We start from the raw sequence: 56,981 nt of genomic DNA, 5'->3' as shown, positions 1-56,981 counted from the left end.
CACCATCAGCCGCGACGGACTGGCCAGCCCGGACGCGATGGTGCAGGAGAAGGGCGCCGGAGGGCTCTCCGGAGCACCTCTAAAGGCTCGTTCACTGGCCGTGCTGCGCCAGCTAAAAGCCCTTGTTGGGGATCAGCTGACCTTGATCTCAGTAGGCGGCGTGGAAACCGGCGCTGACGTCCAGGAGCGTCTCGACGCTGGCGCCACCCTGGTCCAGGGCTACACGGCCTTCCTCTATGAGGGCCCCTTCTGGGCAGCCCGCATCAACAAAGAACTGGCCGCGCTGCGCAAGTAGTTCCGGACGGGACGTAGCATGGCTCCCGTGGAAGCGGGAGCCGGGGTCTTCTCGCGGGCAGTAAGATCTCTCGCCCGTTCTTCGTTCCTCAGACAGTGCGGGGAAATCCATCCCCGCTCCGAGGACCACGGCTCCCGCTTCTCATGTGCCTAGTTTAGGGACGACAAAGTCCGACTCCGCAGTCGGAAGCCCTGAAGCGAGGATGGATTTTGCTCGCGAGGGGCTACCGACGCTGGAACTGGGCGTAACCGCGCCTGCTACGCTACGCGCGTTGCCGGGCTGACCGTCTTGGCGGGGTCGTTAACAATCGACGGGGCCAGGGCGGTGTCGATGGCGGCCATGAGCTCGGTCGGAATCTTTACGCCGGAGGCCTTGACGTTCTCGGCAACCTGCTCGGGACGCGAAGCACCCACGAGGGCAGTGGCAACGTTCTCGTTTTGCAACACCCATGCGATGGCCAGCTGAGGCATGCTCAGACCAAGCTCGTCGGCAACGGGGCGCAGCTTTTGCACGTTGGAGAGAATCTCATCATCAAGGAATGCCTTGATGGTGTTCGCCCCGCCATGCTCATCCATGGCTCGTGAACCAGCAGGCAAGGGAGCACCGGGGAGGTATTTGCCGCTCAAGACGCCCTGCGCCATGGGTGACCACACCACTTGGGACATGCCCAATTCAATCGACGCCGGGATGACCTCGGGTTCAATGACGCGCCACAGCGCCGAGTACTGCGGCTGGTTGGAGACCAAGGAGAATCCGGCCTCGCGGGCCAGGCGTTGGCCCTCGCGCAGCTGCTGCGCATTCCACTCCGAAACGCCGATATACAGCGCTTTTCCGGCTCGCACCACATCGGCGAATGCGGAAATGGTCTCTTCTAACGGTGTTTCGTAGTCGAAGCGGTGGGCTTGGTACAGATCCACGTAGTCCATGTTCAGGCGGCGCAGAGAGTTGTTGATGCCCTCCATAATGTGTTTGCGCGAGAGCCCAGTGTCGTTGGGTCCCTTGAGCCCCACCGGCCAGTACACCTTGGTGAACACTTCCAAGGATTCGCGGGGCTCGGAGGCCAAGGCGGCGCCCAAAACCTCTTCTGCCTTGCCATTCGCGTAGGCGTCGGCCGTGTCAAAGGTGGTGATGCCGGCGTCGAGCGCGGCGCGGACGCATGCCGTGGCGACGTCGTTCTCCACCTGAGAGCCGTGGGTGAGCCAGTTGCCGTAGGTGATTTCAGTGATCTTCAGGCCCGAACGGCCAAGGTATCTATATTCCATGCTTTGAGTTTAGCCACTGTTTAAAGTACGACGCCGGTCACTTCCCGAAGGAGGTGACCGGCGTGTTGTGCTGGGGTGCGTTGAGTAACGGAACGTTAGGAAGGCCATTCTCCGCGACGTACCAGGGGCTTGGGCAGGCGCAAGCGGCGGAACTGCATGGCGCGCATGGAGGCGTACCAGATGACACCGGGATCGACGCTGCCAAATTTGGCGATCAGCAGGCGCTTGAGCTTGCGGGTCATGATCCAGACATCCACGGCAACACCGGCGACCATGACCCAGAAAGCGGCAAACAAGACCAAGGTGGCGTCGTTCGTGGGCGGGATGACGACCGTCAGCAGCACAATCGCCAGTGCAGCGAACATAACGTACTCGCCCAAGCTGAAACGGGCATCGACATAGTCGCGCACATAACGTTTTTGGGGGCCCTTGTCACGGGCGGGAAGGAAACGTTCCTCGCCGGTATCAAGAGCTCGGCGCATGCGGGCCTGTTCCTCGCGGCGGGCATCACGGGCGGCGCCTTTGGCTGCGACGCGGTCGTTCGGCACGAGGGGTCGCTTGCGCGCCTCCTCCTGCGCTTTACGCGACGGCGTGGGCACGCCTTTGGCTGATTGCGGGTCCCTAGACCGGTCAATCGGCTCGTTGGAGGCAGGCGTGACCTGCGGGTCGGGGGCTTGATCTTTCTTACGTCCAAACACCCGTAAAGGATACCCTGAACCGGACGGCCACCGTGACCGAAGTCGATTTTCCGGCGGTAGTCTGGGGATTATGACTCTTGAAAACACCGGCGCCCACATGCTGGCTCCCGAACTTGCTGCCCAACTCCCCATTGCTGGACTGCGTGCCAGCGTTGCCGCTAACTTCGCCACTACTGTCGCGGAGCTGGTGGAGCTCGTGGCCATTCCCGGCATCGCCTGGGAAGCCTTCGACGCCGCCCAGCTTGAGCGCAGCGCAGACGCTGTGGCCGCCTTGATCCGTTCCACAGGCCTCGATGACGTGCAGATCCTCCGTGTTCCCAAGAACGACGGCGGCCAAGGTGGTCCCGCCGTCGTGGCCAGGAAGCTTCCGGCCCCCGGCATGCCCACCATTGTGCTGTATGCCCATCACGACGTTCAGCCTCCCGGCGACTCTGCGCTGTGGAACAGTGAACCGTTTGTTGCCACGGAACGTGACGGACGGCTCTATGGGCGCGGAGCCGCTGATGACAAGGCTGGCATCATGGCGCACATTGCCTCTTTCCGTGCCGTAACCGAAACGCTCGGTGCCGAGTTCGGCGTCGGAATTACCTTCTTCATCGAAGGCGAGGAAGAAGCCGGTTCGCCCACCTTCAAGGACTTCCTGCACGAGTACCGTGAACTCCTCGCCGGCGATGTGATCGTCGTGGCTGATTCCGCGAACTGGCAGGTCGGCGTTCCCGCCTTGACCACCAGCTTGCGAGGTCTCGTTGACGGCACTGTTGAGGTCCGTGTCACCAACCATGCTGTCCACTCCGGGATGTTTGGTGGGCCACTGCTTGACGCGCCCACCCTGTTGGCCAGATTGATCGCGACTTTCCATGACGAGCAGGGTTCGGTGGCCGTCGCCGGATTGCACACCGGCCCTGAAGTGGCCCTGGACTATCCAGAGGACTCGTTCCGTGCTGATGCTGCCGTGCTCGACGGCGTCCAGCTGGCTGGCCGTGGCAGCCTCACCTCACGGTTGTGGGCCCAGCCGGCACTATCGATTATCGGCATGGACATCCCCAGCGTGGATATGAGTTCAAACACATTGCTACCTTCGGCGCGGGCCAAAATCAGTATGCGTTTGGCTCCCGGCCAGGACCCGGCGGCGGCCATGGAAGCTCTGGCGGCGCACGTGGCAGCCAACGCACCGTTTGGTGCTCAGGCAACGTTCGTTCCCGGCGAGGCTGGCCAGGCCTTCGCAACTGACACCACAGCGGCCGCAGCTCGGACAGCCCTGTGGGCGATGGGGGAGTCGTGGGGAGTCCCGGCTGTGGAGACAGGAATGGGCGGCTCCATTCCGTTTATTGCAGATTTGAAGGAGACCTTTCCGGAGGCGCAGATCTTGGTGACCGGCGTCGAAGATCCCGATTCCCGAGCGCACAGTGCCAACGAATCACTGCACCTCGGTGACTTCGAAAAGGCAATTGTGTCGCAGGCTCTGCTCCTAGCGGCCGTCAATGCTGGCGCGCTAGGGGAACAGAAAGCCGACACGAAAGGTTGAGACTAGTTAGCGCCCCTGCCGGGCTCGACGTAGCATGTACTTGTACCCCCACGTAAGGAAATGCCATGACTGCAAATGTCCACGAAGAAACTTCCTCTGCCACTGTCGCAGAAGCCACTGAGCTGCCCACCCATGGTGTGCTGATCAGCGATGTTGCTGCCGGCAAGGTGCGCAGCCTCCTTGAACAGGAAGGCCGCACCGATCTGCGTCTGCGCGTGGCAGTCCAGCCCGGAGGTTGCTCCGGTCTGATCTACCAGCTGTACTTCGATGAGCGCATGCTCGACGGAGACGCTGTGCGCGATTTTGACGGTGTCGAAGTTGTCATCGACAAAATGAGCGTGCCTTACCTGGATGGTGCCAGCATCGACTTTGAAGACACCATCTCAAAGCAGGGTTTCACTATTGATAACCCCAATGCCGGAGGCTCTTGCGCCTGCGGCGATTCGTTCCACTAAGAAATCTTCTACTCGAGGTAGGGATGTCCATCAAGTTTCTTGATGGACATCCGACGCACGGAGGGTTTAGTACGCATTTTGTGTGCCATAGCGGTAAGCTCTACACCGAGTAGTAAAACCCATTTAGCTCCAGCGGTATGCAACCGTTGCAGAGCGTAGTAACAAGAGGAAGGGCCGTCTGTGAGTTCGCAGGACCGAACCGGCAGCCGACGCGCAAAAGTCATCCCCATAGCTGGGTTGGCGATTGCCGGAGCGTTAGCTTTGTCAGGATGCACGGCAGAGAATAAAAATGGCTGGATGCCATCAGAACGAGATACCACCAATCACACGGCGGGAATCATCGATCTGTGGGTCAACACCTGGATCACCATTTTGATCATCGGCCTTATTACGTGGGGACTGGTTATCTGGTGCATCATTGCCTACCGTCGCCGCAAGGGCGCCACGGGCTTCCCGCGGCAGACCAGTTACAACCTCCCGTTGGAGGTTTTTTATGTGTTGGTGCCGTTGTTCATGGTGCTGGTGTTCTTCCACTTCACGAACGTGGAACAAGAATCCATCAATGCCCGTGACGACAACCCGGATGTGACGATTGACGTCCGGGCCAAGCAGTGGTCATTCGACTTCAACTACTTGGCTGGCAACGACGTGAAGGAATCTGTGTATTCCGTCGGTGTTCAGGCTGAGTTGGATGGCAAGCCGTTCGATAAGTCGACTCTGCCCACACTGTATTTGCCCGTGAACCGTTCGGTTGAGCTTCAGTTGAACTCACGCGAAGTTATTCACTCCTTCTGGGTTCCCGCATTCCTGGACAAGAAGGACATGCTTCCCGGCAAGACCAACTACATGACCCTGACGCCCACGGCGTTGGGAACGTATGACGGCAAGTGTGCTGAGCTTTGTGGCGAGTACCACTCTGAGATGCTTTTCAACGTCAAGGTTGTTACGCAGGCAGAGTTCGATGCCCACCTCGCATCGCTGAAGGACAAGGGCCAGACTGGCGAGTTGACTGAGAAGTACGACCGCAACCCCAACGCCGCCATCACTGAGATCCAGAAGAAGTAGGGGGGAGAGGAAAGTGTCTACGCTCGAGTACTCGGCAACTGAAGTCAATTCAGCTGCACCTAGAGTCGTTCCGGTTTCCAAGGGACGCATTGTCGTCAACTGGATCACCTCCACCGACCACAAAACAATTGGGTACATGTACCTGATTTCATCATTCGTATTCTTCTGTCTTGGTGGCGTCATGGCGCTTATCATCAGGGCGGAATTGTTTGAGCCCGGTATGCAGATCCTGCAGACCAAGGATCAGTACAACCAGTTGTTCACCATGCACGGCACCATCATGCTGCTCATGTTCGCAACACCGCTGTTCGCTGGCTTCGCCAACGTCATCATGCCGTTGCAGATTGGTGCACCGGATGTTGCGTTCCCGCGACTGAACGCACTCGCGTTCTGGTTCTTCAGCTTCGGTAGCACCATTGCCATCGCCGGCTTCATCACCCCTCAGGGTGCTGCAGCATTCGGCTGGTTCGCCTACGCGCCACTGTCAAACACCACCTACAGCCCCGGCGTCGGTGGAGATCTCTGGGTCTTCGGTCTGGCACTGAGCGGTTTCGGTACCATTCTCGGCTCGGTAAACTTCATCACCACGATCATCTGCATGCGTGCCCCGGGCATGACCATGTGGCGCATGCCGATCTTCACGTGGAACACGCTGATCACCGGTATCTTGGTCATGATGGCCTTCCCGCCGCTGGCAGCAGCCCTGTTCGCACTGGGTGCAGACCGCCGCTTTGGGGCCCATATATTCGACGCCGAAAACGGTGGAGCCATGCTCTGGCAACACCTCTTCTGGTTCTTCGGCCACCCTGAGGTATACATTATTGCGCTGCCGTTCTTCGGCATCGTCTCTGAAATCTTCCCGGTCTTTAGCCGCAAGCCAATCTTCGGTTACAAGGGTCTGGTGTTCGCCACCATTTCCATCGCCGCACTGTCCGTGACTGTGTGGGCTCACCACATGTACGTCACCGGCCAGGTCATGCTGCCGTTCTTCTCCTTCATGACGATGCTGATCGCCGTTCCAACAGGCGTGAAGTTCTTCAACTGGATCGGCACCATGTGGCGAGGGTCCTTGACCTTCGAAACACCGATGTTGTGGAGCCTTGGCTTCATCGTCACCTTCTTGTTCGGTGGTCTGACCGGAATCATCTTGGCTTCACCGCCGCTTGACTTCCACGTATCGGATACCTACTTTGTGGTTGCTCACTTCCACTACGTGGTCTTTGGCACAGTGGTATTCGCCATGTTCGCCGGCTTCTACTTCTGGTGGCCCAAGTTCACTGGCAAGATGCTCAACGAACGTCTTGGCAAGATCCACTTCTGGCTCTTGTTCCTGGGCTTCCACGGCACCTTCTTGATCCAGCACTGGTTGGGTGTCATGGGTATGCCACGTCGTTACGCCGACTACATGATTGAAGACAACTTCACCTGGATGAACCAGTTCTCCACCATTTCATCCTTCGTCTTGGGCGCCTCGATGATCCCGTGGTTCTGGAACGTGTACATCACCTGGCGCAGTGGCAAGAAGGTTGAGGTCGATGATCCTTGGGGCTTCGGTGCTTCCTTGGAGTGGGCAACATCTTGCCCGCCGCCGCGCCACAACTTCACCTCGCTGCCGCGTATCCGTTCGGAGCGTCCGGCACTTGATCTCCACCACCCGGAGCTGGCCCCGCATTACCAGCCCGTACCGGCTGCAGCATCGAAGGGAGCCAAAAAGTGAAGATAGAATCTGGTCTCTTCAATTTGGTTGGTCTGTTCTTCATCCCCGTCGCCACTGTTTATGGCTTCATGGTTGAGTGGAATGAACCCGTTGGCTTCTTGGCCTTGTACTTGCTTTCAGGCTTGTGCTTCATGATTGGCGTCTACCTTCACTTCACCGGCAAAAGGGTTGGTCCTCGTCCCGAGGATCGCCTTGATGCTGAAGTTCATGAGGGTTCCGGCGAGCAGGGTCACTTCAGCCCCTGGAGCTGGTGGCCGCTGGTCCTCAGCTTGGGCGCTGCCTCAGGTTTCCTGGGCCTTGCCGTAGGCTGGTGGGTCTTCCTCATGGGTGTCGGCCTGACCGTCATCGCATTGGTTGGCTGGGTCTACGAGTACAGCCGCGGAGACCACGCACACTAGCAGGACACGTTCGTTCCTGCTGACAGGGACGTGCAAACATGAAAGGGATTGCCCCGCACCATTGGTGCGGGGCAATCCCTTTAATGTTTCCTTCTGAATTTCATGTTCAATCGCGGAGTGCTGATTCAAGCACGGGTACCGCGGCTGCGCTGCTACTGCCTCAAGGCTGCCACAGCGCCTGGGAGGCTGTGGTTTAGAGATCGACGAGATCGGTACGCAAGAGCTCCGCTAGGGCGTCTACGGCGGCTACAACGGACTCCTCGGGGGCTTCATGAGGTCCCACGCCGATCTCTACTTCGGTGCCGTGCTCAAAGTCAGCGCTCATGACGGCCAGTAAAGACCTAGCGTCGATGGGGGATTGCCCGTCCTTCGCCAACGTGATGGGCAAGCCGGTTTTATTGACTGCCCTGACGAAGACGGCAGCGGGACGGGCGTGCAAGCCAACGCCGGCTACCACTGTGGCTTTCCGGGTGTACATGATTACTCCTACGGTAGGTGGTTCTGTATAGAGAGTAGTCGTGTTTTAAGCTGGTACATGTGAACAGAGGAGTTTCATGGGCTATTTAGTGCCTTCGGCGAGCGAGATCCCGGGGGAGTTGGACAGGGACGCTAAGATTTCGGTCCATATCCAGCTCCGGGAGTTGCTGCGCCAGTACATCGTAGAGAGCAGCAAGCCAGGCCGGCAGCTGCCCTCCGAACGTGACATGGCCGAGCGTTTTGGTGTTGCTCGCATGACCCTGCGTCAAGCCGTCGAGGCCCTGGTTGAGGAAGAACTGCTCGAACGAGTGGTGGGCGTTGGCACCTTTGTGGCCAGGGCGAAACTCGATGTCACTCTCAAATTGACCTCCTACTCTGAGGAAATGGCCCGTCGTGGTCTGCGCCCGGCTGCGCGCACACTAGCCTTCGAACAGATTCCCGCGACGGCCAGGCTGGCCCGTGAGCTCCAGATAGAAGAGGGTGCCGCCGTGATCCGTCTGCGGCGTCTACTGCTGGCAGATGATCTGCCCATGAGCGTCGATGAGAACTTCATCCCGGCATGGCGGGTCCCAGGGATTCTAGATGCCGGACCACCCACTTCCCTGTACAACGTGCTGGGAGAGCGGTACGGACTCATCATCGAGTGGGGCGAGGACACCATCGAGGCCAATGCCGCGACACCTTCGATTGCGCGACTCCTGCAAGTGGATATCGGTGCGCCGGTGCTCAGAACTGAACGCCACGCGTTTGTTTCGCGCGCAACCGTGGATTACTCCGTGTCTTTCTACCGGGCTGACCGCTACAAGCTCCGTGTGCCCTTGCAACGCGCTGGTGTGCGCTCACGACGCATGTACTAGGCACGCTCTAGGGGGTCCGTGGAGTCGCTCCTGCGCCTTGTTGGCCCGCTGGCGAAGAGTGGGCGTCGAGCCCGTTGGACGCCGCACGGCTTGTTAGAAGGAGCGCCGGACAGTTCGACGAGTAGGGGACGGCATAGTTGAAACAACAGTTGCTGCGGTTCCCACCTTTGAGGCTGCAGCAGATGCGGCGGAAAGCACGGCCGCATGGAGCCAGCCAGCCAGCCAGCCAGTCAGTCCACAGATTCGAGTCGACACATATGGCCCCTAATTTGGGTACATTCGGGGCCATATGTGTCGACTCGACTACGGCTATCGCGTCATCTGCCGTTTGGAGACCCGAAACCCGCAAACTCGGCGCAGCGGTGCAGATGTTAAAGCAATTAGGCGGCTCCCGGAGGAACCGCCTAATTGCTTATGGACTAACTACCACTGTGATGCTTAGTGGGTGATGGCCTTGTCGTCTTCACCGGCTGCGACAGCCTCGTGGTGATGACCTGCTTCGAGTTCGGACGGTGTGGCCGGAGCCACGCGGTCCTCGAAGAAGAAGCCGCTGAGCTTGGAGCGCAGGTTCTCCTGCTTCGTGACGATCCCGTTTTCATTCGGGATGCCCTCTTCAGCAACGGGGGACTCGTAACCAACCAGCTTGTAGCGCTTGTAGTCATCGAGCTGTGCGTGGATCTCCTGGAACTCACCGTGCGGCAGGCGCACAATGCGGCCGGTCTCGCGGCCGTGCAGTGCGATCTCGCGGTCCTTGCGCTGCAGCGCCAAGCAAACACGCTTGGTGACGACGAAGCCAAGAATCGGGCCGACGAAGAACAGTACACGCAGCCAGTACGTGACATCGTTCAATGAGACTTCAAAGTGCGTTGCGATCAAGTCGGAGCTTGCAGCTGCCCACATGACGCAGTAGAAGATGAAGCCTGCAATACCGATGGCGGTACGCGTCGGTACGTTGCGAGGACGGTCGAGTACGTGGTGCTCGCGGTTGTCGCGGGTTACCCAGCGCTCAATCCACGGGTACAGGAACAGGACGGTGAACAGCAGACCAGCTGGCAGCAATGCCGGGCCAAGCACGTTGAAGGACAGCGTGTTGGTACCCCACGGCAGCGGGATGTGCCATTCCATCGGGATGTTGAACAGCCAGCCTGGCATCAAACGCAGGGCGCCATCGACCCATCCGATGTACCAGTCAGGCTGGGTGCCTGCCGATACGGGGGAGGGGTCATACGGGCCGTAGTTCCAGACCGGGTTGATCTGGAAGGTAGCGGAGATGAAGGCAATGATGCCGAACATGATGAAGAAGAAGCCACCAGCCTTGGCAGCGTATACCGGGCCGAGGGGGAAGCCGACGACGTTGCGGTCGTTGCGTCCCGGGCCGGGGTACTGCGTGTGCTTGTGGATGACAACCATGAACAAGTGGATGGCAACCATGAGGAGGATCAGTGCCGGAACTAACATGATGTGCATCATGTAGAGGCGGCCAACAATCATGGTGCCCGGGAACTCTCCACCGAAGAGGAAGAAGGAGATGTAAGTACCGACCACGGGGATGGACTTGACCACACCGTCAATGATGCGCAGACCGTTACCGGAGAGCAGATCATCGGGGAGCGAGTAGCCGGTGAAGCCTGCAGCCAAGGAGAGGATGAGCAGCACGCCACCCACAACCCAGTTCAGTTCGCGGGGCTTGCGGAATGCGCCAGTGAAGAATACGCGGAGCATGTGCACGGCCACGGCGGCTGCGAAGAGCAGCGCAGACCAGTGGTGAACCTGGCGCATGAACAAGCCGCCACGAACCTCGAAGGAGAGCTGCAGAGTGGAGTTGTAAGCCACCGACATCTCCACACCCTTGAGCGGGACGTAGGGACCGTTGTAGTGGGTCTCTGCCATGGACGGATCAAAGAAGAACGTCAGGAAGGTACCCGAGAGGAGCAAAATGACGAAGGAGTACAGTGCCACCTCGCCGAACATGAATGACCAGTGGTCAGGGAAGACCTTCCGGGCGAACTCACGGACAATACCCGAACCGCCAACACGCTCATCAACAAAGTTGGTAATGCGTCCTGTGGACGTTTTGGGTTCGAAGGTTGTTTCAGTAACTGCAGACATGTTTAGCCACGCTCCCAGAAGCTCGGTCCAACAGGTTCGTGGAAGTCGCTCTGGGCGACCAAGTAGCCATCAGCATCAACTGAGATGGGCAACTGCGGCAGAGGACGGACGGCCGGGCCAAAGATGACCTTGCACTCCTGCGTTAGGTCGAAGGTCGACTGGTGGCAGGGGCACAGCAGGTGGTGTGTCTGCTGCTCGTACAGGGCAACAGGGCAACCGACGTGGGTGCAGATCTTGGAGTAAGCAACGATCCCGTTGTAGCCCCAGTCTTCGCGACCTTCGGAAGGGTTGAGGTCTTCCGGGTTCAGGCGCATCAGCAAGACGACGGCCTTGGCCTTTTCGTTCAACTTGCCGTGCTCGAGGCTGTTCAGCGATTCCGGAATCACGTGGAAGGCAGAGCCGATGGTGACATCGGAGGCCTTGATCGGGGTTCCGTCGGGATCGCGAGCCAGACGCTCGCCTTCCTTCCACAGTGTGTGGCGGAGAGAATCACCCGGCAGCGGGCCCAGGTCACGGAAGATCGCGATAGCCGGCAGCGGAGCCAGAGCTACAGCACCAAGGAGGGTGTTGCGGATCAACGGGCGACGCTTGATACCGGTTTCTTCGACAATGTTCTCGAGGATCTCGACAGCGGCCAGACGGTCCTCTTCGGGACGCAGCTCGTGGCGTTCTTCAATGACTTCGTGGTCCGGCATGAGGGCGCGAGCCCAGTGCACGATGCCTGTTCCAATGCCCAACATGGCAAAGGCGATGCCCAGGCCCAGAAGGGTGTTCTGCAGTCGCAGTTGGCCGAAGGTGTCATCTAGTCGAATGCCGAAGTAGCCCACGAAGAACAGCAAGGTTCCGACGATGGAAATGATAAATAGCCATGCCACCTGGCGTTCGGCCCGCTTTGCAGCCTTGGGGTCCGTGTCAGCTAGTCGCAAACGGTGTGGAGGCAGTCCCGGGTCTTGGAACTGATCCACCTCTTTGTGACCAGCCTTAGCTACGGCGTCCGAGCCTGTCGGCGTGCCGTCACTATGGTTGCCCATAATCCCCTCATCCTTCTCTTATCCCGGTTCATTCCCGGGGTCGTAATGTATGTTTCTGCGGCTGCAGCTGCAGCCAAAATCTTGGGACTTCTTATGGACCTAGGAGGTCCGTGAGGTCAGCCAGATGGTGAAGCCGATGATGACGCCCAGAACGGCAGTCCAGAGGAACAAGCCCTCAGATACCGGACCCAGTGAGCCAAGCTTGGCGCCACCGGGTGAGCCCTGGTTTTCGATGGTGTTCAAGAACGTGATGATGTCGCGCTTGCCATCAGGGCTGATGTTGGCATCGTTGAAGACCGGCATGTTCTGCGGTCCGGTAACCATGGCGCTGTAGATGTGGCTGTTTCCAACGCCAGCCAGCGGGGGTGCGAACTTGCCGCGGGTCAGTGCGCCACCGGCTGCAGCGGCGCTGTGGCACATGGCGCAGTTAACGCGGAACAGCTCGCCACCGATGGCTGCGTCGCCACCGCCGTCGAGGTACTGCTCTTCGGGAATGGCCGGGCCGTCACCCAAAGTGGCTACATAGGCGGCCATTTCGCGGGTCTGGGCGGTGGTGAACTGCTGGGGCTTCTGCTGTGCCTGGGGTCCCTGCATCTGCATGGGCATGCGGCCTGTGCCGACCTGGAAGTCGACAGCAGCGGCGCCAACGCCGGCCAACGATGGGCCAGCGTTGGTACCACTGGCGCCGAGGCCGTGGCAGGTTGCGCAGTTGGCGACAAAGAGCTTCTCGCCCTCTTGCACTTCCTGGGCAGTGTAGGTGGTGGTATCGGCCTTGGCCTCATTCACGGTTGTGACAACGGCGTATAGCCCACCTGTCAGCATGAGCCCCAACACTAGCAACGCTAGTGCGGCCAGCGGATGACGTCGCTTCTGCGAGAGTGCCTTCACTTGGTGGTTCCTTTGATCTATATCCAGCAGCCCCTAGTGAGAGCCGCAAATGCTAATTCGTATCTTGTGCAGAAGTAAGCTGCGGGCAGCTTACTTCAGGACGTAGATGACCAAGAACAGGCCGATCCACACGACATCCACGAAGTGCCAGTAGTAAGAAGTCACGATCGCACTCGTAGCTTCAAAGTGTCCAAAGTTCTTGGCTGCATAGGCGCGGCCAATGATGAGGAGGAATGCTATGAGGCCACCAATAACGTGCAGGCCGTGGAACCCGGTAGTTATGTAGAAGGCAGAGCCATAGGCGTTGGAGTTCAGGGTCACGTGCTCGGAAGTCAGCATTGCGTATTCGGTCGTCTGACCGGCAACGAATATTGCACCAAGAACGAAGGTCAACAGGAACCACTCCGTCATTCCCCACTTGGAGAACTGGAAGAGGCTTCCCGTGCGGCGAGGCCGAAGGTTCTCCGCGGTGAACACACCCATCTGGCAAGCAAAAGAGCTCGAAACCAGGATGAGGGTGTTAACCAAGGCGAACGGGAAGTTCAGCTTGGCCGTTTCTTCAGCCCACATCCCACCAGTGGTGGAACGCAGTGTGAAGTACATGGCAAAAAGGCCGGCAAAGAACATCAGCTCACTGGACAGCCAAACTACGGTTCCTACAGAAACCAAGTTCGGGCGGTTCAGCGTCGGATGCGCCGGGGTACTGGGGGCATGGGTCGCAGTTGTCACATAGACATTATGTCTATAAAACCCCAGAGTTCCCAATGCAAAACTCCGAATGAACGATCTTTTTCTACAAACCTGCGAAATTCCGGTGTATTCACAGCTTAAACCCAGTTGGCTATGCACAACACGCTTCACGTGTCAATGGTCACAAAGACCGGGAACGCTGCGAGTTCGTCTAATATTTGAAAGGTGAATCCTCTCCTAGACACTCCGTCAAGCACGCACACGTGGCCAAATCTCATTGCTGCATTGATTGCAGGAAATGATCTGGAACAGGACGCGACTGCGTGGGCAATGAACACGATCATGGCTGGCAATGCCAGTGATGCGCAGATATCCGGATTCCTCGTAGCGCTTCGGGCCAAGGGTGAAACCGTGGCCGAGGTGACAGGTCTCGTGGAGGCAATGCTCTCCAACGCCAGGCCGTTACGGGTCTCCAGTGAGGCTCTGGACATTGTTGGCACGGGCGGAGATCGTCTCAACACCGTAAATATTTCCACCATGGCGGCCTTGGTGTGTGCTGGAGCGGGTGCCACCGTGGTTAAGCACGGTAACCGGGCCTCTTCCTCGGCTGCAGGTTCAGCCGATGTTCTTGAGAGCCTGGGCGTGCGCCTGGATCTGCCGTTGGAAATGGTCGAACGTGCTGCAACGGAGGTGGGTATTACCTTCTGTTTCGCAAACTTCTTCCACCCCTCGATGCGCTACGCCGCAGTTGCGCGGAGAGAACTTGCTGTCCCCACCGCCTTTAACTTCCTAGGCCCGCTGACCAATCCTGCCCGCGTGGTGGCGTCGGCCATTGGTGTGGCCGATGTTCGCATGGCTCCGCTGATGGCGGGTGTGCTGGCCGCCAGGAATATCCGGGCTTTGGTGTTCCGGGGCAGCGACGGACTTGATGAATTGACGACGACGGGCACCTCCTCCATCTGGGAGGTCCGGGGCAATTCCATCACCGAAAGTCATTTTGATCCTTTGGATCTTGGTATCCCTCGGGCCACCATTGAGGACCTGCGCGGACAGAACGCCGAATTCAATGCCGGTGTAGTGCGCCGCATCCTTGATGGCGAACGTTCACCAGTGCGCGACGCAGTTGTCCTGAATGCAGCAGCAGGCCTGGTGGCTTACGACAGCTCTCACGAAGGAACTCTCCTAGAGCGGATGGCGGCCGCAGTCGTCAGGGCCGAGGCCTCCATTGATAGCGGTGCAGCAGCTAAGGTCCTCACCAGCTGGGTGGCACTGAGCAGCGAAGCCAAACAGAAGCAATAAATAGAGTCTGCACCACTAGCTGAACTGGCATGGGCCGTTGGTCTGGTAGCTAAACAAGGTTTTGTGCGAGTGCCTCCGGGGCTGGCTCAGGCCAGTGCCAGAGCCCTTGCCGCAATCCCAGCTTGTTCCACCATGTGTGCATCGGTGACAAAATAGCTATTGTCTTCAGCCTGTGCGGCCCCGGTAAGCGGGCCGGGCGTAGATTTATGGATGGTTCGCTTGGCGGAGAGGTGCACGTCGCGCAGACCGGCGTCATGAAAGGCCGCGAAGTCCGCCACGTCCACACCGCCGCCAGCCATGATGGTCAGGGTCCCGGAGGCTGCCGCGTGCATGGCCCGCAACTGAGCCAACCCGGCGCCGGCTTTGAGCGCCCCGCCGGAGCTCAAGATACGCTGCACACCAAGGCTTGCCAAGCGGGCAACGGCAGCAACGGCGTCGTTCATGGACAAGTGATCCACGGCCCGGTGAAAGGTGATGTGCAGGCCATCAGCGGCCGCAACCATGGCCTGTACTGCGGCGTAGTCAATGGTGTCAGCAGGCGTTAGGGCGCCGATGACCACACCGGTGGCGCCGGCGTCGCGTATTTCTTTGATCTCAGCCAGCATGAGCGCAAGGGCTGGAGCGTCATAGACGTAATCGCCGGGGCGGGCTCGGATCAACGCATGGATGGGCAGGGCGGGCTCGGCGGAGCGAACGCTGCGCAGCAAGCCCTGCGACGGTGTGAGGCCACCTAGCTGGAGTGCACAGCACAGCTCAATGCGGTCTGCGCCATGGGCGGCTGCAAGGTGAGCGCCGGGAACATCCTGAACTGCTATTTCAAGGCGCATCAGCCCGTGTTAGTGGTCGAAGCCTAGGGCGAATGCCGCGTCCAGATCATGTTGTGAGTAGGCACGGAAGGAGATCTGTGTAGTGGTTGAGACCACGGACGTGACCTTCGAGAGCTTGTCCGCAATGACCTCGGCCAGGTCCTCATGCTTGGGCACGCGAGCGATGGCGATCAAATCCCACTCGCCTGTGACGGAGTAAACCTCGCTGATCCCCGCCAGCTCCGAAATTTCTTGGGCCGCCTCGGGGATCCGTGAAGCGTCGGTCTTGATCAGGACGAATGCGGTGATCACAGTAGTGGTTCCTTATCGTGTGGCGGGGCAGGGGGAAGCAGGGGAAAACGCTGCTGTAAAACAACGATTCACCCGCTTAGATCCTAACCCAAAGCGGCCCCGGAACTACGCTTTCGCAGTGCGCCGCAGCAGCAGTGTTGTGATGATGCGTTGACCCAGTAGGAACAGTGCCAGAACCAACGTGGCTACCACCACGAAGGGGAGTGCGGCCGTGGCTCCGGAGAGTATGCGCAGCGCCATTCCGCCGGCCACGGTGATGAGCCACAGGCAGATGCCGTGCGGGAAAATTCTCAACGGCTGCCGCCAGAGTCGGCAGATGAGCCAGCCTGCGGCCAACGCTGTCAGGAACGGCCAGGCCGTCTCAAGGACGCCGATGACGCCTAGGGTTTCATCGTGGTTGCGGCGGCCGGATAGGGCAAAGGCCAGTACCAGCACGATGTCAATAACAAGGGTCAGTACAACGAGCGCGGGGCGGGGCTTGGATTCTGTGTGTTTCACGTAAGGGAGTTTAGTCCTAAAGAATCCAAGCACCCGCCCCGCGGCTGCCAACTGTTAGCTAAGTGTTGGTGAGGCTTAGCGGCCCTTGACCGGGATGCCGTTGCGGGTCATTGACTCGGCGTAGGCCTTGGCGGACTCCAACAGCCACTGCTCCTGGCGCTCGGCCGACCCGGCAAAGCTGCGGCCGGACAGTGAACGAACCTTGTAGATACCGAAGCCACGCTTGTACAGCATGGGGCCCTGAGCCTTCAGCAGTTGATCAGCCAAGCGGTGCGCTTCGGTGCCGTGAGCAACCAGCGCAGACGCGCGAGGAACCAGCGTCAGGAACTTCACCAAAGGACGCAGACCCTGCTCAATTTGGGGAGCAGTCAAACGGCCGTTGGGCTGGCCCGGGGTGAACCAGGGGTGGACGTTCCACGGCATGACGTAGCTTGGGCGCAGGCCAATCTGCCAGTGAATACCCAGCAGGCGGGTAGCTGCCTGCTCATCTCCTGCAGTCACGAAGCCGGAAGGATCCATTTCGCCAACATTGGAAAACAAGCTGATGATCTTGCACTCGTCAACATCGTGTACGGGGTCCACGTAAGCCACCTGCTGCTCCGGCCGGGCTTCGGCCAGGGTGTCGCAGAGTTCGGTGATGGGGGCAATGTTCTCGTCGTATCGGCGATTCCAGAGCTGTTCACGCAGTGATTCAGTGGCCACGGATGTCATTGAGGCTTAGTTCTCCTTAGAGGGAATGGGAGTTGTTGCGGCAGCTTCCCTTAAGGGAGGAGGGCCGACTTCCCAGCCTATCAATTATTTCCCGGTGACCGGGCATCGGGGGTCTGTGCTAGGGGACGTCCAAATCCTTAAATTGTGAGAAATCCAACAGGCAAAGAAGGCTCCCCAAAGCTGCTAGCGGACAGCTTTGGGGAGCCTTCTTTTTTGGGTGGCTCTTTCTCAGATACGACGGCGGCGCTTGAGGAAGGAGCTCAGTGCGGCAGCGCCTGCCCCGAGGAGAATGATGCCCATCAGCGCGCGGGCCTCAGCGGATTCTCTGACCGGTGGCTCGGCCTCGGCGTCTAGTTCCGCTCGAAGCGCCCGGCCTTCGGTCAGTAGCTGCTGCTCCTTGATTTCCTTTTTAGCGCTGGCGGCAATGTCGCGCGGAGGCAGTTGCAGTTGCGCTTCGGCCTTAATGCCCGCCTGGAGTTGACGCACCCGCTCGAGTTCGGCGTCGACCTCGGCGCCGAAGAGCAGCATCAGGTTCATGATCCACATCCACAGCAGCAGTACGATCATGCCGGCAATGGTTCCGTAGGTTTTGTTGTAGTTGGAGAAATTTGCCACGTACAGGCCAAATCCTGCCGACGCCACAACGAGCGCCACGAGTGCCACCGCGGCGCCAATGCTGATCCAGCGGAATTTTGGCTGGCGGACATTGGGTGTGAAGTAGTAAAGGATGGCGATCAGAATCACTGCCAAGATGCCCACCACGGGCCATTTGGCGATGGACCACACAGTGAGTGTGGCAGATCCGACGCCGAGCACCTCACCCACCGCCCGGGCCACGGGACCGGAGAGGATCAGCAGCAGTGCCATGGTGGCTACCAGTAGCACCACAGCAAGTGTCACCAACAGTAAGGCCGGGCGTAGTTTCCAGGCAGGCCGGCCTTCGTCAATGCCGTAGATCCTGTTCATGGCCCGGCTGAAGGCGCCAACATATCCCGACGCCGACCACAGGGCTGTCACAATACCGATGACCAACGTCAAGCCTGCTGCCCGCGAACTTGTCAGTTGCTCAACGGGTTGGCGGATGGCCTCAACAGTCTCCGGGCCGGCCGCCCGGCTGACCAGATCTAGCAGCAGGGTCGAGGTCTGCTCTGCCTGACCCACCAGTCCCATGATGGAGATCAGGGCGAGAAGGGCAGGGAATAAGGAGAGCACGCCATAGTAGGTCAGGGACGCGGCTAAATCTGTGCAGCCATCAGCACTGAACTTCGCAATGGCGCGTCGACCTGCATACTTCCATGACTTTGCTGGCAGTTGTATCGGGGAATCCGGCTTGCGCTCATCATCAGGGGCTGGGGCGTCGGCCTTGTCCACGGCTGCTCCGGGCGTGACTGCTCCGGACGTGACGAGGCCCGGCGCAGTGGCCGGGCCTCGTTGACTTACTCTCACGATTCGCCGCTCCTAGGCGGCGGTCTTGTTGCGTCCGGTAATGGCACCGTAAACCCCGGCAACCACCAGGCCGCCGACGATTGCGAGCAGCCACGATCCGATGCTGAAGAAGCCCATCTCTCCCTTGTTGAAGAGGGCGTCACCGATCCAACCGCCCACGATGGCCCCCACCACACCGAGAATCAGGCTAGTGACCCAGCCGCCACCTACCCTGCCGGGCATGATGGCCTTGACAATGGCTCCAACCACGAGGCCCAAAATAATCCATCCGATGAAACCCATAACAGTCTCCTAATAGTGAACTAGTAGTGAAAGTCGTGCTGTTCGCATGGCATCCGGTGCATCTAGTTTTCTAGTTTCCTAGGTGCTCCGGAATCCCCACGGTAGCGATCCTTGTGCCCTGAGTCCAGCAACTTGGGGTAAAAGTTTCAAAATTCACAAAACAGACGGCAAGATGGAACCATGCCACATAACGACACCCCCAGCCCTGCCGCATCCTCCGAAGCCACGCCAGAATCCGCCGCTGTGCCCACCCCGAAATCTACTTTTTCTCCCACCGAGCAGCCTTGGGTGCGGAACTACCAGCCGGGCGTTCCTGCGCAGATTGTGATGCCCACTGAATCGCTGGTGGAAATGTTTGAGCGTTCCGTTCAGGAGGCAGGAGAACTCCCGGCTATGGAGTTCTTTGCTCGCCGCACCAGCTACCGGGAACTGGGGGAGCAGGTGGCTCGGGCAGCGGAGGGTTTGCGTAAGCTCGGCGTTCGTGCCGGCGACCGTGTTGCCCTGATTCTGCCGAACTGCCCGCAGCATGTGGTGGCCTTCTATGCTGTGCTGCGCCTGGGCGCAGTGGTGGTCGAACACAACCCGCTGTACACCTCTCGGGAACTGCGCCACCAATTCGAGGACCATCAGGCCCGGGTAGTGATCGCGTGGAACAAGGTGGTTCCCGCCGTGCAGGAGTTCCCGGCCGATATTGCCATTGACCGGATCATTTCCGTGGACCTGCTCTCAGAATTCCCGCTCGTCAAGCGTTTGGCTTTGAAACTGCCGGTGAAGAAACTACGTGAAACGCGGGCGTCTTTGAGCGCGCCGGCACCGGGCACACTGCCGTGGCAGAAACTTCTCTCGGGAGGGGCGTTGGAGGAGACGCACCCCCGTCCGGCGGTCACCGATCTGGCCGTGATCGGTTACACCTCCGGCACTACCGGCCACCCCAAGGGCGCCATGTTGACGCATCGAAACCTTTACGCGAACGCCCTCCAAGGTGAAGCGTGGATGCATGGGGCGCAGCAACAGAAGGAAATCCTGTATGCCGTGCTACCCATGTTCCACGCCTTCGGCATGACCTTGTACCTGACGTTCGGTATCCGGAAGCAAGGTCTGCTGGTTCTGTTCCCCAAGTTCGACGCCGATCTGGTGCTCTCTGCAATGAAAAAGTCTCCGGCAACGGTCTACTGCGCCGTGCCGCCCATCTACGAACGCACAGCCATTGCTGCGAAGGAAAAAGGGGTGTCACTGCGCTCGTGTAAGTTCTGCATTTCCGGTGCCATGAACCTGCCCGACCATGTGGTCGAGCTGTGGGAGTCGGTCTCCGGCGGCCTCTTGGTGGAGGGCTACGGCATGACCGAATCCTCTCCCGTGGCCTTGGGAAATCCCTTTCATCCGAGCCGGCAGACGGGCACCATCGGGGTGCCCTTCCCTTCTACCTTGATGAAAGTTGTCGACGTTGACAACCCGTCTCGCGAGGTGTCGCAGGGCGAACCGGGAGAACTGTTGCTGCAGGGTCCGCAGGTGTTCCAAGGCTATTGGAACAATCCGGAGGAAACCTCCAAGACCCTGACCGCTGACGGCTGGTTGCGTACCGGCGACGTCGTCACGGTTGACCCAGAGGGTTTCACCACCATTGTGGATCGGGCCAAAGAACTGGTCATCACGGGTGGATTCAATGTCTCGCCGTCGGAAGTAGAAGCGGTGCTGCGTCAGCACGCCGATGTCACAGATGCTGCCGTTTTTGGAAAAGTTGCTGATCGCGGCGGGGAAATGGTGGTGGCCGCCGTCCAGCTGGAACCCGGTGTTGCCTTGGATGAGACAGCCCTCAGGAACCATTGCAAGGAATTGCTGGTCAGGTACAAGGTGCCCGTCCGCATCATTGAAATCGATGAGATGCCACGCTCCATGCTGGGCAAGATTCTCCGCAAGCAAGTTAAAGAGCAGTCGCTGCCAAAGCTGTGACACCCCGGATGCGCACTGCTGGGATTATGGTCCTGCTGTAAACCAGCTGGCTCAAGACTTGCCGAATTAATCTGCTATCAATATGATCTGTAGAACCACGTAGTTTCGTGGTTCGGCACTTTCGTGCCTGCAAAAGGATGATTTGTGGAAGGCACCATGGAAATCGGCGCGTACAGCTTTGGCGACACACCCCTGAATGCGGACGGCACCACCGGTTCCACCGCCGAGGGCATCAAAAACCTCTTTGAGGCAATTGTTCATGCCGATACGCAAGGCCTGGACTACTTCGGCGTGGGGGAGCACCACACCGTCTCCATGCCCGCGTCTTCGCCCGGTGCCATGCTGGCTGCCGCGGCCGGTGCCACCAAGAACATCAAACTCGGCAGCGCCGCGAGCATCATCAGCACCGATGATCCTGTGAGAGTCTTCCAGCAGATGGCCACGGCTGATGCCATCTCCGGTGGTGGCCGCATTGAAATTACCGCCGGCCGCGGCTCCTCCGTGGAGACATTCCCACTCTTTGGCTTCGATCTGCGTGACTATGACCAGTTGTACTCCGAAAAGCTGGAGCTCCTCATGGCCATCAACAGCGCCGAGTCTGAAAACGTAACGTGGCACGGCAGCGTCCGGACAGCCATCGAGAACTTGGCCGTCGTCCCACGGCCCGTCCAAGGGAAACTGCCGCTGTGGATCGCAACTGGCGGCAGCCCGGCGTCGTCCGCCAGGGCAGGAAAACTGGGACTACCCATCTCTTACGGGATCATTGGCGGTGCGCCGCACAGATTTTCTTCGCTGGCCGATCTCTACCGTCAATCGGCGGCGCAGGCCGGGCACACGGGCTCCGATATCAAGGTCTCGGTGGCCGCCTTAGGGTTGGTGGCACCCACCAAGCAGGAGGCCCTAGACCGCCTATATCCCAGCTGGCACAACCTCAACGTGGAGATGGGGCGCCTGCGAGGGTGGCCGGCACCGGATAAGAACGCCTACCTTGCCCAAGCACAGGCGCCGGGTGCCTACTACGTGGGTGACCCTGACGAGGTGGCGCAACGCATTGTTCACTTGCACGGCTACATGGGTCACATGCGGCACTTTTTGCAATCGGACTTTGGGGGCCTGCCGCACGAATACTTCCTGGAATCCATCACGCTGCTGGCCACCGAGGTCAAGCCCCGGGTGGAGCGGCTGCTCGCCAAAAAGTAGCCCAGAAAGTAACTGGCGCCGCCGCGAGGGACCGGCCACGCTAGGGGAGGATACGCGGCTTGCGGGGGTGCATGTGTGAAAATGGAAAGCATGCGCCCCATGCAACACTCTTCCAAGTTAGCCAACGTCCGGTACGAACTCCGCGGTCCCATCTTGCATGCGGCCCAAAAAATGGAGGCGGAGGGGCACCGGATCCTGCGCATGAATCTAGGTGACACCGCCCCATTCGGGCTGGAGGCGCCGGAATCCATTGTGGTGGATATGATCCATCACCTGCGCGGAGCCCAAGGCTACAGCGACTCCAAGGGTATCTTCTCCGCCCGCACGGCCATCTCCCAGTACTACCAAACCCAGGGGTTGATGAGTATCGGCGTCGATGACATCTTTGTCGGCAACGGGGTTAGCGAACTCATCTCGATGACCCTGCAGGCATTCTTGGAAAACGGCGACGAGGTGCTCATCCCGGCCCCCGACTATCCTCTGTGGACCGCTACTGTCACCTTGACCGGCGGTGTGCCCGTGCACTACTTGTGTGATGAGGACAATGAATGGTGGCCGGACATGGCCGACGTCGAAGCGAAGATCACGCCGGCGACCCGAGCCATCGTCATCATCAACCCGAACAACCCCACCGGGGCTGTCTATCCGCGGCACATTCTGGAAAAGTTCGTGGAGCTGGCCCGCAAGCACGATCTGGTGATCTTCTCCGATGAAATTTACGAGAAAATCCTCTATGACGGCCGCAGCCACATCCACATGGCCTCGCTCGCCGATGACATTTGCATGCTGACCTTCAGCGGCCTGTCCAAGGCATACCGGATGCCCGGTTACCGTGCCGGTTGGGTGGCGCTTTCGGGTCCGCGTGCCGCGATGGCCGGCTTCAAGGAGTCCTTGGAGCTCATCGCTTCCCTGCGCCTGTGCTCCAACGTGCCGGCTCAGCACGCCATCCAGACATCCTTGGGCGGTTACCAAAGCATCAACGATCTGACCAAGCCCGGCGGTCGCCTGCGTGAGCAGCGCGACCGCGCTTCGGAATTACTCAATGCGCTGCCCGGCGTCTCCTGTGTGCCGGCGGCCGGGGCCATGTACCTATTCGTCAAGCTCGATTCCCACATGTACCCCATCGAATCGGATGAGAAGTTTGTGATTGACCTGCTGCAGGACCAAAAAATCCTGGTCAGCCACGGCACCGCATTCCACTGGCCCACCCCGGACCACTTCCGGTTCGTGCTCCTGCCCTCGATCACTGATATCGAAGAGGCCATCCGACGCATCAGCTCCTTCCTGGCCGTCTACCGCAGCAAAGCGGCGCTCGTTAGTCAAAGCGGAACTCGTTAGCTAAGCAACGGCCGTATGGGTGGGGCAGCGGCCGTGCGGGAATAGTTTCTAAGTCCGTCCGGTTCTTCAAGTAGATACAAACGTATATTTATTTGGATTGGATGGTTCTCATGGCCCCCAGCACTTCTCAACCCCGGCAGATTGAACTGGGCTTGGACACTTTTGGTGACATCACCCTCGATGCCACCGGCACGCCCAAGCATGCCGCGCAGGTGATTCGTGACGTCGTCGAACAAGCCGTGCTGGCCGACAAGTTGGGCCTTGACTACTTTGGTGTGGGCGAACATCACCGCGATGACTACGCCATTTCATCCCCGGACATGGTGCTTTCTGCCATCGCAGGTCAGACCCAGCAAATCCGGTTGGGTTCGGCCGTGACGGTGCTCAGCTCCGATGATCCGATCCGCGTCTTCCAGCGTTTTTCAACGCTCGACGCCGTTTCTTCAGGCCGCGCCGAAGTCACCTTGGGCAGGGGGTCCTTCACCGAATCCTTCCCTCTGTTTGGCTTTGACCTGGCCAACTACGAGGAACTCTTTGAGGAGAAACTGGAACTCTTCAACGAGCTGCGCAAGGAAGGGCCCGTGAGTTGGAGCGGGAACACGCGTCCGGCCATGCACAGCCAAATGGTGTATCCGCACACCGAATCGGGAGCGCTCAAGACCTGGGTCGCCGTTGGCGGTAGCCCGCAGTCGGTGGTGCGGGCCGCGCACTATGGCATGCCGCTGATGCTGGCCATCATTGGTGGGGAACCGGCACAGTTCACCCCCTTTGCCGAGCTTTACCACCGGGCCCTGAAGGAATTTGGCCAGCCCGAACAGCCCATCGGGGTCCACTCGCCGGGCCATATCGCTGAAACTGACCAGCAGGCCATGGATGAGCTGTGGCCACACTACGCAGCAGCTCATGGCCGTATTGGCCGCGACCGCGGCTGGCCGCCCCTGAGTCGGGCCGAGTTTGACGCCACGGCCGGCCCCAGCGGTGCACTCATGGTGGGCTCGCCCGAGACCGTCGCCAAAAAGATCACTACGGTGGCCACCTCTCTTGGGCTGTCCCGCTTTGACTTGAAGTACAGCCATGGCACGCTCCCGCACGAGGCCATGATGAAGAGCATTGAGCTGTACGCCACCGAGGTCGCTCCGCGAGTTCGCGAAAATCTCAGCAGGGCCTAAGTCCTCGCCAAGGCCTACGTCAGGGGAGGGTCCGTGCTCAATCCCGGGCGGGGCTGGGCCTGGGCGGGGATGTGCCTAGGCTCGGAACCAGCCAAAGTTAAGTCAGCTTGAGTTAAGTCAGCATGAGTCAAGAGGTGAGTTTCAGCGCAGGAGGCGTGCTGAAACTCACCTCTTCGGCGTTAATGCGGCGTTGATCCGGATTCGAATTCGTTTCAATTCATCTTTGATCGAGCGTTGATCGCAGGTTCGGGCCTAACGTGATCAACTAAACACTATTCGTCGAAGGATTTGGCGGCTGTGCCGTGCTGACGCGCCATGGCGGTTGTGCGGGTGCGGTGAACTCGCCGATCCGGTACCGGGGTTAACTCCTTGTTCACTTTCCGTTAACCTGATGAGGGGGTGCTGGACACTTAAGAGCCAAAATCGTCGTAGGATCGTAGCGGTTGGGTTCGCCATCATTGCCGCAAGTCATGGGCGTTGGCATGAGTTTCCGACTTCACAATTTCGAATTCACGCTTACGCCCTCTCAAGATTGGATCGCGGGTGGATCTCACCTTCATGGTCGTGCTAGTCATAGCACTGGCCCTCTTCTTTGACTTTACGAATGGCTTTCACGACACAGCCAATGCCATGGCAACTCCCATTGCCACAGGCGCCATCAAGCCCAAGACCGCGGTGGCACTCGCTGCCATCTTGAACTTGGTAGGTGCCTTCCTCTCAACAGAGGTGGCCAAGACCATTTCCGGTGGCATCATCAATGAAGGCGGGCCCAACGGCGTCGCCATCACCCCGGAAATGATTTTTGCCGGATTGATGGGCGCGGTGTTGTGGAACTTGCTGACCTGGCTGTTGGGCCTGCCATCAAGTTCTTCCCATGCCCTCTTCGGTGGCCTGATCGGTGCAGCCATTGTGGGCACTTGGTCACTGGGAGCAGTGAATTTCATGGTGGTGGTTTCCAAGGTGCTGCTGCCGGCCATTCTCGCCCCGACCATTGCCGGGCTGGTGGCGTTCCTGTGTACCAAACTGGCCTACGGCATCACACGTCGCCACGACCCGGACTCCGGTGACAAGCTCACGCAGAAGCGTGGTGGCTTCCGTCGCGGACAAATCTTCAGTTCATCTCTCGTGGCGTTGGCACACGGCACCAACGACGCCCAGAAGACCATGGGTGTCATCACCTTGGTCTTGGTGGCTTCCGGTATGCAACAGGCTGGCACCGGCCCGCACATTTGGGTTATTACCACCTGTGCGATCGCCATTGCAGCAGGCACCTACGCCGGTGGGTGGCGGATCATCCGGACCCTCGGTTCCGGACTGACAGATGTCAAGCCCGCACAGGGCTTCGCCGCTGAAACCAGCACCGCCGCTGCCATCCTGGCCTCCAGCCACCTTGGCTTCGCACTGTCCACCACGCACGTTGCTTCCGGTTCCGTGATTGGTTCGGGTCTGGGCCGTAAGGGCTCCACCGTGCGGTGGGGCGCGATCGGCAAGATCGGTATTGCCTGGCTCTTGACGCTGCCAGCCGCTGGCCTCATCGGTGGCTTGGCGGCCTTGCTGATCCGCACCGGAACCGTCGGGCTGATCATCGTTGCTGTTCTGGGACTTGGGGCCATCCTCGCCATGTTCGTCATCTCCCAGCGTGAGGTGGTGGACCATAGTAACGCCATCAGCGATGTTGATGCCGTGGGCGAGGCCATGCACATTCCCAGCAAGAAGGAACGTGACCGCTTGGCCGCTAAGGCTCGTGCGGCCCAGAAGGTCGCCGACAAGGCTGCCAGGCGTGCCGCGGAAACTGATGCTGCCCGCACCGTTGCCCAGTCTGCCCTGGACCGCGCCGACACGGCCGTACTCAAGGCCATGACCCAGGCGGCTCTGGATGCAAAGGCACCCAAACCCGTGGCTTCCCCGAAGCAGGCGGCACAGCCCAAGCCTGCAAAAGCGAAGGCGCCGCAGGCGAAGGCCGCGCAGCTAGACGAACAGCAGGAGAGTGCCACGCTAGACAACGGAGTGCCTGCTAAGGCTACGGAGGACAACAAGTGATTGACTGGTTTGGATTTGTCACAGTGGGCCTGACAACCCTTGTTGGCGCCGGTTTTGTGGTGACCATGTACTCATTGGGTGTCCGGTTCACGGCCGTCAGCGGCGATGACGACGGCCGCCACAACCTTGCAGCCAAATGGGGCTCCTACATTTGCTTTGGCTTCTGCGTGCTGGCTGTTCTGGCTGGCATCGTCTTGATCGTGCCAGCTCTGAGCAAGGCAGCAGAAACCATCATCGGCAACATTTTCTAGTCCCTTTTGTTCGTCAACGTTCGACGCCGGGCACTCACCTTTTCGCTACAGCGGAAGGTGAGTGCCCGGCGTCGAACGTTAACGGGAGGTTTAGGAGGCCAGAATCATGTTCGTGATGCGGCAGGTGGAGAGGCGCTGGCCGGTCGCATTGGTCATGACTACCTCGTGCGTTGTGAGGGTGCGGCCCAGATGGACAGGCGTGGCCGTGCCGGTCACTAGGCCGCTGGAGGCGCCACGGTGGTGTGTGGCGTTGATCTCAATGCCCACCACGCGGGAGTTTGGTCCGGCATGGAAAAATGCGGCAAAGGAGCCCAGCGTTTCGGCTAAAACCACGTGCGCGCCGCCGTGGAGCAGGCCCGTCACTTGAGTGTTTCCTTCCACTGGCATGGTGGCGACCATGGAATCGGCGCTCATGTGGGTGAAGACGATCCCCATTTTTGTGACCAGCGCGCCTACTCCATGTTGTCCTAACGAGGCGTGAAATTCTGGTGGGATTCCTGCGGCGAGGAGTTCTTCGGTCATAGGGTGCGGTGTGGATTTATTGCTCATGATGACTAGGCTTGCACTTGTGAGTGAATCTGCCAAGACGGCCCCCCTGTCCACTGTTGCACCGAGCCCGGCCTCAGCCCCTGTCGCCGGCCTGCCTGGCGGTGAAACGCCGCGCCTGCTGGTCATTGATGGCCACTCCATGGCCTTCCGTGCTTTTTATGCCTTGCCGCCGGAAAACTTTGCCACCGACACGGGCCAGCACACCAACGCCGTGCACGGATTCACCTCCATGTTGCTGACCATGATTCGTCAGCAAAAGCCCACCCATGTGGTGGTTGCCTTCGATTTGGACACCCCCACCTTCCGTTCGCTGGAATACACCGAGTACAAGGGTGGTCGGAACAAGACGCCCGAGGAGTTCTACGGGCAGATCGATTTGATCATCAAGGTCATGGCGGCCATGCGGATCCCCACCATTTCCGTGGACGGCTTCGAAGCCGATGACATCATCGCCACCTTGTCCACACAGGGCGAGGAAGCCGGCTGGGACGTGCTGGTGGTCTCCGGTGACCGTGACGCCTTCCAGCTCATCACCGACAAGGTGCTGGTGCTCTACCCCAAGAAGGGTATCTCCGACATTCCGCCCATGGACGCCGACGCCGTTGAGGCCAAGTACCTGGTGCCGCCGAACCGCTATTCGGATCTGGCCGCACTCGTGGGCGAAACTGCCGACAACTTGCCCGGTGTGCCCGGGGTGGGCCCCAAGACGGCGGCCAAGTGGCTCAAGCTCTACGGCAGCCTCGATGGCATCCTTGAAAACCTGGACGCCATTGGCGGCAAGGTGGGGGAGTCGCTGCGCACGCACGTTGAGGACGTCAAGCGCAACCGTCGCCTGAACCACCTGCTGCGTGACATGGAGCTGCCGGTCGCCATCACCGACACCGTGCTGCAGGCCCCGGACCGTGAAGCCGTCGAGGAACTCTTTGACGCCCTGCAGTTCAACACCCTGCGCAAGCGCCTCTTTGATTTGTTTGGCGAAGAGGAAGCGGTCGACGCCGGCGAGGCTCACCAGGTGCCTGCCCACCAGGTGGTCACCGAGGCGGCTGCCCTAGCGACATGGCTTGCTGCGGGGCCTGCTGCAGGTGCTGCGGGCGCAGCCGTCGCTGTGGAGGTGCTCAGTGAAAAGGCTGGCCTGGCCCATGAAGCTGTTGCGGTGGCGCTGGTACGTGCCGATTCCGCCGTCGTGGTTGATCTGGGTGCCGCTGATGCGGCGCTGGAATCTGAGCTGGCTGTTTGGCTGGCCTCCGATGCGCCGAAGGTAATCCACGAGTACAAGGAAGCATTCAAGGCCCTGTCGCTGCGAGGCCTTGCTGTGGCGGGCGTGGTCGATGACACCTCCCTCTCTGGCTACCTAATTCAGCCGGACCGCCGCAGCTACGAGCTGGCTGAGCTTAGCCAGGTTCACCTGAAAGTGTCTTTTGAGGCAGCTGCCACTGAGTCCGGGCAACTGGATCTGGGGCTGGAAGGCGATTCTAAGTTTGCCGATGCCGTCCAACGCGGCTACGTTGCACTGTTGCTAAGTGAGCATTTTGCGCCGATTCTGGTTGAGCGTGGGGCCGAGCGTTTATTGCACGAGCTGGAACTGCCTCTGGCGGGAATTCTGGCGACGATGGAATTGACGGGCATTGACATCTCGCAGGAGCGCCTGGCCACGTTGCTCGCCGACTTCACTGCGGCCATGAACGCCGCTCAGGAGGCCGCCTTCGCTGCGATTGGACATGAGGTCAATCTGGGCTCGCCCAAGCAATTGCAGCAGGTCCTCTTTGAAGAGTTGGGTCTGCCCAAGACCAAGAAGATCAAGACCGGCTACACCACCGATGCCGCTTCCTTGAAGATGCTGTTGGAGAAGACCGGGCATGAGTTCTTGGCCCAGCTGATGGCCCACCGTGAGGCCTCGAAGCTGAAGCAAATGGTGGAAACCCTGAAGAAGTCTGTGGCCGAGGATGGTCGTATCCACACCACCTACGCGCAGAATGTAGCCGCCACGGGCCGCTTGTCCTCCATCAACCCCAACCTGCAAAACATTCCGATCCGCACCGAAGAGGGTCGCCGGGTGCGGGACATTTTCGTGGTCAGCGAAGGCTACGAATGCCTGCTGGCAGCTGACTACTCGCAAATTGAAATGCGCATCATGGCGCATCTTTCCGAGGATGCCGGCCTGATTGAGGCCTACGCACTCGGTGAGGACCTGCACCGTTATGTGGGTTCCCATGTGTTCGGTGTGGCTCCGGAAGAGGTCACCTCCGCTATGCGTTCCAAGGTCAAGGCCATGTCCTATGGCTTGGCGTACGGCTTGACCAGCTTTGGCCTGTCCAAGCAGCTGGAAATCTCGGTGGATGAAGCTCGCACTCTGGTCAAGGACTACTTTGACCGATTCGGTGGCGTCCGCGACTACCTGCGCGGTGTGGTGGAACAGGCTCGCGTTGACGGCTACACCTCCACCATTGAGGGCCGCCGCCGTTACCTGCCCGATCTGGCCAGCACAGACCGTCAGCTGCGTGAGCTGGCCGAGCGGGTGGCGTTGAACTCACCCATCCAGGGTTCTGCGGCCGACATTATCAAGGCCGCCATGCTTGGGGTCGATGCGGCGTTGCGGAAGCAGGAGCTGAAGTCGCGGATGCTGTTGCAGGTCCATGATGAATTGATCCTTGAAATCTGGCCGGGGGAGCTTGACGCCGTCAAGGCTCTGGTCATCGAGCAGATGGGTGCCGCGGCGGAACTGAAGGTGCCTCTTGAAGTCCAGGTGGGCGTGGGCGCCAGCTGGAACGACGCCGGGCACTAATAGTTAGACGCTGATAGTTAGACGCTGATAGTCACAACGCCTTACTGGGCATGAAGGATGAGGAACCGCAATGACGCAGAGCCATGATCCGGCGGGCAGCCGAAACCCACGGTCGTTTCCCTACGAACTGCGCACCTTTCCATCGCGGTTGGTGGATGGAAAGGTGCCCGCCGAGGTGGTTGCTTGGATGCAGGCCGTCTCGCTGGGGTTCCACGGTGACACCTTGACCGAGGAGTTGCTGGCCTTCTACGGGGCTGCTGAGGAAGCTGATGGCCGGATGGTCACCGGTGCGTACCTCAGCGGAACCGGCGCCCCGGCCAGGGCTTGGGGTGAGAACTATCCGGTGGCCACCTACGCCTACCACCGCAAGAGTCTGAACGTAGGTGCGGGCACCTTACTTCCTGTCCACCAGATCACTGCTGTGACAGTGCGCCCAAGCCACCGCCGTCGTGGGTTGCTCAGGGCCATGATGGACTCGGACCTGTCTCAGGCCAAGGCCGCGGGCCTGTCCATTGCGGCGCTGACAGCCTCCGAGGCCACCATTTACGGACGCTTCGGCTTCGGGGTGGCAACTCATTCCAACACTGTGGAAGTCACGGTCAAGGGTGGACTTGAGCTCATTCTCCCGGCGGCTGCAGCCCAGGGAATGGTGGAGATTGCCGATGTCCTGGTGGTGCGGGAGATTCATCATGAGATTTTTGCGCAGGTTCATGCCCTCAGCTACGGCTCCATTGGGCGCCAAGACATGTATCGCCAGCTGGCTTCAGGGCAAGGAAAATACGGGTCCATAGATCCGATCAAGAATATTCGGGCGGCGCTGCACTATAACGCGGCCGGGGTGGTGGACGGCTATGTCACCTATAAGCCCACAGATGAGAAGCACCGATCCTCTGTTGAGATCATTGATTTTCTGGCCGTGAGCGATGCTGCGTATCTGGCGTTATGGAACTATTTGGGGTCCCTGGATTTGATCGATGTGATCCTCTGGGACATGGCACCGGTGGTGGATCCGCTGGAATGGGCCATGGCGGCCAAACGCCTTTACAAGCGCACAGCCACCGAAGATCACCTGTGGCTGCGGATTCTGGATACCCCAGGAGCGCTTGCTGCCCGGCAGTACACGGCCGACGGAACCATCACGATCCACGTGGGTGACCCGCTAGGCCATGCGTCGGGAATTTTCCGGATCGAGGTAGTGCACGGTAAAGCCACCGTGACACGCTGCGCGGAAGACGGTTCGGTGGAGCCGGAACTGAACATGGGTGTCAGCGAACTTTCCAGCCTGTACCTGGGCACCGTCTCAGCGCGAACGTTGCAGGCTGCTGGCCGGGTACGTGCCACAGACCCCGCCGCGGTGGCCGTCTTTGACACCCTTTTCGCCGCACCGGCGCCACCGCATTGCTTGACCAACTTCTAACTGCCCGCGCCTTCTAACTGGGCGCGCTGCGGGTTAGCTTCTGCAGGCTGGAACTTGGGCTTTCACTCCTGCGAGTTAGGCCCTCTGGCTGGGGTGGCGCCACGCGTCGCGAGAGCCCAACCAGAGGGAGACAGCTGCGGCGAGGGCATTGACCAGCAAGAGTGAAATAAGTACCAACAGCTGAATGAGTCCGGCGTCGATGGGGGCGGCACCGCCCAGGATCATTCCTACAAAGGCACCCGGCAATGTCACCAAGCCTGCGGTACGGGTCTGATCGAGCGTGGGAATGATCGCCTCCCCAGCCACGGGGCGGGCAACCATGAGGCGTGCGGCCGGCCACTGGAAGCCCAGCGCCACGGCTGCTTCCACTTCATTATGGCGAAGCGAAAGTTCATCGCGAATACGCCGCCCAGATAACGTCACGGCAGACATTGCCCCGCCGATCTGCTGGCCGAGGATGGCGATGATGGCCAGTGCATTGAACGGGACCACGCCGAGGGCAAACATCATGGCCGCCACGGGGATGACTCCCGCCGCGATGGGAATTGCGGCAAGCCACCAGCGGCCATCTGGCGCCACCCGCCGACCGGACGTCCAGGCGGCCACCACGAACATCACGGTGACAAAGGCAAAGGCCCACGGGCCGCGGCCGGAAAGCCACGCTATGACAAGCACCACAGCTGCCAGCTGAACCAGCGCACGCAGCCCCGCAAAGAGCATGTCCCACGGGGATCTTCCAAGCGCAATCCGCCACAGTGCAGCGGCCAAAATCAGCATGATGGCAAGCAGAATCCACGCGTTCGGTCCGAGAATTAGAAGCGTCGAGTCCACCACCTTTGACATTATGGTAAGCCGTCGGCGAACTTTTGCGCTCCTTGCCCCAAACAACTAGACTAAATAGGCATGTCATGCGTGAAGTGGGCCGGAGAACCCGGCAGATTTCGTACAAGTCGTGCAATCACGATCAGCAGGAACCCCTGCAACCATAATAATTTTCGGACCCGATCCGGCATGGACGCGATACCTCGCGGCCTAGCCCCGGGTTCGTCGAAACCAACTATCCACATCGGAGCCCCTACTACATGACCATCACGACCCCCGAGAAGACTAGTACTCCTGTTGTTGCAATCAACGACATTGGTACTGCTGAAGAATTCCTCGCCGCAGTAGATGCAACCATCAAGTACTTCAACGACGGAGACCTCGTCGAAGGTGTTGTTGTCAAGGTTGACCGCGACGAAGTTCTGCTCGACATCGGTTACAAGACCGAAGGTGTCATCCCCTCCCGCGAGCTGTCCATCAAGCACGACGTTGATCCCGGTGACGTTGTCGCCGTTGGCGATCAGGTCGAAGCCTTGGTCCTCACGAAGGAAGATAAAGAAGGCCGCCTGATTCTCTCCAAGAAGCGCGCTCAGTACGAGCGTGCCTGGGGCGACATCGAGAAGGTCAAGGAAGAAGACGGTGTCGTTACCGGTACCGTCATCGAGGTGGTCAAGGGTGGTCTTATCCTCGACATCGGCCTGCGCGGCTTCTTGCCCGCATCGCTGGTCGAGATGCGCCGTGTGCGCGACCTGGCTCCCTACATCGGTCAGCAGATCGAAGCCAAGATCATCGAGCTGGACAAGAACCGCAACAACGTTGTTCTGTCCCGCCGTGCCTGGCTCGAGCAGACCCAGTCCGAGGTTCGTTCCACGTTCCTCAACAAGCTGGAAAAGGGCCAGGTTCGTCCCGGCGTTGTTTCCTCCATCGTCAACTTCGGTGCATTCGTGGACCTTGGCGGCGTAGACGGTCTGGTTCACGTTTCCGAGCTGTCCTGGAAGCACATCGACCACCCGTCCGAGGTTGTCGAAGTTGGCCAGGAAGTCACCGTCGAGGTTCTCGAAGTGGATCTGGACCGCGAGCGTGTATCGCTCTCGCTCAAGGCTACGCAGGAAGACCCGTGGCAGACCTTCGCCCGCACCCACGCCCTCGGGCAGGTTGTACCGGGTAAGGTCACTAAGCTGGTTCCGTTCGGTGCGTTCGTTCGCGTTGAAGACGGCATCGAAGGCCTGGTTCACATCTCCGAGCTGGCCGTGCGCCACGTTGAGCTGGCCGAGCAGGTTGTCTCCGTTGGTGACGAACTGTTCGTCAAGGTCATCGACATCGACCTGGAACGCCGCCGCATCTCGCTGTCCCTCAAGCAGGCCAACGAAGGTGTCGACGTCGACTCCACCGAGTTCGATCCCGCACTCTACGGCATGGTTGCCGAGTACGACGAAGAGGGCAACTACAAGTACCCGGAGGGATTCGATTCCGAGTCCAACGAGTGGCTTGAAGGCTACGAGACTCAGCGTTCCGTCTGGGAGCAGCAGTACGCTGACGCTCAGGCTCGCTGGGAAGCCCACAAGAAGCAGGTTGCCGAGCACGCCGCAGAAGATGCAGCTGCTGACAACGCCGGTGAAGGTGGCGAGTCCGCAGGGACTTCCTACTCCTCCGAGCCTGCTGCAGCTGACGCCGGTGCCGGTACCTTGGCATCGGATGAGGCACTTGCTGCTCTCCGCGAAAAGCTGACCGGAAACTAATTTCGACGCCAGCAAGCACCGCCCCATGAAAATGAGGTTTTGCTGACTTGAGTGAGGGTCCCCGCCATTGGCGGGGGCCCTCACATACTTAACGCTCGTTGTCCTCGTGATGAGGTGCGTCCTTGGTCGATTGCTCTGGTGCGCGCTCGGAGCTGTGGCGACAATGTCAGTGCCCAATAGATAAGATAAACAGAACACACGATCACATATGGGGGAGACAACGCATGACAACGAATTATCCAGGCGGGCACCAAGACAACCCGGTGCCCTACACGCCGCCCTCCACGGCTCACATCACCCCTGGTTATTTCAGTCAGGCCACCCCGCCACCCACCTTTGACGTGGTCCCGGTACAGGAAGCTGCCGCGCCATCATTTCCACAGGGACTCGTGGCGCCTCAGCGTGGGAACATTGCGGGACCTGTTGCAGCCATCAAGAGCTTTTTCAAGCAGTACGCCGTCTTCAGTGGACGATCCACACGAAGCGAATTTTGGTGGGTCCAGTTGTTCCACTTCGTCGTGCTGATGGTGGTTAGCGTCCTGTTTGGGGCAATTGACGGTTCAGGGGCTTCCGCCTTGGCCGGCCTCATCATCGTGCTCTACGGACTGTACATGCTGGCCATCATCGTGCCGTCACTGGCCTTGTTCGTTCGGCGGCTGCACGACGCCAACATGAGTGGTGGATTCCTGGCCCTAGGCCTGATTCCCTATGCGGGAGCATTGGTGGTCTGGATCCTCGCCTGCCTGCCCAGCAACCCCCAAGGTGCCAGATTCGATAAGATGCCTTATCTGCTGCCACCCACCCAGCCGCAAGGCAACTACCAGCAGGGCAACCACCCGTACCAAGACCGTTAGCAGACCCTGTCTTAAAATCCTCCGTAAGGAACCGTTGTGTCAGCAACTTCATGGCTGAAAGTGACCCGCCCCGATGATGGTGAAACGGTGGGGTATCTGGAGCCGTTAACGGCCGACTACTCGCACGTCCAACCCCGGAACCTGCTGGGACACCCAGTGGGCCGAGCAACGGATTTTCTTACTGCTGAGGAACGTCTTGCGGATCGGGGAATCGGTGAACTCGCCGAGGGCTGGCAGCTGCGAGATGCAGAGCCCGCGCTCCGAGGTGGTGTAGCCATTGTTGAGGTATCCCCGGACGGCATATTAGTAGCTGACGCACAGTTGGTGAAGGCCCTGGTGGCCGGTCCACGTGTCAACGTTCCATGGCCGGATCTGGAAGGTCGGCTCAGCCTGGATTTGTAGGGCGTACTAGGTCAGCGGCGTGTCAACCCAATCGTTTCCGGCGGCCGTCAACGCGCAGCGTCCAGCCGTCAGCGCGGCAAGCCTTTCCACCGCGGCGGTGATGACCTGCTCGTCGTCGTACATGGCCAGCCCAAGCTGAGTTTCGGCGCCGTCGTACGTGTTCCCGGTCATCACATAGCCGGCGCTGCGCAGATCATTCTCCAACCGCCCGGCCTGCGCATGCGGCACCGCGACCGTGAACAGCTGCAGCCGCTCCCTGCGCACCAGCGGGACCAACTCCAACGCCGTGCTCACGGACTCCGAGTAGGCGCGCACCAGTCCGCCGGCGCCAAGGAGGATGCCACCAAAATAGCGGACGACGACGGCGCACACGTCACTGAGGTCGGCGGCGGCCGAGGTGTCGCTTCCGTTGCTAGACGGAGCGTGAACCTCCCGTCTGATGAGGGCGTCTAACATGGGGATGCCTGCGGTGCCGGAGGGTTCGCCGTCGTCATTGGAGCGCTGGATGCTGCGGTCGGAGCCGATGACAAACGCGGAGCAGTGGTGCCTGGCGTCGTAGAATTCTTTGCGCAGTTCACTCACCAGCTCGCGGGCGGAGGATTCCTGTTCCACTCGCCGCAGCACGGTGATGAAGCGGGAGCGCTTGATGGAAATTTCGTGCCGGAAGTCGGGTCCGGACGCTAACGTCGTGTAGCTGTTGGGGCCGGCTGAGGCGAGGGGAAGTGTCACCCACTGATCCTATCTAACGGGGGAGTACCGGCTCATTGCTTGGTCGCTGTGCTGTGTCAGGAACAACCGCGTTGCGGCACGCTCGATAGTATGGGTGCATGCTTTCACTTGGTCTCACCGGCGGCATCGCTGCCGGAAAATCCTTGCTCTCTACCCGGTTCCGCGAGCTGGGAGCCGTTGTCATTGACGCCGACCAGCTGGCCCGCGAGGTGGTGGCTCCCGGAACGCAGGGCCTGGCCGCCGTCGTAGCTCATTTTGGTCCTGAGATGCTGCTGCCGGATGGTTCGTTGAACCGTCCTTCTCTCGGGTCCCGGGTCTTCGCCGATAAGGCGGAGCTCGCGGCGCTGAACGCCATCACCCACCCGTTAGTGCGTGCGGCGGCTGCTGCGTTGAAAGCCGACGCCAGCCCGGACGCCATTGTAGTCCAAGACATTCCACTGCTGGTGGAGTCGGGGCAAGGCCCCAACTTTCACCTGGTAGTCGTTGCGCAGGCGCCTCAGGAGCTTCGGCTAGAGCGCCTGATTCGGGACCGCGGGATGTCTAGGGAGGATGCGCTGGCCCGCATTGCCGCTCAAGCTACCGACGAACAGCGGGCAGCCGTGGCTGATGTGGTGATCGTCAATGATGGCACCCGGGACGAGGCAATTGCCGCCCTGGATGTGCTCTGGCATGAACGGCTAGTGCCGTTTGCAACGAATGTGGCCGCCGGGCGGGCTCATGCAGAACATGCAGATGTGGATCAAAGCGCGCATGCGCCCGCTTCTGACGATGCAGGAGAAGCGCGGCTTGTGGCTCGATTGCAGCATGCGGTGGGGGAGTCCGCCGCCGTCCTCGCCTTACATCCGGAGGGTTATGGACCGGCGTTTCGCGTGGAGCCAACGGCTGGAAATTCCGCTGAAACGCTCCTTCATGCCATGGCCAAGGCTGGATTCTTTCCCGTGGCTGATGCTATCGAGGGCCACCAGGTCTTGGCCTCGGCCGATCCGGGGCAGCCTCTCCTGATCTCTTATGAATCCTAGGGCTGCTCAAAGGTCAGGGTTGTCTGGGTACTGACGAAAGCCTGGCTGCTGCCACTAGCCGCAGAACCTAGACTGCACTGATTGATATCTTATCAATTGTGAATTGAACTTCAGGGCAATGTCATCGCCTGTTGAATCTTCATACCGGGGCATGGATTTTTATGGCTGACCTCGTTAGAGTCGAAGAGGGGGATGAGCATTCATCGGCCCAAGAAATGACTCATGTAACGCGCTTGGCTATGCCACAGCAGAAGTCGCCGGAGGAAGATTTACGTCGTTTACCAACGCCAACGCGAAGGAAAAACAATGTTTGAACACTTCACAACTCTCGAAGAAATTTATTGCTACAAACTTGCTTTGGCCCTGACCATGTTGCAGGGATCGATCGACGCGCTGGATACCCTCGAGGAGACCGCCATGCGCAGCGATCTCGAGGATCTCTTTCGGGATTCCGCCCACGCGACCCGACACCATCTTCAAAATCTGCAAGGGTGTTTTAGCCTGCCGGATCAAAACACCAACGATGCTCCCAGCGCGGCGGCCAAAGGTTTGAATAGGGAGACCAACGCCCTCATCGCCAAGACGGACAGCACACTTGTGGACGCTGTTCTTTTGGCGGGAGCTTTGGAGGCGGCGCATCACGAAGGCGCCGCCGAACTGGTCACGCGGGCGCATGAACAGATTCAGGCTGAAGTTATTCGCGAGCCTGAGCCCGTAATCCAGGTGCCGTCCTTCCTTCCAACGGGAAGCATCTAACGGCCTTGGCCCTCAAAGTAGCTCAACCCACGCACTAAGGAGAGGAATCATGCCAGAGAAAAAGAATCCCAGCATCAAGGATCCGGAAATGTATGAGGCACTGCGCGATGACGGAGCCTCTGCCCAGAAGGCAGCCAGAATATCCAATGCTGCGGCCAAGAACGGTCGGTCTACGGTGGGACGGAAGGGTGGAAAATCAAAAGATTATGAAGCCTGGACGGTGCCCGAACTCAGAGGCAAGGCCAAAGAAATCGGACTGACCGGTTACTCAAAAAAACGTAAGTCGGAACTTATCGAGGCATTGCGCAATTCTTAGTTCCCAACGAACTGCATACGTCCATGCGATGTTTATGAAAACAAAGCTCAGCCCTGAAATCCGGCGAGCCGCCGACAGCTAATTCATCCGTTAGGAGAATCACATGACTGAAAGCACCGACCAACCTGTTGAAATTTCCACCCGAATGCGCCCTGGGGAATGGACGCCGGAATCGTTGGACCAGCTGGTGGCTTCCTACCAGCAAAAGATTCGGGACATGGGTGCACCGCCCGAAGCAATTGAGACTTCCGTGGAGACCCCTGCGGATGGTTCAGCCCACGTAAACGTCAGTTGGCGCCATGAGGGGCAGCAGACGTTCCCCGATCTCGGCCAGACGTCAGTTGAGGAGGAGAATATTTCACGAGGTCACGGGGAGTCGATTCCCCGTGGTGAAGCAACCGAAGACTCAAAGGGCCTCGGCGCCGTATTCGGTGATGCCGAACGCTCAGCCGTTGACGAACCCCCGGCCGCGGGTTCCTAGGTACCAAGGAAAACCAGCTTGCGAAGGAGCAACTACGGTGGCATGGAAAGTAGACGATCATCCCAATCAGAATGATGGGTGTTTCAGATGACATCATCATCGGCAACGCCAGCTGATGGGCCCAACGACGCCCATCAACGCGGTCCTGGGGTATCCGACGGCACGGTGAAGGCACTCGGGAAACTCTCTGAAGCACTCGAAGTAGTTGAGCACGCCAGAGGACTTCTTTATGGTTTTCACCGGCTTACAGGAAAGGCCGATCTGGCGCTGGGTGAGGCTGTGCAATTGTTGCGAGCGGCGGGCCACGGAGTACTTGGTGATGACATTGAGCGTCAAATAGTGGGGCGTAACGTCATCGACGGTCGGTGGACATTCCAGATTGTTGAGGAATACGACGACGGGTATTACGCCGCATTCAAGGATGCCGAAAAACGAGCTAGAGATGAGCTGGACGGTGGCAAACGGCACGTGTATGAGGCGGAGATGAAAGAGGACCGCAGAACACATGGCCTGGAGCATCACGAGGCGCGACCGGATCTTGTCGACGGCGCCTAGGCGGCTCATCTGTCAGAGCATCTCAGTCACCGACGAGGTGGGCCAGTTGGTGGAATCGAGTGTCACCTAGCGGCGCCGAGGCTGGATCCATCAATGACATGCGGTGCCCTTGTTATTGGCACGGCACGGGCCTAGCCTGAAAACATACGGCAGCCACAGCTGCGAGAAATGGCTGGGCAGTTGGCTGCGTGACTTGCTATGGACGATAGGAAGGTGCCGCTATGGGACTCATTATTGGTTTGTTGGTCATCTGGCTTATTTTGTCGGTGCTGGGATTCGCCATCAAGGGCCTATTCTGGTTGGCAGTCATTGGCATAATCCTCTTTGTTGCTACGGCCGGGATCGGCTGGTTCCGGAGCAGAGGCTCCATCCGAAGCTGAGGTGAGCACCGTAACTGATGCAGAGAGTGCTGTGGGAAAAAACATGGCCCGCACCAAAAGGTGCGGGCCATCGCCGGGAGGTCTTAGGGAGTGGTGAAGCTGGAGCAGTCCACAACCTGGCCGCTGATGGTTACGGTGTCCGCACCGTCAGCGCAAGCCTGAACCTGTGCGGCGACGTCTGCAAAGTAGCTAATCGCCCAAATGCCAACGATGATGGATATGAGAAGGACCACGGCGCTGATGATGATGGCCACGAGGGCCAGAGTGTTCTTGTAACCGGCCTTCTTGGATTTTGACTTGGCAACGAGACCCAAGATCAAACCAACCAAGCTGAAACCGACAAACGGCAGGATGATGGCGATGATCGACATGGTCTTGCCCGGGTCGGCAGCCGGGGCGCCGTACTGACCGGGCTGCTGACCGTAGGCGGTCGGCGCCTGTGAAGCGTAAGGTGCGGACGGCTGCTGGCCGTACGGGTTTTCGGGTGTGTTGGAAGACATTGTTTTCCTCTCAAAGGAATATTTGCGCGTAAAAGTGATGATTTCCCATCTCATTTTTGCATGGATGATCCTTAGTCCACCGAATGTTGCGTGGTGAGTTGTGCCCATGGTGGAACTTAGTTATTGTGCCGGTGGTGCCTAGGAGGGGTAGTTTTAACATCATGAGTCTTGCCCAAGAGATCAACCGTGTTGTGGCCCCTTTCGAAGTGATCAGTGAGTTCAAACCTGCTGGCGATCAGCCGGCAGCTATTAAGGAACTTACCGAGCGCATCAATAATGGCGAGAAGGACGTGGTGCTTCTTGGCGCAACGGGAACGGGTAAGTCAGCCACCACGGCGTGGCTGATTGAGCAGGTGCAAAGGCCCACCCTGGTGCTGGTTCAGAACAAGACCCTTGCCGCCCAGCTCGCCAACGAGTTCCGGGAACTATTGCCCAATAACGCCGTCGAGTATTTCGTGTCCTACTACGATTACTACCAGCCCGAGGCTTACGTTCCTCAGTCGGACACCTTCATTGAAAAAGACTCCTCCGTCAATGAGGAAGTGGAGCGGCTTCGTCACTCAGCAACCAACGCCCTGTTGACCAGGCGCGACGTGATCGTGGTAGCCACGGTCTCGTGCATCTACGGCTTAGGCACGCCCGAAGAGTATGTTGCCGGAATGGTGACCTTGAAGCGCGGGGAGCAGATGAACCGCGATGACTTGTTGCGCAAGTTCGTCAGTATGCAGTACACTCGCAACGATATTGATTTCCACCGCGGTACCTTCCGCGTCCGTGGTGACACCGTTGAGATCATCCCCATGTACGAGGAACAAGCCATCAGGGTTGAGTTCTTTGGCGATGAGGTCGAAAATATCTACACGCTCCACCCACTAACGGGGGAGATCATCCGCGAAGAGAATGAGATGTACGTCTTCCCGGCATCGCACTATGTTGCCGGCCCAGATCGGATGTCCCGTGCCGTCAAACAAATTGAAGACGAACTTGCCACCCGAACCAAGGAACTTGAAAGCCAGAACAAGCTCCTCGAGGCTCAGCGACTGCGTATGCGCACCACCTATGACCTAGAGATGATGGAGCAGATGGGCTTTTGCAACGGCATCGAAAACTACTCCAGGCACATCGATGGTCGCGACAAGGGCAGCGCCCCACATTGCTTGCTGGACTACTTCCCTGACGATTTCCTGCTGGTCATTGACGAATCCCATGTGACAGTTCCACAGATTGGTGCCATGTATGAGGGCGATATGTCCCGCAAGCGCACCCTCGTGGACCACGGTTTCCGGCTTCCTTCAGCCATGGACAACCGTCCTCTTAAATGGGATGAGTTCTTGGAACGCATCGGTCAGACTGTGTACCTTTCCGCAACTCCAGGCAAATACGAGCTGGGCATGTCAGACGGCTACGTTCAGCAGATCATCCGCCCCACAGGCTTGATCGACCCCGAGATTATTGTCAAGCCCTCCCAAGACCAGATCAACGATCTCCTCGGCGAGATCCGGAAGCGCACGGCCAAGAATGAGCGTGTTCTGGTCACGACGCTAACCAAGCGCATGTCCGAGGACCTCACCGACTATCTGCTGGGAAATGGCATCAAGGTCCAGTACCTGCACTCCGATGTGGACACCCTGCGACGTGTTGAGTTGTTGCGCGAACTGCGTATGGGCGTCTTTGATGTGCTGGTGGGCATTAACCTGCTCCGTGAAGGACTCGACCTCCCCGAAGTTTCCTTGGTCAGCATTCTCGACGCCGACAAAGAAGGGTTCCTGCGGTCCTCGACGTCATTGATTCAGACCATTGGTCGTGCCGCTCGAAACGTTTCGGGTGAGGTGCACATGTATGCGGACCGGATCACGGCCTCCATGCAGTTCGCCATTGATGAAACCAATCGACGCCGGGAGATCCAGGTCAGTTACAACAAGAAGCACGGCATTGACCCCCAGCCGCTTCGCAAGAAGATTGCAGACATCACCGACCAGTTGGCTCGTGAAGACGCGGACACGGCCGCGCTGTTGGAGGAAGCGCGGCTCAAGCGTGAACCTGCTGGCAAGGCAGGTAAGAAGAAGGGCGCCGCCGGTGCCACCTCACGCCCGGCCAAGGAACTGGTGGAACTCATTGAAGAGCTTACGGCGCAAATGCACGGCGCCGCCGCAGACCTCCACTTCGAACTTGCAGCCCGGCTCCGCGACGAAGTGGGCGATCTGAAGAAGGAACTACGCCAGATGCGAGAAGCCGGCCACGACTAACAATCGAGCAAAGTGTGAGGGCCGAGGTTCTCGGAGCGGGGATGGATTTTGAAGGTCGCTCAGCGACCGACGAAATCTTACTGCCCGCGAGAGGACCTCAGCCCTCGCACATTACGCCCGAACCATGCCAAGGAGCCGGGCGAAGATACCTTCACCGTCGTCGGCAATGCCGTCGTGGTGGAAGTCGGCGGTTTCCCATACTTGGAGTCCCTTGACGGCTGCGGCCGTGGCCATGGAGATCTCGCGGTCCACGAAGATGTCATCGCTGTAGACGGCGGCGGCCACGGGCACGGTGTTTTTGGCCAACTGAGCAACGTCATACAGCGGGCCCCAGCCCTCGGTGCGAGCAGCCAGCACATCAGCCAGTCCCTTCAAAGGAACAAGGGCAGGATCCTGTTCGAAGTACCACGGGTAGATGGCTTCACCGGTGAGTAGCGGCTCCGGCGCATCCGGCAAGAAATCCGGGTTCAGCGCCAGCACGCGGGCGGCTGCCCAGTCGCTCGGGGAGTCCTGCACATAGATGGATTCGTGCATCAACGCGTAGAGCGGATTGGCCGCACGGCTCACATAGGCCGAAACGGTGCTTAAGAACGTGTCGGACAGGCGGACGCCGTCGAGCGTTGGCGTGAACGCATCCTCGAGGACAAAGTGCAAGGCATCGAAACGGGTATTACCGCCCAAAAAGCTGCCCAACATCTGCACGCGTTCGGGCGTGAGCCGCTCACCCGTAGGCAGCAGTTCTTCGACCTCGGACGTGTGCCGCATGATGTGCGTGAGCAGTTCGCGGTCCTCAGGGTACTTCGCAAAGTACTCGGCATTGCGGGTTCGCAGGCGGTCAAACGTAGCCTGATACACCTGGTCTGCGGGCCCGGTCAGCGGGCCCAGGCCGCCCGTGATGAGTGCCTCGCGGACACCCTCCGGTGCGAAGGATAGGTACGTCAGCGCGCAGAAGCCGCCATAGCTTTGGCCAAAGATGCTCCACGGCTCAGAGCCCAACGTGGCGCGGATGAGCTCGGCGTCGGCCACAATGTCGGTAGCCCGGAAATGAGACAGGTAGTCCGCCTGAGCAGCCACGTCCCCGGCGAGGGGCAGGGTTTGGCGAGTGGCCGGCGTCGAAAGTCCCGTGCCGCGCTGATCAAGCATCAGCACGCGGAAGTGTTTGGCGGCCTCGGCGAGCCAGCCGCTAAGCCCGGCGGGGCGGTTGCCGCGTCCGCCCGGGCCGCCCTGCAGGAACAGCAACCAGGGCAGCTCATCGGCGTCGACGCGGGCATCGCTCAGCGCGCGCGCAAATACCTCGATGGTGGGACCCTCTGGATGTGCATGATCCAGCGGGACGGTGAAGAAATGATCGCGCATGCGCACGCCGCGGGCGGTGTACGCCTCGGAGCTGGCCATCTCAGAAAGGACGGTGTAGGAATCGCTCATGACTGGGCCCCTGCGGTCTCGGTGGCAGCCGAAGCGCCGAATTTTGCCAGCGCCTCGCCATCCAAACGGAACACCGACCACCCATCCATCGGCGCCGCCCCGAACGACTTGTAGAAGTTGATGGATGGCTCATTCCAGTCCAGCACGCTCCACTCCATGCGGGCGTAGCCGCGCTCCACCGTGATCTGCGCCAGGTGCTGGAGCAGCATTTTGCCGTAGCCGCCCCCACGCGCCTCGGGCCGCACATACAGGTCCTCGAGATGGATCCCGTGCGTGCCCTCCCACGTCGAGTAGTTCAGGAACCACAGGGCAAACCCCACAATGGGTTCGCCGGCAGCGGGGGAGTCCACCACGTGCGCGAACACCTGCGGATTCTCGCCAAACAGGCTGGCATGGAGCGTCTCAGGCGTGTTTTTCACCGCGTCCGGCTCTTTTTCATAAATAGCCAGATCGTGGATCATGCCAAGGATTGCGGGGACATCGGCGGGCACGGCAGTGCGAAGCAAATTCATGCACTGAGCTTATCGCGCACCTCTACATTCGGCTGAATTCCTTGAAAAGTACGACGGCGGCACCCGCCTCATTCGATGCGTCAAGATCCACTGTGGCGTGCATAAACCAATCGTGGTTGCCTGCCGGGTCAACGATGGTTTGGCGCACGGTCCAGTTGTCATCCGACGGGGCGATGTGCAACAGCGCGGGGCCACGGGCGGCCGGGCCGGACTCAATGTATTCGTGTTCGTCCCAGTACTCATCCAGCGCATCGGCCCAGCGGTCCGCATCCCAGCCGTGTTCGCCGTCGAGCTTCCCCAGCGCCTCATAGTCATCATCGGCAGCGAGCTCCACGCGGCGGAACATCTCATTGCGGACCATGACCCTAAAGGCTCGGGCGTTGTCCGTCAGACGAGGCGGGGCAGGCGGCAGTGCGGTTTCCTCCAGCAGGCCAGCGCCATCGGTGGAGTCCCCGTTGGTCATCTTCTCCCACTCATCGAGCAGGCTGGAGTCTACCTGGCGGACCAGCTCGCCCAGCCAGGAAATGATGTCCTCGAGGTCTTCGCGGAGTGCATCCTGGGGGACGGTCTGGCGGAGGGCCTTGTAGGCGTCCGTCAGGTACCGCAGCACGATTCCCTCGGAGCGAGCCAGCTGGTAATACTGGACGTATTCACCGAAGTTCATGGCGCGCTCATACATATCGCGAATGATCGATTTCGGGGAAAGCTCAAAGTCACCCATCCACGGGGAGGCCTTGCGGTAGACCTCAAAGGCCTCGAATAGCAGCTCCGAGAGAGGCATAGGGTAGGTGACTTCGTCGAGGATGGCCATGCGCTCGTCGTACTCGATGCCCTCACTCTTCATGGCCGCAACCTTTTCGGTGCGCTCACGCTTGAGCTGGGCCGAGAGGATCTGGCGTGGCTTTTCCAACGTGGACTCAATGACGGAAATGACATCCAGGGCGTAGCTGGGCGATTCCTGATCCAGCAAGTCTAGGGCAGCCAGGGCGAAGGGGGAGAGCGGCTGGTTCAGCGCGAAGTTCATCTGCAGGTGCACGGTGAGGCGCACAGTGCGGCCATCATTCTCGAGCTCGTCCTCGGGGATGCGTTCTACAACGCCGGCGCCCAGGAGTTCGCGGTACATGCCGATGGCCTTGCGCATCAGCACGCGCTGCTTGGCCGGTGATTCGTGGTTCTCGGTCAGCAAGGCCTTCGCTGCTTGGAAGGGATCGCCGGGGCGTTCCAGCAAGTTCAGCAGCATGGCGTGCGTGATGGTGAAGCTGGAGGTCAGCGGTTCCGGCACGGATTCGGCCAGGCGCGTGAATGTGGGCTCACCCCAGCTGACAAAACCCTGCTGCGGCTTCTTCTTGACCACCTGGCGGAGCTTCTTCTGATCGTCGCCAAACTTGGCCACGGCCTTCGCCATGGCCTTGGTGTTCTCAATAACGTGCTCGGGTGCCTGCACAATGACGGTGCCAGCGGTGTCATAGCCTGCGCGGCCTGCTCGGCCAGCGATTTGTTGGAACTCACGCACCTGCAAAACGCGAGTGCGGACGCCGTCATACTTGCTCAAAGCAGTCAGCAACACGGTGCGGATGGGCACGTTGATGCCCACGCCGAGGGTGTCGGTGCCGCAGATGACCTTCATCAGGCCGGCCTGGGCCAGCTGCTCCACAAGGCGGCGGTACTTGGGCAGCATTCCGGCGTGGTGGACGCCAATGCCGTGGCGGACCAAACGGTTCAGAGTCTTGCCGAAACCTGCGGAGAAGCGGAAACCGGCAATGAGCTCGGCAATCTTGTCCTTCTCCTCACGCGTGCACACGTTAATGCTCATGAGGGTCTGGGCGCGGTCAATGGCCTCGGCCTGGCTAAAGTGCACCACATAGACCGGGACCTGTTTGGTGGCGAGCAGTTCCTCGAGGGATTCATGTACGCCGGTCTGCACGTAGTAGTAGTGCAGCGGGATGGGGCGCTCACCGGAAGAAACGGTGGTGGTCTCGCGGTTGGTCAGCTCGGTGAGCTCCTTCTCGAAACGGCTGACATCGCCCAGAGTGGCGCTCATGAGCAGGAATTGCGACTGCGGCAGTTCCAGCAAGGGCAACTGCCACGCCCAGCCACGCTGCGGATCGGAGTAGTAGTGGAACTCATCCATGATGACTACGCCAACGTCGGCATCTTCGCCCTCGCGCAATGCGATGTTTGCCAGAATCTCCGCGGTGCAGCAAATGATCGGTGCGTCCTGGTTTACGGAGGAATCGCCGGTGATCATGCCAACGTTCTCGGCACCGAAAATCTCGCACAGGGCGAAGAACTTCTCCGAGACCAGCGCCTTGATGGGGGCCGTGTAGTAGCTGGCTGCGCCGCGGGCCATGGCGTTGAAGTGCGCCGCGATGGCCACCATCGATTTGCCTGAACCTGTGGGGGTCGACAAAATCACGTTGTTGCCGCTCACCAGCTCCAGTGCGGCCTCTTCCTGAGCTGGGTACAGCTCCAGCCCCCGGTCTAAGGTCCACTCCAAAAACGCGTCCAATACGTCGTCGTCGGTGGAGGTCTGCGGATTCAGGGTGGCAAGCTGTTCAAGAAGATTCATGGTCATCCCAGCTTAGGCGGTCGCAGCTGCCACTGCGGAACCCCTGCCCGTGCGGAATGGCATGTGGCAGGATAACGCCATGACGGATCAACCATTTGTGTGGGAACCAGCTCAGTACCGTAAGTTCGGCGATTTCCGTGACAGGCCCTTCTTTGATCTCACCTCCCGCATTGGAGCAGTGGCGCCCGCGAGTGCAGTTGACCTTGGCTGTGGGCCGGGCAATCTGACGGCTACCTTGGCGCGGCGTTGGCCGCAGGCGTCAGTGGTGGGATTGGATAGTTCGGCAGCCATGGTGGAGAAGGCGCAGGGTTTGACTGTTCCGGGGCTGTCATTTGTGCAGGGCGATATTGCCGCATGGTCACCCTTGGCCGGTGCTTCCGCCCCCGGCGCTCCTCCTGATGTCATAGTCTCCAACGCTGCCCTGCAGTGGGTGCCGGGGCATCGCGAATTGATGTCTGGCTGGTTGGCGACCATGCACCCTGGTGCGTGGCTGGGAGTGCAGGTACCCGGAAACTTTGGAGGGCCGTCGCACGTTTTGATGCGAGAACTGGCTGAGAGTTCCCGGTGGCGAAAGCAACTTGGCCGGGTGCTGCAGCACGACGACGTGGTGGCCGAACCTGCCGTCTATCAGGAACTGTTCCTCAGTGGCGGGGCTAGGGTGGACGTGTGGGAGACCACCTATAACCAACTGTTACAGGGCGAAAATGCGGTTCTGGAGTGGGTTCGAGGGACGGCGTTGCGACCCATTTTGTCTGCGCTATCGGCCAGTGAGGCTGAGGAATTCGAAGGCGGGTATACAGCGCTGCTGGCCGCGGCCTATCCAGCAGGGGCACATGGCACGATCTATCCGTTCCGACGTATTTTCATGGTGGGAGAGAAACAATGACTGACCTTGAGCAATTTCCGCAGGACTGGCAGCGGGCGCTAGTGATCGTGGCGCATCCGGATGACCCCGAGTACGGGATGGGTGCGGCCGTGGCGCAATGGACGGCCGAGGGTAAAGAGGTCAGCTATGTGCTGGCCACCCGTGGTGAGGCCGGAATTGCTGGCATGGCGGCCGAGGAATCGGGTCCGCTGAGGTCCATGGAGCAGCAGAATGCGTGTGCTCGGGTGGGTGTCTCGGACTTGGTCTTTCTCGATCATCCGGACGGGAGGATTGAGGAAGGGTTGGCGTTACGTAGAGACTTCGCGCGGGAGATTCGCCGTGCACGGCCCGATCTGGTGCTGACCTTGAATCACCGGGATGAGTGGGGCCCGGGGCGATGGAACTCGGCCGATCACAGGGCTGTTGGCCGAGCCGTCCTTGACGCTGTGGGCGATGCGGACAACGATTGGATCTTTCCCGAACTCTTGGCGGAAGGCTTAGCGCGTCACAAGGTGCGTTGGGTGGCGATCAGTTCCCCGCAGCCTACCCACGCTCAAAAAGTGTCGGAAGCCAGTGTCGAGAAAGCCGTGGCTTCCTTGGCTGAACACGGTGAATACCTCCGCGCCCTTAGCGATGCGCCCGTGGAGGAGCAGGCCCGGGAGCAAACGCAGATGGTGACGGCGGGCGGCGTCGTAGCGTTTGAGCTTTACGGCTGAGTTCGGGCGGGCCAGCCGGCGGCGGCGTTAGGTGGCTGCACCAACCTCGGCGTCTTCGCGCTCAACTTCTGTGCGGGGCCTGGAACAACTTTGGGGCGGCGATGCCGTCAGCAAGATCGGCCAGAATGCGGCCGATGGCAGGCGTGAACTTGAAACCGTGACCGGAGAATCCCGCGCCGACCACAACGGGGCCGAACCGGTCAAGAATAAAGTCGCCTGATTCGGTAGAGGTGTAAGTGCAGCTGATGGGGTCGAATCGTTCGGCATCCAAACCGGGGAACCACTCCCGCACATAGCGTAGGAGAGCATCCATTTGGCGCGTCTCGGCGGTGAAGTCCCGGGCGTCCGGATCAACCACGGGACCCACGCCGTGCCAACCGACCTTGATACCTTCGCCCGGAGTTAGCATCCCGTAAATAGGGCTGTACCAAAAGTCATCTTCCGGGACTCCGGGCTCGGGGTTGTGGTTGAAACTGGGCCATTCGAGCCCGTCGCTGACAGTCTGGAAATGCGCTGGTTGCTCCTGCGTCACCACAAGCCGCGGGAGTTGGACTATTCCGCCGATTAACTTTTGGGTCCATGCGCCAGCGGTCACAATGACGCGGGTGGTTCGGTATTCAGCGCTGTCGGTAGACACCGCTACGAGGTCGTCGCCGAGCACTGCGAGATTCCGCACGGTGGTTTTGTACAGGAACTGCGCTTCTCGGTTTTGAGCGGCAGATTTCAGGGCGGTGAGAGCATTCGCTGCCCGGATCCTGCCAGCCTCCGGTACGTAGAGGACTCTGCTACGAAAGCGCATGCCTGCCCAACGCTCCATGGCCGCTTGCGGTGACAGGAATGAGCTGCTGATGCCAGCTTCCTGCTGTGCTTGCCGGGTGTTTTCTAGTGCTACTTCATGGCCATGGTTGACAAGTCCCACCAGGTCCAGTAGCTGCACGCCGGTTTCTTCAGCGAGCTCATCCCACAGCAGGCGCGCTTCGCTGACCAGCCGAAGATACTCCGGCTGCTGGTAAGCAGTGTTGAAGTTGCGGGTGGTCCCATGGGAAGCCCCGAGGCTGTGCCCCTCCGGGAACTGCTCCAACACGGCGACGGATTTTCCGCTGCGGGCAACGGCCAATGCTGCTGCTGAGCCCATGGCGCCAGCACCAATAACAACCACGTCAGTCTTAATACTCATGATCTCTACTGTGAACTCTTCGGGAATTCTGTTAAGGCTGCGGCCAACATTAGGGCCGGAGCTACTTGACTACTGAGGTTTCGCTCAGGGAGTGCCAGGTGCGATCGTGGTAGACCAGCGGACGTGCCTGTTCTGCTGTGCGGCCGGATTCACCAGGCAGGTTCACCTGCAGAATCTGTACGGCCACAACCGTGGAATCGCCGGCGTCCATCTGGTTGACAATCCGTCCACGCATCCACGCATTAGCCGAGGGTAGTACAGGTTCCCCGGTGATCAGGCGCGACCAAATCGAGGTGTCAGCGAAGCGGTCGATGCCGCTCGTTGCAAAATTCTTGGCCAGAGAGATCTGATCCGCACCCAATAGGTGAATGACTACCGTCTCGGCCTGCTTGACCGTGGGCGTCGAGGACGACGCTGAGGATAAGGAAAAGACCACAAGCGGCGGGTTGGCTGAAACCGAGATGACTGAGGTTGCCGTCAGCCCAACAGGCCCCTCGCCGATGTCCGCCGTAATTACGGCAACGCCTGCGGGATGGTTCCGGAACGCAGCTTTGAAATCGTCGGCGCTGAGCATTTCAGGGAAACCGGGATGGGTGACCTGTTTGGGCTCGGCGAAAACGGTTGACTGCGACATGGACTCTCCTTTAGTGCGGCCAAAGTCGGCGTGGACTGCGGCTGCTGTCATAAGTGAAAAAGTATCACTGTCGTGAACTATTGGACGATTCGTCAAGGACAAATGTTTCCCAATACTTCATAAGTTCCACATAGTGACCCTTTATGACATGAAAATTTGGCATGTAACGCATTTGTGGGGTCTAGTTATGAAGAAATATTTCTTGCGGCCAAGAGATCTGGGCCAAGGATGCCGCACTATGCGCCTGTACACGGCGGCCTTGATGGAGGTTTGATGAGTACCACTAGTTTTGCCCCCACCACCGTGACCTCGCGTACGGCCGAAGAAGCCGGCAGGGTGGACTTCTGGGTTGAGCAAGCCAAGCGGCTTGATTGGGCCGAGCCTTGGCACACCGACCACAGTTTTGAGCCCGCCATGAACGCTATGAGCGGGGAGCTGCAGGTTCCGCGCATCGAGTGGTTTTCCGGTGGCAAACTCAACGCAGCCGTCAACTGCGTGGACAGGCACGTGGATGCTGGCAACGGCAACAAAGTGGCGCTATTTTGCGAGGGTGAACCGGGGGACCGGCGGGCCATTACGTACAAGGAGCTCCAAGATCAGGTATGCCAGGCAGCTAATGTGCTGGAGGCCCTCGGCATTGGCAAGGGTGACCGCGTAGTCATCTACCTTCCCGTCATCGCCGAAACTGTCATCATCACCTTGGCCGTGGCGCGAATCGGCGCCGTTCACTCGCTCGTCTTTGGTGGCTTCTCCGCCGAAGCACTGCAGTTCCGTGTTGAAGACACCGGAGCCAAGCTGCTCGTCACTACCGACGGTCAGTTCCGTCGAGGCAAGGCTGTTCCCGTCAAAGCCAACGCGGATGCCGCAGTGGCCGGGGAGAACTCGATCGAACACGTCCTGGTGGTTCGCCGCACAGGGTCCGAGATTGAGTGGACCGAAGGCAGAGACATTTGGTGGCATGACGCAGTTGGACAAGCCAGCACGGAACACACGGCCGAATACTTTGACGCCGAAACACCGCTGTTCATCATGTACACCTCCGGCACCACGGGCCAGCCCAAGGGCTTGGTTCATACCACCGGCGGCTACCTGGCCCAGGCCGCGTACAGCCACGAACTGCTCTTCAGCAACCCTGATCCTGCCTTGCGTGAAGCGGATGTGCACTGGTGCACCGCAGATCTTGCCTGGGTCACGGCACACACCTACGAAATTTACGGCCCGCTCGCCAATGGCGTCACACAGGTCATTTTCGAAGGCACCCCGAATACCCCGCACCCGGGCCGCCACTTTGACATCATCGAACGCTACGGTGTCACCAGCTACTACACCGCACCCACGCTGGTCCGTTCGCTCATGGGCTGGTTCCCCGACGGCGTCCCGGCCCACCACGATCTCTCTTCCCTGCGCCTGCTCGGAACCGTCGGTGAAGCCGTCAATCCGCAGGCCTGGAACTGGCTCCGCGATGAACTTGGCGGCGGCACTCTGCCCATGGTGGACACCTGGTGGCAGTCCGAAACTGGCGCCACGATCCTTTCGCCGCGTCCTGGTGATACCGAGTTCAAGCCAGGCTGCGCCTCCCGTGCCATGCCGGGTGTGAGCGTACGTATTGTGGACGACGCCGGAACTGACGTTGAGCGCGATGTCCAAGGTCTGATTGTGGTTGACGGAATTGGCCCGGCCATGGCCCGGACCGTGTGGGGAAACCCGCAGCGCTACCTGGATTCCTACTGGCGCAAGTTCGCCAAGCAGGGCTACTTCCTGGCAGGCGATGGCGCCCGGTATGACGCCGACGGTCATATCTGGATCCTTGGCCGCATCGATGACGTCATCAACATCTCCGGGCACAGACTCTCCACGATCGAAATTGAATCGGCACTGGTCACCCACCCCAACGTCATCGAGGCCGGTGTCACCCCGGTGGCTGATGCGCTGACCGGCCACGCGGTGGTGGCTTTCGTCGTCCTAGCAGACAGCGAAATGCACTCCGCCGCGGAAGTCCAGGACCAGCTGCGTGCCCACGTGGCACACAAGATTGGGCCCATCGCCAAGCCAAGCGCCGTCGTCGTTGTTCCCGATGTTCCTAAGACTCGTTCAGGAAAAATCATGCGACGGTTGCTAACCCAAATGTTTGAGGGGTCGCCTCTGGGCGATACCACCTCGCTGCAAAACGAAGAATCAATGGCCGGAATTATTGCGTCCGTTACCCAGTACAAAAAGAAGGATCACTCATGAGCATTGCACCAGTTAACATTGCAGACCTCGCCACCCCGCTCAAATTTGCCTATTGGGTCCCCAACGTTTCCGGTGGCCTCGTGGTGAGCACCATCGAACAGCGCACGGATTGGAGCTTCGAGTACAACAAGAAGCTGGCCCAAATCGCCGAGAATAGCGGCTTCGAATATGCTCTGACGCAGACCCGTTACGCGGCCTCCTACGGCGCCGATCAGCAGCACGAGGCCACGAGCTTCTCGCTCGCTTTGCTCGGTGCGACGGAGCGCCTGAAGGTCATCGCCGCCGTCCATCCGGGCATGTGGCACCCCGGTGTGTTGGCCAAGTTCATCATCACCGCCGATCACCTCTCCAACGGTCGCGCTGCCGTGAACATTGTCTCCGGCTGGCTCAAGGACGAGTTCGTGAACTTTGGTCTCGATTGGCTGGAGCACGACGAACGTTACGTCCGCACCGAAGAGTTCATCCGAGTGCTGCGTGGACTCTGGACGGAGAGGGAATACTCCCAGGCCGGCAAGTACTACAACATCAATAACTTCACGCTCAACCCGGCACCTGTTGACGTGCCCGGCCGCCCCCACCCGGAGATCTTCTTCGGCGGCAACTCCACCGCCGCCCAGGCCGCGGCTGGCCGCACTGCTGACTGGTACTTCTCCAACGGCCGCACCCTGGAGGGCTACAGCGAAAACGTGAACGGCGTTTTGGCCGCAGCTGCGCAGGCGGGACGTAAGCCGCGCTTTGGCCTCAACGGCTTCGTCATTGCCCGCGACACCGAGAAGGAAGCCCGCGAGACCCTGCGCGAGATCGTCGCCAAGGCGCACCGCCCCGCCGTCGAAGGTTTCGCGGCCGCTGTGAAGGAGGCCGGCGCCTCCACCAAGGACGGCAAGGGCATGTGGGCAGATTCCTCCTACGAGGATCTGATCCAGTACAACGACGGTTTCAAGACCGAACTGATCGGCACCCCCGAGCAGATCGCCACCCGCATCGTGGAATACAAGAAGCGCGGCGTGAACTTGATGCTGACTGCCTACCTGCACTTCCAGGAAGAAACGGCAGCGTTCGGCCGGGACGTCATGCCCATTGTGCGCGAACTGGAAGCCGATCTGGCCCGCAAGCACGGCACCGAGCTGGACACCTCCCTGCTGCCCATCACCAACTTTGACAAGGTGAGCGTCTAATGACCGAGCATTCCTTCGGCTTCCGCACCCGCGCCCTGCACGCCGGCGGCACGCCCGATTCTGAGCACGGCGCCCGTGCGGTGCCCATCTACCAGACCACCTCGTTCGTGTTCAAGGACACCGACGACGCCGCCAACCTCTTTGCGCTGCAAAAGTACGGCAACATTTACTCACGTATTGGTAACCCCACCGTGGCAGCCTTTGAGGAGCGCCTTGCTTCTCTGGAAGGTGGCATCGGTGCTGTTGCGACGTCGTCGGGCATGGCAGCGGAATTTGTCACCTTTGCGGCGCTGGCAGGGGCGGGGGATCACATTGTGGCCTCCTCAAAGCTCTATGGCGGAACCATCACCCAGCTCGATGTGACGTTGCGCCGCTTCGGAGTGGACACCACCTTCATCGATTCCAATGATCCGGCCGATTTTGCTGCCGCGATCAAGGAAAACACGAAGGCTGTGTACACGGAGATCGTCGCCAACCCCTCCGGTGACATTGCCGATCTGCAGGGACTGGCTGCGGTGGCTCACGCGGCCGGGGTACCGCTGGTGGTTGATGCCACCTTGAGCACCCCGTACCTGATCCGGCCCATTGAATTCGGCGCCGACATCGTGATCCACTCGGCCACCAAGTTCCTGGGCGGACACGGCACCACCTTGGGCGGCGTTGTGGTCGAGTCCGGTCGTTTCAACTGGGGCAACGGCAAGTTCCCTTCCATGACCGAGCCCGTAGCCTCCTACGGCAACGTGTCTTGGTGGGGCAACTTTGGCGAGTACGGCTTCTTGACGAAGCTGCGCTCCGAGCAGTTGCGCGACATTGGTCCGGCGCTCTCGGCACAGTCAGCCTTCCAATTGCTGCAGGGAGTGGAGACGCTGCCGCAGCGCATGGATGAGCACCTGCGCAACGCTGCCGCTGTGGCAGCCTGGCTTGAAGCCGATGAGCGGGTCTCTTGGGTTCAGTTCGCCGGACTGCCCAGTCACCCGCACTTTGAGCGTGGACAGCATTACCTGCCCAAGGGTGTTGGCTCCGTGTTCGCTTTCGGTGTGCGCGGAGGACGTGCCGCCGGGAAGAAGTTCATCGACTCCCTCCAGCTGGCCAGCCACTTGGCCAACATTGGTGACTCACGCACCTTGGTGTTGCACCCGGGTTCCACCACTCACCAGCAGCTCACGGCAGATCAGCTTGAGGCAGCCGGAGTCCCCGAGGACTTGATCCGCATTTCCGTTGGTCTGGAAGATCTCGCAGATATCCTGTGGGACCTTGATCAGGCGCTGTCCATAGCGCAGGAGTTCATTGCCAGTCGTGCTGCTGCCACAGATGCCGCTGCTGCCACTGACGAAGCCGCGGCGTCCTGCACGATCGGAGCAAACGCATGAGCACCACGAGTACTCCCGAACGTTCATGGGTTGGCCCCTCAGCTCCCGAACGCCTGGCCATTCTGCGCAAGACTCGGTCGATCGCCATTGTGGGAGCCTCGGATAAGCCGTCACGGGCCAGCTACTTCGTGGCGACGTATCTGCTCTCTTCCAGCAGCTACCGCGTCTACTTCGTGAACCCGGTAGCTACGGAAATCCTGGGCCAGCCGGTGTACAAGTCATTGGCTGATCTGCCGGAAGTCCCGGACATGGTGGATGTATTCCGCCGCCATGATGATCTGCCCACCGTTCTGGATGAAGCCATTGCCGTTGGGGCAAAGAGCCTGTGGCTTCAGTTGGGCTCCTGGCATGAGGAAGTTGCGGCCAAGGCTGAGGCTGCTGGAATGGAAGTGGTCATGGACCGCTGCGTGAAGATTGAACACGCCCGCTTCCACGGTGGTTTGCACCTGGCAGGATTCGACACCGGCGTGATTTCCTCGAAGCGGCAGGTCGTCGCCTAAGGTATTACGCCCTTTCGGTGTCCGGCTGCCGGGCTACCGATCAGTGGAATGTTGGCGCGAAAAAGGACGGCGCTTGCGGGATGGGATGGTCTTATAGGGCCGTCCGATCCCGCGAGCGCCGTCCCTTTTGCGTCTGGAGCCTCCCTAGCCGGTCCAGTTCGGGAGAAACAGCCCCGATCCACTTTCGAGTGTGCACCTCCTGTACGTTTTCGGGCCGGAAGGGGTCAGAAGTGTACGGCAACAGCACCCACAGGCCGGTAGCGGCGCCACATTGCGGGCAACGAAGCCCGGTAGTGCGTCGAGTTAGACCGATCCCCGCACCACGGACCATCGAACAGTCACATAATGCCGCTTAGATCACCTCAAAGCGGCGTGATGTGACGGCTCGATGGGTGGCGAGCGCCCAAAACTGTCCGGCGAGCGTTCTGGCACCCGCTGGCACTCGCTTGCGCCCGTGCCCGGGCACCCCGCCCACAAGACGCCCCAGGCCACGGCAAACTCACGGGATAGATGACTGACATTCGCAAGCCGCTAGGAGTAGCTTGATAGCTGGACCAAGAACACGCTCGCCGAGACCATCATCAGGAGGATAGGTGCTGTTTCAACTGATTGCCCGCAATCTGGCGCCGCATAAGGCGTCATTGATCGCGATTGTGGTGCTGCAATTCCTCTCTACCCTCGCCACCTTGTATTTGCCCACCCTCAATGCCGACATCATTGACGACGGTGTGGTCAAGGGTCAGATCGACGTCATCTTGAATCTGGGTCTGTGGATGCTGCTCATTACTGCGGGTCAGGTGATGTGTGCCATCGCGGCCACGTATCTGAGCGCCAGGCTTGCCATGGGCGTAGGACGGCAAATCCGCCGCGACCTTTTTGACAAAGTGGAGACGTTTTCCTCCCAAGAGGTGGGCATCATTGGCGCACCGTCCCTGATCACCCGCACCACCAATGACGTCCAGCAGGTGCAGATGCTGACACTGATGTCCTTCACCATGATGGTCATGGCACCCATCATGTGCATTGGCGGGATTGTGCTGGCCATGGCCCAGGATGTTCCCCTCTCGGGCCTGTTACTGGTGATCCTGCCTGTGCTGCTCATCGCCATCGGCTTGATCGTTCGCGTGCTGGTCCCCACCTTCCGTAAAGTCCAGCGCCAACTCGATGACATCAACGGGGTGCTGCGCGAACAGATCACCGGTATCAGCGTCATCCGCGCGTTTGGCCGCCGCGACTACGAAGCGGAAAGATTCGCCACGGCCAACGGCGCACTCACCGCCTCCCAGTTACGGGCAGGGCGGCTGATGTCGCTCATGTTCCCCACCATCTTCTTCGTGGTCAACGTAACCAGTGTGGGTGTGCTGTGGTTTGGCGGGCAACGCATTGACGCTGGTGACATGCAGATTGGCGCCCTCACCGCATTCCTGAGTTACATCATGCAAATCCTCATGTCCGTCATGATGGCCATGTTCATGTTCATGATGATCCCG

The 56,981-nt window shown here is 59.8% G+C and carries 55 protein-coding genes (2 of these 55 running past the window's edge); 33 read left to right on the top strand and 22 right to left on the bottom strand.

Going from position 1 to position 56,981, the window contains the following annotated elements; translation table 11 throughout:
- Positions 1 to 295: the 3' end of a quinone-dependent dihydroorotate dehydrogenase gene (locus tag AB0P14_RS07130; RefSeq protein WP_363839711.1), read on the top strand. Its footprint begins 773 nt before the window's first position; 295 of the gene's 1,068 nt are visible here — the last part of the coding sequence; its start codon lies off the left edge, out of view; it ends in the stop codon at positions 293 to 295.
- 257 nt (positions 296 to 552) lie between these two features.
- On the opposite strand, the gene AB0P14_RS07125 is transcribed toward AB0P14_RS07130, so the two are convergent.
- Both AB0P14_RS07125 and AB0P14_RS07120 read right to left on the bottom strand, forming a co-directional pair.
- Complete coding sequence (locus tag AB0P14_RS07125; RefSeq protein WP_363839708.1) at positions 553 to 1,557, bottom strand: aldo/keto reductase family protein; 1,005 nt, start codon at positions 1,555 to 1,557, stop codon at positions 553 to 555.
- A 95-nt stretch (positions 1,558 to 1,652) separates the two neighbouring features.
- Positions 1,653 to 2,255: a DUF3043 domain-containing protein gene (locus AB0P14_RS07120; RefSeq protein WP_363839706.1), complete on the bottom strand. Its 603-nt coding sequence runs from the start codon at positions 2,253 to 2,255 to the stop codon at positions 1,653 to 1,655.
- 97 nt (positions 2,256 to 2,352) lie between these two features.
- Between AB0P14_RS07120 and AB0P14_RS07115 the strand changes: the two genes are divergently transcribed.
- From AB0P14_RS07115 to AB0P14_RS07095, 5 genes are all read left to right on the top strand, one after another.
- Positions 2,353 to 3,780: a dipeptidase gene (locus tag AB0P14_RS07115; RefSeq protein WP_363840409.1), complete on the top strand. Its 1,428-nt coding sequence runs from the start codon at positions 2,353 to 2,355 to the stop codon at positions 3,778 to 3,780.
- Positions 3,781 to 3,845: 65 nt separating this feature from the next.
- Positions 3,846 to 4,235 (top strand): iron-sulfur cluster assembly accessory protein, encoded by a 390-nt coding sequence (locus AB0P14_RS07110; RefSeq protein WP_363839703.1) that lies wholly within the window; start codon positions 3,846 to 3,848, stop codon positions 4,233 to 4,235.
- A gap of 180 nt (positions 4,236 to 4,415) precedes the next feature.
- Complete coding sequence (gene coxB / locus AB0P14_RS07105; protein ID WP_363839700.1) at positions 4,416 to 5,300, top strand: cytochrome c oxidase subunit II; 885 nt, start codon at positions 4,416 to 4,418, stop codon at positions 5,298 to 5,300.
- A 13-nt stretch (positions 5,301 to 5,313) separates the two neighbouring features.
- Positions 5,314 to 7,017: a cytochrome c oxidase subunit I gene (ctaD, locus tag AB0P14_RS07100; RefSeq protein WP_363839697.1), complete on the top strand. Its 1,704-nt coding sequence runs from the start codon at positions 5,314 to 5,316 to the stop codon at positions 7,015 to 7,017.
- Positions 7,014 to 7,415 (top strand): cytochrome c oxidase subunit 4, encoded by a 402-nt coding sequence (locus AB0P14_RS07095; RefSeq protein WP_363839694.1) that lies wholly within the window; start codon positions 7,014 to 7,016, stop codon positions 7,413 to 7,415. The genes ctaD and AB0P14_RS07095 overlap by 4 nt, the downstream gene beginning before the upstream one ends.
- A 193-nt stretch (positions 7,416 to 7,608) precedes the next feature.
- Here AB0P14_RS07095 and AB0P14_RS07090 read toward each other — a convergent pair whose 3' ends face one another.
- A complete protein-coding gene (locus AB0P14_RS07090) occupies positions 7,609 to 7,893 on the bottom strand; it encodes an HPr family phosphocarrier protein (RefSeq protein WP_363839691.1) in 285 nt (94 codons plus the stop codon).
- Positions 7,894 to 7,969: 76 nt separating this feature from the next.
- Between AB0P14_RS07090 and AB0P14_RS07085 the strand changes: the two genes are divergently transcribed.
- Entirely contained in the window at positions 7,970 to 8,749 is a 780-nt protein-coding gene (locus AB0P14_RS07085) for a GntR family transcriptional regulator (protein ID WP_363839688.1), read from the top strand.
- 438 nt (positions 8,750 to 9,187) lie between these two features.
- Here AB0P14_RS07085 and AB0P14_RS07080 read toward each other — a convergent pair whose 3' ends face one another.
- The 4 genes from AB0P14_RS07080 to AB0P14_RS07065 form a co-directional block, all read right to left on the bottom strand.
- Positions 9,188 to 10,858 (bottom strand): cytochrome bc complex cytochrome b subunit, encoded by a 1,671-nt coding sequence (locus tag AB0P14_RS07080; protein WP_363839685.1) that lies wholly within the window; start codon positions 10,856 to 10,858, stop codon positions 9,188 to 9,190.
- A gap of 2 nt (positions 10,859 to 10,860) precedes the next feature.
- Positions 10,861 to 11,889 carry a Rieske 2Fe-2S domain-containing protein gene (locus AB0P14_RS07075; protein WP_363839682.1) on the bottom strand — a complete coding sequence of 343 codons (1,029 nt, stop codon included), beginning with the start codon at positions 11,887 to 11,889 and terminating at the stop codon, positions 10,861 to 10,863.
- Between the two features lie 99 nt (positions 11,890 to 11,988).
- Positions 11,989 to 12,777, bottom strand: coding sequence for a cytochrome c (locus AB0P14_RS07070; protein ID WP_363839679.1), 789 nt, complete (start codon positions 12,775 to 12,777; stop codon positions 11,989 to 11,991).
- Between the two features lie 90 nt (positions 12,778 to 12,867).
- A complete protein-coding gene (locus AB0P14_RS07065) occupies positions 12,868 to 13,506 on the bottom strand; it encodes a heme-copper oxidase subunit III (RefSeq protein ID WP_363839676.1) in 639 nt (212 codons plus the stop codon).
- A gap of 186 nt (positions 13,507 to 13,692) precedes the next feature.
- Here AB0P14_RS07065 and trpD point away from each other — a divergent pair, with 186 nt between their 5' ends.
- Entirely contained in the window at positions 13,693 to 14,766 is a 1,074-nt protein-coding gene (gene trpD, locus AB0P14_RS07060; RefSeq protein WP_363839673.1) for an anthranilate phosphoribosyltransferase, read from the top strand.
- A gap of 86 nt (positions 14,767 to 14,852) precedes the next feature.
- On the opposite strand, the gene AB0P14_RS07055 is transcribed toward trpD, so the two are convergent.
- From AB0P14_RS07055 to AB0P14_RS07030, 6 genes are all read right to left on the bottom strand, one after another.
- A complete protein-coding gene (locus tag AB0P14_RS07055; protein ID WP_363839670.1) occupies positions 14,853 to 15,593 on the bottom strand; it encodes a copper homeostasis protein CutC in 741 nt (246 codons plus the stop codon).
- Positions 15,594 to 15,602: 9 nt separating this feature from the next.
- On the bottom strand, positions 15,603 to 15,884 hold the full coding sequence (locus AB0P14_RS07050) for an Lrp/AsnC ligand binding domain-containing protein (RefSeq protein ID WP_363839667.1): 282 nt from the start codon (positions 15,882 to 15,884) through the stop codon (positions 15,603 to 15,605).
- Positions 15,885 to 15,989: 105 nt separating this feature from the next.
- Complete coding sequence (locus tag AB0P14_RS07045; RefSeq protein WP_363839664.1) at positions 15,990 to 16,382, bottom strand: DUF3054 domain-containing protein; 393 nt, start codon at positions 16,380 to 16,382, stop codon at positions 15,990 to 15,992.
- A gap of 75 nt (positions 16,383 to 16,457) precedes the next feature.
- Positions 16,458 to 17,093, bottom strand: coding sequence for a uracil-DNA glycosylase (locus tag AB0P14_RS07040; protein ID WP_363839661.1), 636 nt, complete (start codon positions 17,091 to 17,093; stop codon positions 16,458 to 16,460).
- A gap of 228 nt (positions 17,094 to 17,321) precedes the next feature.
- The gene (locus AB0P14_RS07035) at positions 17,322 to 18,539 is read right to left on the bottom strand and encodes a YihY/virulence factor BrkB family protein (protein ID WP_363839658.1); all 1,218 of its coding nucleotides are present in this window, start codon (positions 18,537 to 18,539) and stop codon (positions 17,322 to 17,324) included.
- Positions 18,540 to 18,551: 12 nt separating this feature from the next.
- Positions 18,552 to 18,821 (bottom strand): GlsB/YeaQ/YmgE family stress response membrane protein, encoded by a 270-nt coding sequence (locus AB0P14_RS07030; RefSeq protein ID WP_363839655.1) that lies wholly within the window; start codon positions 18,819 to 18,821, stop codon positions 18,552 to 18,554.
- A 180-nt stretch (positions 18,822 to 19,001) separates the two neighbouring features.
- On the opposite strand from AB0P14_RS07030, the gene AB0P14_RS07025 reads away from it, so the two are divergent.
- The 6 genes from AB0P14_RS07025 to AB0P14_RS07000 all read left to right on the top strand — a co-directional run bounded on the left by AB0P14_RS07025 (position 19,002) and on the right by AB0P14_RS07000 (position 26,769).
- Positions 19,002 to 20,771, top strand: a complete 1,770-nt coding sequence (locus AB0P14_RS07025) for a long-chain-fatty-acid--CoA ligase (RefSeq protein ID WP_363839652.1) — start codon at positions 19,002 to 19,004, stop codon at positions 20,769 to 20,771.
- Between the two features lie 144 nt (positions 20,772 to 20,915).
- Positions 20,916 to 21,971 carry an LLM class flavin-dependent oxidoreductase gene (locus tag AB0P14_RS07020; RefSeq protein ID WP_363839649.1) on the top strand — a complete coding sequence of 352 codons (1,056 nt, stop codon included), beginning with the start codon at positions 20,916 to 20,918 and terminating at the stop codon, positions 21,969 to 21,971.
- A 90-nt stretch (positions 21,972 to 22,061) separates the two neighbouring features.
- Positions 22,062 to 23,309, top strand: coding sequence for a pyridoxal phosphate-dependent aminotransferase (locus tag AB0P14_RS07015; protein ID WP_363839646.1), 1,248 nt, complete (start codon positions 22,062 to 22,064; stop codon positions 23,307 to 23,309).
- Between the two features lie 110 nt (positions 23,310 to 23,419).
- Positions 23,420 to 24,478, top strand: a complete 1,059-nt coding sequence (locus AB0P14_RS07010; RefSeq protein ID WP_363839643.1) for an LLM class flavin-dependent oxidoreductase — start codon at positions 23,420 to 23,422, stop codon at positions 24,476 to 24,478.
- A gap of 543 nt (positions 24,479 to 25,021) precedes the next feature.
- On the top strand, positions 25,022 to 26,518 hold the full coding sequence (locus AB0P14_RS07005; protein WP_363839640.1) for an inorganic phosphate transporter: 1,497 nt from the start codon (positions 25,022 to 25,024) through the stop codon (positions 26,516 to 26,518).
- A complete protein-coding gene (locus AB0P14_RS07000; RefSeq protein ID WP_363839637.1) occupies positions 26,515 to 26,769 on the top strand; it encodes a hypothetical protein in 255 nt (84 codons plus the stop codon). Before AB0P14_RS07005 ends, AB0P14_RS07000 begins: the two co-directional genes overlap by 4 nt.
- A 90-nt stretch (positions 26,770 to 26,859) precedes the next feature.
- Here the strand turns inward: AB0P14_RS07000 and AB0P14_RS06995 are convergent, their stop codons facing one another.
- Positions 26,860 to 27,318 (bottom strand): hotdog fold thioesterase, encoded by a 459-nt coding sequence (locus AB0P14_RS06995; protein WP_363839634.1) that lies wholly within the window; start codon positions 27,316 to 27,318, stop codon positions 26,860 to 26,862.
- Here AB0P14_RS06995 and polA point away from each other — a divergent pair.
- Positions 27,317 to 30,100, top strand: coding sequence for a DNA polymerase I (polA, locus tag AB0P14_RS06990; protein WP_363839632.1), 2,784 nt, complete (start codon positions 27,317 to 27,319; stop codon positions 30,098 to 30,100). The two genes, AB0P14_RS06995 and polA, sit on opposite strands and share 2 nt — an antisense overlap.
- Positions 30,101 to 30,170: 70 nt before the next feature.
- Complete coding sequence (locus AB0P14_RS06985; protein ID WP_363839629.1) at positions 30,171 to 31,517, top strand: GNAT family N-acetyltransferase; 1,347 nt, start codon at positions 30,171 to 30,173, stop codon at positions 31,515 to 31,517.
- 75 nt (positions 31,518 to 31,592) lie between these two features.
- On the opposite strand, the gene AB0P14_RS06980 is transcribed toward AB0P14_RS06985, so the two are convergent.
- On the bottom strand, positions 31,593 to 32,360 hold the full coding sequence (locus tag AB0P14_RS06980) for an ABC transporter permease (RefSeq protein ID WP_363839626.1): 768 nt from the start codon (positions 32,358 to 32,360) through the stop codon (positions 31,593 to 31,595).
- A 239-nt stretch (positions 32,361 to 32,599) separates the two neighbouring features.
- On the opposite strand from AB0P14_RS06980, the gene rpsA reads away from it, so the two are divergent.
- The 3 genes from rpsA (at position 32,600) to AB0P14_RS06965 (ending at position 35,334) form a co-directional block, all read left to right on the top strand.
- A complete protein-coding gene (gene rpsA, locus AB0P14_RS06975) occupies positions 32,600 to 34,078 on the top strand; it encodes a 30S ribosomal protein S1 (RefSeq protein WP_363839623.1) in 1,479 nt (492 codons plus the stop codon).
- A gap of 224 nt (positions 34,079 to 34,302) precedes the next feature.
- Positions 34,303 to 34,932, top strand: coding sequence for a DUF805 domain-containing protein (locus tag AB0P14_RS06970; protein ID WP_363839620.1), 630 nt, complete (start codon positions 34,303 to 34,305; stop codon positions 34,930 to 34,932).
- A 36-nt stretch (positions 34,933 to 34,968) separates the two neighbouring features.
- Complete coding sequence (locus AB0P14_RS06965; protein WP_363839617.1) at positions 34,969 to 35,334, top strand: hypothetical protein; 366 nt, start codon at positions 34,969 to 34,971, stop codon at positions 35,332 to 35,334.
- A gap of 6 nt (positions 35,335 to 35,340) precedes the next feature.
- Here AB0P14_RS06965 and AB0P14_RS06960 read toward each other — a convergent pair whose 3' ends face one another.
- On the bottom strand, positions 35,341 to 36,063 hold the full coding sequence (locus tag AB0P14_RS06960) for a YigZ family protein (RefSeq protein WP_363839614.1): 723 nt from the start codon (positions 36,061 to 36,063) through the stop codon (positions 35,341 to 35,343).
- 98 nt (positions 36,064 to 36,161) lie between these two features.
- Here AB0P14_RS06960 and coaE point away from each other — a divergent pair, with 98 nt between their 5' ends.
- The 6 genes from coaE to AB0P14_RS06930 all read left to right on the top strand — a co-directional run bounded on the left by coaE (position 36,162) and on the right by AB0P14_RS06930 (position 39,570).
- On the top strand, positions 36,162 to 37,082 hold the full coding sequence (gene coaE / locus AB0P14_RS06955) for a dephospho-CoA kinase (RefSeq protein WP_363839611.1): 921 nt from the start codon (positions 36,162 to 36,164) through the stop codon (positions 37,080 to 37,082).
- 306 nt (positions 37,083 to 37,388) lie between these two features.
- Complete coding sequence (locus tag AB0P14_RS06950) at positions 37,389 to 37,838, top strand: DUF892 family protein (protein ID WP_363839608.1); 450 nt, start codon at positions 37,389 to 37,391, stop codon at positions 37,836 to 37,838.
- Positions 37,839 to 37,887: 49 nt separating this feature from the next.
- Complete coding sequence (locus tag AB0P14_RS06945; RefSeq protein ID WP_363839605.1) at positions 37,888 to 38,154, top strand: Rho termination factor N-terminal domain-containing protein; 267 nt, start codon at positions 37,888 to 37,890, stop codon at positions 38,152 to 38,154.
- Between the two features lie 103 nt (positions 38,155 to 38,257).
- A complete protein-coding gene (locus AB0P14_RS06940; RefSeq protein WP_363839603.1) occupies positions 38,258 to 38,635 on the top strand; it encodes a hypothetical protein in 378 nt (125 codons plus the stop codon).
- 87 nt (positions 38,636 to 38,722) lie between these two features.
- Positions 38,723 to 39,190: a hypothetical protein gene (locus AB0P14_RS06935; RefSeq protein WP_363839600.1), complete on the top strand. Its 468-nt coding sequence runs from the start codon at positions 38,723 to 38,725 to the stop codon at positions 39,188 to 39,190.
- A gap of 221 nt (positions 39,191 to 39,411) precedes the next feature.
- Complete coding sequence (locus AB0P14_RS06930) at positions 39,412 to 39,570, top strand: hypothetical protein (protein WP_363839597.1); 159 nt, start codon at positions 39,412 to 39,414, stop codon at positions 39,568 to 39,570.
- An 83-nt stretch (positions 39,571 to 39,653) separates the two neighbouring features.
- Here AB0P14_RS06930 and AB0P14_RS06925 read toward each other — a convergent pair whose 3' ends face one another.
- Positions 39,654 to 40,070 (bottom strand): DUF4190 domain-containing protein, encoded by a 417-nt coding sequence (locus tag AB0P14_RS06925; protein WP_363839595.1) that lies wholly within the window; start codon positions 40,068 to 40,070, stop codon positions 39,654 to 39,656.
- Positions 40,071 to 40,231: 161 nt separating this feature from the next.
- Here AB0P14_RS06925 and uvrB point away from each other — a divergent pair, with 161 nt between their 5' ends.
- Positions 40,232 to 42,316: an excinuclease ABC subunit UvrB gene (gene uvrB, locus AB0P14_RS06920; protein WP_363839592.1), complete on the top strand. Its 2,085-nt coding sequence runs from the start codon at positions 40,232 to 40,234 to the stop codon at positions 42,314 to 42,316.
- A gap of 111 nt (positions 42,317 to 42,427) precedes the next feature.
- On the opposite strand, the gene AB0P14_RS06915 is transcribed toward uvrB, so the two are convergent.
- The 3 genes from AB0P14_RS06915 to AB0P14_RS06905 are packed head-to-tail and all read right to left on the bottom strand — an operon-like array spanning position 42,428 to position 46,822.
- Positions 42,428 to 43,741, bottom strand: a complete 1,314-nt coding sequence (locus tag AB0P14_RS06915) for an alpha/beta fold hydrolase (protein ID WP_363839589.1) — start codon at positions 43,739 to 43,741, stop codon at positions 42,428 to 42,430.
- Positions 43,738 to 44,253, bottom strand: coding sequence for a GNAT family N-acetyltransferase (locus tag AB0P14_RS06910; RefSeq protein WP_363839586.1), 516 nt, complete (start codon positions 44,251 to 44,253; stop codon positions 43,738 to 43,740). Before AB0P14_RS06910 ends, AB0P14_RS06915 begins: the two co-directional genes overlap by 4 nt.
- Before the next feature lie 22 nt (positions 44,254 to 44,275).
- Positions 44,276 to 46,822 carry a DUF3516 domain-containing protein gene (locus tag AB0P14_RS06905; protein ID WP_363840406.1) on the bottom strand — a complete coding sequence of 849 codons (2,547 nt, stop codon included), beginning with the start codon at positions 46,820 to 46,822 and terminating at the stop codon, positions 44,276 to 44,278.
- Positions 46,823 to 46,901: 79 nt separating this feature from the next.
- Here AB0P14_RS06905 and AB0P14_RS06900 point away from each other — a divergent pair, with 79 nt between their 5' ends.
- Together AB0P14_RS06900 and AB0P14_RS06895 are read left to right on the top strand one after the other, a co-directional pair.
- The gene (locus AB0P14_RS06900) at positions 46,902 to 47,708 is read left to right on the top strand and encodes a trans-aconitate 2-methyltransferase (RefSeq protein WP_363839583.1); all 807 of its coding nucleotides are present in this window, start codon (positions 46,902 to 46,904) and stop codon (positions 47,706 to 47,708) included.
- Entirely contained in the window at positions 47,705 to 48,403 is a 699-nt protein-coding gene (locus tag AB0P14_RS06895; protein ID WP_363839580.1) for a PIG-L family deacetylase, read from the top strand. The genes AB0P14_RS06900 and AB0P14_RS06895 overlap by 4 nt, the downstream gene beginning before the upstream one ends.
- Before the next feature lie 61 nt (positions 48,404 to 48,464).
- Here AB0P14_RS06895 and AB0P14_RS06890 read toward each other — a convergent pair whose 3' ends face one another.
- Both AB0P14_RS06890 and AB0P14_RS06885 read right to left on the bottom strand, forming a co-directional pair.
- Positions 48,465 to 49,580 carry an FAD-dependent oxidoreductase gene (locus AB0P14_RS06890; protein WP_363839577.1) on the bottom strand — a complete coding sequence of 372 codons (1,116 nt, stop codon included), beginning with the start codon at positions 49,578 to 49,580 and terminating at the stop codon, positions 48,465 to 48,467.
- A gap of 61 nt (positions 49,581 to 49,641) precedes the next feature.
- Positions 49,642 to 50,214 (bottom strand): flavin reductase family protein, encoded by a 573-nt coding sequence (locus tag AB0P14_RS06885; RefSeq protein WP_363839575.1) that lies wholly within the window; start codon positions 50,212 to 50,214, stop codon positions 49,642 to 49,644.
- 273 nt (positions 50,215 to 50,487) lie between these two features.
- Between AB0P14_RS06885 and acs the strand changes: the two genes are divergently transcribed.
- The 5 genes from acs to AB0P14_RS06860 form a co-directional block, all read left to right on the top strand.
- A complete protein-coding gene (gene acs / locus AB0P14_RS06880) occupies positions 50,488 to 52,446 on the top strand; it encodes an acetate--CoA ligase (RefSeq protein ID WP_363839572.1) in 1,959 nt (652 codons plus the stop codon).
- Positions 52,443 to 53,621, top strand: coding sequence for a dimethylsulfone monooxygenase SfnG (sfnG, locus tag AB0P14_RS06875; RefSeq protein WP_363839569.1), 1,179 nt, complete (start codon positions 52,443 to 52,445; stop codon positions 53,619 to 53,621). The genes acs and sfnG overlap by 4 nt, the downstream gene beginning before the upstream one ends.
- Positions 53,621 to 54,991, top strand: coding sequence for an O-acetylhomoserine aminocarboxypropyltransferase/cysteine synthase family protein (locus AB0P14_RS06870; RefSeq protein WP_363839566.1), 1,371 nt, complete (start codon positions 53,621 to 53,623; stop codon positions 54,989 to 54,991). The genes sfnG and AB0P14_RS06870 overlap by 1 nt, the downstream gene beginning before the upstream one ends.
- Entirely contained in the window at positions 54,988 to 55,491 is a 504-nt protein-coding gene (locus AB0P14_RS06865) for a CoA-binding protein (protein ID WP_363839563.1), read from the top strand. Before AB0P14_RS06870 ends, AB0P14_RS06865 begins: the two co-directional genes overlap by 4 nt.
- Before the next feature lie 593 nt (positions 55,492 to 56,084).
- Positions 56,085 to 56,981: the 5' portion of an ABC transporter ATP-binding protein gene (locus AB0P14_RS06860; RefSeq protein ID WP_363839560.1), read on the top strand. The gene runs 909 nt beyond the window's last position; only the first 897 of its 1,806 coding nucleotides appear in the window; it begins with the start codon at positions 56,085 to 56,087; its stop codon lies off the right edge, out of view.

This window comes from Specibacter sp. NPDC078709 (assembly GCF_040686795.1).
GTDB lineage: Bacteria > Actinomycetota > Actinomycetes > Actinomycetales > Micrococcaceae > Specibacter.
Note: the sequence above shows the minus strand (reverse complement) of the source record. Positions and strands in the feature narration are given on the sequence as shown.

Coding starts and splice junctions, on each gene's coding strand:
- AB0P14_RS07125 (WP_363839708.1), bottom strand. CDS start 1,557: ATGGAATATAGATACCTTGGCCGTTCGGGCCTGAAGATCACTGAAATC.
- AB0P14_RS07115 (WP_363840409.1), top strand. CDS start 2,353: ATGCTGGCTCCCGAACTTGCTGCCCAACTCCCCATTGCTGGACTGCGT.
- AB0P14_RS07110 (WP_363839703.1), top strand. CDS start 3,846: ATGACTGCAAATGTCCACGAAGAAACTTCCTCTGCCACTGTCGCAGAA.
- AB0P14_RS07090 (WP_363839691.1), bottom strand. CDS start 7,893: ATGTACACCCGGAAAGCCACAGTGGTAGCCGGCGTTGGCTTGCACGCC.
- AB0P14_RS07085 (WP_363839688.1), top strand. CDS start 7,970: ATGGGCTATTTAGTGCCTTCGGCGAGCGAGATCCCGGGGGAGTTGGAC.
- AB0P14_RS07080 (WP_363839685.1), bottom strand. CDS start 10,858: ATGTCTGCAGTTACTGAAACAACCTTCGAACCCAAAACGTCCACAGGA.
- AB0P14_RS07075 (WP_363839682.1), bottom strand. CDS start 11,889: ATGGGCAACCATAGTGACGGCACGCCGACAGGCTCGGACGCCGTAGCT.
- AB0P14_RS07055 (WP_363839670.1), bottom strand. CDS start 15,593: ATGCGCCTTGAAATAGCAGTTCAGGATGTTCCCGGCGCTCACCTTGCA.
- AB0P14_RS07040 (WP_363839661.1), bottom strand. CDS start 17,093: ATGACATCCGTGGCCACTGAATCACTGCGTGAACAGCTCTGGAATCGC.
- AB0P14_RS07030 (WP_363839655.1), bottom strand. CDS start 18,821: ATGGGTTTCATCGGATGGATTATTTTGGGCCTCGTGGTTGGAGCCATT.
- AB0P14_RS07025 (WP_363839652.1), top strand. CDS start 19,002: ATGCCACATAACGACACCCCCAGCCCTGCCGCATCCTCCGAAGCCACG.
- AB0P14_RS07015 (WP_363839646.1), top strand. CDS start 22,062: ATGCGCCCCATGCAACACTCTTCCAAGTTAGCCAACGTCCGGTACGAA.
- AB0P14_RS07010 (WP_363839643.1), top strand. CDS start 23,420: ATGGCCCCCAGCACTTCTCAACCCCGGCAGATTGAACTGGGCTTGGAC.
- polA (WP_363839632.1), top strand. CDS start 27,317: ATGATGACTAGGCTTGCACTTGTGAGTGAATCTGCCAAGACGGCCCCC.
- AB0P14_RS06995 (WP_363839634.1), bottom strand. CDS start 27,318: ATGAGCAATAAATCCACACCGCACCCTATGACCGAAGAACTCCTCGCC.
- AB0P14_RS06985 (WP_363839629.1), top strand. CDS start 30,171: ATGACGCAGAGCCATGATCCGGCGGGCAGCCGAAACCCACGGTCGTTT.
- AB0P14_RS06980 (WP_363839626.1), bottom strand. CDS start 32,360: ATGTCAAAGGTGGTGGACTCGACGCTTCTAATTCTCGGACCGAACGCG.
- rpsA (WP_363839623.1), top strand. CDS start 32,600: ATGACCATCACGACCCCCGAGAAGACTAGTACTCCTGTTGTTGCAATC.
- AB0P14_RS06970 (WP_363839620.1), top strand. CDS start 34,303: ATGACAACGAATTATCCAGGCGGGCACCAAGACAACCCGGTGCCCTAC.
- coaE (WP_363839611.1), top strand. CDS start 36,162: ATGCTTTCACTTGGTCTCACCGGCGGCATCGCTGCCGGAAAATCCTTG.
- AB0P14_RS06950 (WP_363839608.1), top strand. CDS start 37,389: ATGTTTGAACACTTCACAACTCTCGAAGAAATTTATTGCTACAAACTT.
- AB0P14_RS06945 (WP_363839605.1), top strand. CDS start 37,888: ATGCCAGAGAAAAAGAATCCCAGCATCAAGGATCCGGAAATGTATGAG.
- AB0P14_RS06940 (WP_363839603.1), top strand. CDS start 38,258: ATGACTGAAAGCACCGACCAACCTGTTGAAATTTCCACCCGAATGCGC.
- AB0P14_RS06935 (WP_363839600.1), top strand. CDS start 38,723: ATGACATCATCATCGGCAACGCCAGCTGATGGGCCCAACGACGCCCAT.
- AB0P14_RS06930 (WP_363839597.1), top strand. CDS start 39,412: ATGGGACTCATTATTGGTTTGTTGGTCATCTGGCTTATTTTGTCGGTG.
- AB0P14_RS06925 (WP_363839595.1), bottom strand. CDS start 40,070: ATGTCTTCCAACACACCCGAAAACCCGTACGGCCAGCAGCCGTCCGCA.
- uvrB (WP_363839592.1), top strand. CDS start 40,232: ATGAGTCTTGCCCAAGAGATCAACCGTGTTGTGGCCCCTTTCGAAGTG.
- AB0P14_RS06915 (WP_363839589.1), bottom strand. CDS start 43,741: ATGAGCGATTCCTACACCGTCCTTTCTGAGATGGCCAGCTCCGAGGCG.
- AB0P14_RS06910 (WP_363839586.1), bottom strand. CDS start 44,253: ATGAATTTGCTTCGCACTGCCGTGCCCGCCGATGTCCCCGCAATCCTT.
- AB0P14_RS06905 (WP_363840406.1), bottom strand. CDS start 46,822: ATGAATCTTCTTGAACAGCTTGCCACCCTGAATCCGCAGACCTCCACC.
- AB0P14_RS06900 (WP_363839583.1), top strand. CDS start 46,902: ATGACGGATCAACCATTTGTGTGGGAACCAGCTCAGTACCGTAAGTTC.
- AB0P14_RS06895 (WP_363839580.1), top strand. CDS start 47,705: ATGACTGACCTTGAGCAATTTCCGCAGGACTGGCAGCGGGCGCTAGTG.
- AB0P14_RS06890 (WP_363839577.1), bottom strand. CDS start 49,580: ATGAGTATTAAGACTGACGTGGTTGTTATTGGTGCTGGCGCCATGGGC.
- AB0P14_RS06885 (WP_363839575.1), bottom strand. CDS start 50,214: ATGTCGCAGTCAACCGTTTTCGCCGAGCCCAAACAGGTCACCCATCCC.
- acs (WP_363839572.1), top strand. CDS start 50,488: ATGAGTACCACTAGTTTTGCCCCCACCACCGTGACCTCGCGTACGGCC.
- sfnG (WP_363839569.1), top strand. CDS start 52,443: ATGAGCATTGCACCAGTTAACATTGCAGACCTCGCCACCCCGCTCAAA.
- AB0P14_RS06870 (WP_363839566.1), top strand. CDS start 53,621: ATGACCGAGCATTCCTTCGGCTTCCGCACCCGCGCCCTGCACGCCGGC.
- AB0P14_RS06865 (WP_363839563.1), top strand. CDS start 54,988: ATGAGCACCACGAGTACTCCCGAACGTTCATGGGTTGGCCCCTCAGCT.